Below are 57,671 nucleotides of genomic sequence, written 5' to 3'. Positions count from 1 at the left end.
GGACTATATTCTGCGTGAACATCCCCGTTGTGCGAATGTTTTTATTTCGGCCTCTAAGGAAGATCGTATTGCGCGATTATGCGCCATGCATCATATTGATGCGGAAGCTGCAGAAGAAATGATAGAAAAAGCGGATAAGAGACGTTCGGAGTATTATAATTATTATAGTTATAAAACGTGGGGAGCAGCTGCTACTTATCACTTGTGTGTCGATTCTTCTTCTTTGGGAGTTGAAGAGACAGTTCGGTTTATAGAAGAATTTGTAGTGAAGAAACTACAGCTTATATAATAGGCGTAGAAGAAGTCTATAAGAAAAAGAAATAAAGCCGGTATATTCCATTGAAGGATATGACCGGCTTTATTATTTATAAATAAAACATGATTTACATCATCGTTAATAATATCATCTGCCCCGTCAGAATACGGAGGAACATGGATAATGGGTAAACTGTAGAATACCCTACTGCCGGAGCATCTCCGGATGTTGTTTGATTGGCATAAGCCAATGCGGGCGGGTCGGTATTACTACCGGCTATCAATCCCATCAGGGTGAAGTAGTTTACCTTATAATATAATCTTGCGATAGCACCGATTATAAGCAACGGGATAACGGTGATAAGGAAACCACAACCTACGTATAGTAATCCGTCACCTTCAACTACCGTTTGCACAAAGTTGGCTCCGGCATCTATACCGACACTAGCAAGGAAGAGCACGATACCGATTTCGCGAAGCATCAGGTTAGCGCTCATGGTTGTATAAGTCACTAAATGGAGCTTATGACCGAAACGTCCGATAAGAATAGCTACTACCAGCGGTCCGCCTGCCAAACCTAATTTCAGAGGAGTCGGCATACCGGGGAATGCTATAGGAAGGCTACCCAGGAGAATTCCTAAGAAGATACCAACGAAAATAGTCACAATGTTCGGTGTGTCCAGACGTTTTAACTGATTACCCAAAACACCTGCCACACGTTCAACTGCATCTTGCTGACCTACCACCATTACACGGTCACCTACCTGAAGTACCAGATTTGGATCGGCAAACAAGTCCATACCGGAACGGTTGATGCGGGTAACGTTCACTCCGTACATACTACGAAAATGCATAGATCCTAAAGTCTTTCCGTTGATTTCCGGTTTAGTCACCAGAATACGGCGGGAAACCATGGGAAGGTCTTGTTTCTCCCAGTCGAGTTCCACTTCTTTACCGATAAATACGGTAATTGCAGGAGCATCTTCTTCTGAACAGACAATGAATAATTGATCCCCCATATTGAATATGGTTTCATGGTTGGGGATACTTACATGACCTTCATGACGAATACGGGAACAAACGAACTGGCGGCCTAAAAATTCCTTGATTTCAATCAAAGTTTTTCCGCTGATTGATTCATTGCGTACTTCCAGACTCATCATGTGAGGTTTGTGATGTGCATCTCCACTTTGGATTTTCAGACTTTCTTCCTCTTTAGCCATATTGACACGGAAGATGTAACGGATAGCAATGATTGAACCGATAATACCTACCACGCCCAGCGGATAAGCACACGCATATCCCAGTGCGATTTGTGGACCAGTGTAATTAAGCTGGTTCAATGCTTCATTGGCGGCACCAAGTCCCGGAGTGTTTGTGACAGCTCCATAGAGGATACCTACCATCATCGGCAGTTCTACTCGGCCGTTCCAGAGGTAGTAAAGCCCCAGTGCAACGGCAATATTTAACACTACGATGCCTACAGCCAACAGGTTCAATGTCATTCCTCCTTTTTTGAAAGAAGAGAAGAAAGATGGCCCCACCTGAAGACCGATACAGAATACGAACAAGATCAATCCGAATTCACGGATGAAATGTAGGATGTGTGTATCGGCTGTGAAGCCGAAATGTCCCATTAGGATGCCGGCAAACAAAACAAATGTGACGCCCAAAGATACTCCGAATATCTTTATCTTGCCCAAATACACTCCGGCTGCCACTACAAATGCGTAGAGAAGCACGATGTGAGCTACGGAGCTGGGGTCCCACAATAAACTTTGTAACCAATCCATAATATAGCAGTTTTTATAATGTTTTTCTAAAAACGGGTGCAAAATTACTCATAACATTGGAGCAAATCAAATAAATGGAGAACTAAAAAAATAAAGAATGAAGAATTTCTATACAGATTCTATGCGAGAGTGAGAGGTGTGCGAATTTTCTATAAAAAGAAGTTTTGTTTTAACTTATTGGTTATATTTGCATGTCGAACAACAGACAATAAGAAAGAGATAGATAAAAATAAAGACAATATTAATCTTGTTTTAATTTTAGATAAACTATGGCAGACAAAAAAGAAAAACTCTTCTCAGACTTTTCTCCTGTCTCCACCGAACAATGGATGGAGAAGGTTACAGCCGACTTGAAAGGTGCTGATTTTGAGAAGAAGCTCGTTTGGAAAACAAACGAAGGGTTTAAAGTGAAACCTTTCTACCGGATGGAAGATCTGGAGGGTTTAAAAACTACTGATGCGCTTCCCGGAGAGTTCCCTTATCTGAGAGGAACTAAAAAAGACAACAATGAGTGGTTGGTTCGCCAGGAAATCAGGGTAGAATGCCCCAAAGAGGCCAATGCAAAAGCACTGGACATCTTAAATAAGGGTGTTGATTCACTATCTTTCCATGTAAAAGCAAAAGAACTCAATGCGGAATATATCGAGACGCTGTTGAATGATATTCAGGCAGAGTGCGTTGAATTAAATTTCTCAACTTGCCAGGGGCATGTTGTGGAGTTGGCTAATTTGCTGGTGGCTTATTTTCAGAAGAAAGACTATGATGTGAAGAAGCTGAAAGGCTCTATCAATTATGATTTCTTCAATAAGATGCTGACTCGCGGTAAGGAAAAAGGGGATATGGTACAGACAGCGAAAGCGTTGATCGAAGCTATCCAGCCGCTTCCTTTTTATCGTGTATTGAATGTAAATGCAATCTCATTAAACAATGCCGGAGCTTATATCTCTCAAGAGTTGGGTTATGCATTGGCTTGGGGTAATGAATACATGAATCAGTTGACTGATGCCGGTATTCCCGCTGCCGTAGTAGCTAAAAAGATAAAATTCAACTTCGGTATCAGCTCCAATTACTTCCTTGAAATTGCGAAGTTCCGTGCCGCACGTCTATTGTGGGCAAATATCGTAGCTTCTTATAAACCTGAATGTCTGCGTGATTGCGATAATAAGGGAGCTAACGGCGAATGTCGTTGTGCAGCAAAAATGGCGGTTCATGCCGAAACTTCTACTTTTAATCTTACTTTGTTTGACGCACACGTGAATTTACTTCGTACACAGACTGAAGCAATGAGTGCCGCTTTGGGTGGGGTAGATTCAATGACAGTCGTTCCGTTTGATAAGACTTATGGGACTCCGGATGAGTTATCAGAACGTCTGGCTCGCAATCAACAACTATTGCTGAAAGAAGAATCTCATTTCGATAAAGTAATTGATCCGGCTGCCGGTTCTTATTATATTGAGAACCTGACTGTATCCATTGCTAAACAAGCGTGGGAAATCTTCCTTGCTACAGAAGAAGCAGGTGGTTTCTATGCCGCATTAAAAGCTGGTACGGTTCAGGCTGCAGTAAACGAAAGCAATAAAGCTCGTCATAAAGCAGTGGCACAGCGTCGTGAAATTCTGTTGGGTACTAACCAATTCCCGAATTTCAACGAAAAAGCCGGTGACAAGAAACCTGTGGAAGGAAAATGCTGCTGTGGAGGTGACTCTCATACTTGTGAGAAAGATGTGGATACATTGGTATTCGATCGTGCAGCCAGTGAGTTTGAAGCGTTACGTCTTGAAACGGAAGCATCGGGCAAACGTCCGAAAGCGTTCATGTTGACAATTGGTAATCTGGCGATGCGTCAGGCACGTGCGCAATATTCTTGCAACTTCCTGGCTTGTGCCGGTTATGAAGTAATCGATAATCTTGGATTTGAAACAGTAGAGGCAGGAGTAGAGGCAGCGATGGCTGCGAAAGCTGATATTGTTGTCATCTGTTCCAGCGATGATGAATATGCTGAATATGCAGTTCCTGCTTTCAAGGCCTTGAATGGTCGCGCTATGTTTATCGTTGCCGGTGCTCCGGCTTGTATGGATGACTTGAAAGCCGCAGGTATCGAAAACTTCATCCATGTTCGTGTCAACGTATTGGATACCTTGAAAGAGTTTAACGCTAAACTATTGAAGTAAGATGAGAAAAGATTTTAAAAACATCGATATATATGCCGCATTTCAGCCTGCTAATGGTGCTGAATGGCAAAAGGCTAACGGTATCTCCGCTGACTGGAAAACACCGGAACACATTGAAGTGAAGCCTGTTTATACAAAAGAAGACCTCGAAGGAATGGAACATCTCGGCTATGCTGCCGGACTTCCTCCTTATTTGCGTGGTCCGTATTCAGTAATGTACACCCTTCGTCCCTGGACCATCCGTCAGTATGCCGGATTCTCTACTGCCGAAGAATCCAATGCTTTCTATCGCCGTAATCTGGCTTCCGGTCAGAAAGGTTTGTCAGTAGCATTTGACTTGGCTACTCACCGCGGTTATGACCCCGACCACGAACGTGTAGTGGGTGACGTAGGTAAAGCAGGTGTATCTATCTGTTCATTGGAAAACATGAAGGTTTTGTTCGATGGTATTCCTTTGAATAAGATGTCTGTATCCATGACGATGAATGGTGCTGTACTTCCGATTATGGCATTCTATATCAATGCCGGTTTGGAACAAGGTGCTAAACTCGAAGAAATGGCAGGTACTATCCAGAACGATATTTTGAAAGAATTCATGGTGCGTAATACCTATATTTATCCGCCTGCATTCTCTATGAAGATTATTTCTGATATCTTCGAATACACTTCACAGAAGATGCCGAAGTTCAACTCTATTTCTATCTCCGGTTATCACATGCAGGAAGCAGGTGCTACCGCAGATATTGAGTTGGCTTATACATTGGCTGACGGTTTGGAATATCTCCGTGCCGGAACAGCAGCAGGTATTGATATTGATGCATTTGCTCCGCGTCTTTCTTTCTTCTGGGCAATCGGAACCAATCACTTCATGGAAATTGCCAAGATGCGTGCCGCACGTATGCTGTGGGCGAAGATTGTGAAACAGTTTAATCCGAAGAACCCGAAATCACTGGCCTTGCGTACTCACTCACAGACTTCCGGATGGTCATTGACGGAGCAAGATCCGTTCAACAATGTAGGACGTACCTGTATTGAGGCTATGGCTGCAGCTTTGGGACATACCCAATCTTTGCATACCAATGCATTGGATGAGGCTATTGCTCTTCCGACAGATTTCTCTGCACGTATCGCACGTAACACACAGATTTATATTCAGGAAGAAACTTACATCTGCAAGAACGTTGACCCATGGGGCGGCTCTTACTATGTAGAATCTCTGACGAACGAACTGGCACACAAGGCTTGGGAACATATTCAGGAAATTGAAAAACTGGGTGGTATGGCGAAAGCTATCGAAACAGGTATTCCTAAAATGCGTATCGAAGAAGCGGCTGCACGTACACAGGCTCGTATCGACAGCGGTCAGCAGACCATTGTGGGTGTGAACAAGTATCGTTTGGAAAAAGAAGCTCCGATTGATATCCTTGAAATTGATAATACGGCAGTTCGTCTTGAACAGATTGAAAACCTGAAACGTTTGAAAGAAGGACGTAATCAGGCTGAAGTGGACAAGGCATTAGCAGCTATCACTGAATGTGTGAAGACCGGCAAGGGTAACTTGCTTGAACTGGCAGTTGAAGCAGCTCGTGTTCGTGCTACTTTGGGCGAAATTTCTTATGCGTGCGAACAGGTTGTAGGACGTTATAAAGCAATAATTAGAACTATATCAGGCGTGTATTCATCAGAAAGTAAAAACGATAGCGACTTCAAGCGTGCTTGTGAACTGGCAGAGAAGTTTGCGAAAAAAGAGGGACGTCAACCTCGTATCATGGTTGCAAAGATGGGACAGGACGGTCATGACCGTGGTGCCAAGGTAGTAGCAACGGGTTATGCGGACTGTGGTTTCGACGTGGATATGGGACCGTTGTTCCAGACTCCGGCAGAAGCTGCTCGTGAAGCGGTAGAAAACGATGTTCATGTAGTAGGTGTTTCTTCACTGGCTGCCGGTCATAAGACATTGGTTCCGCAGATTATTGAAGAACTGAAGAAACTGGGACGTGAAGACATTGTGGTGATTGCCGGTGGTGTTATTCCTGCACAGGATTATGACTTCCTGTATAAGGCAGGTGTAGCTGCTATCTTTGGTCCGGGTACTCCGGTGGCGAAGGCTGCTTGTCAGATTTTGGAAATTCTGATGGATGAAGAATAACTTCTGAGATTCTTTAGAATCTTATAATATTCCCACCTTTTAGACTTGTTTTGGTTTAAAAGGTGGGATGTTTTTTTTGTTTGCATCCATTGCCTGAAATTAATTTTGCCTATATTTGCCCCGGGTTTCATAGTAAAAGACTCGACAGATGAACGAAACGATAGCAGAATTGGATATCCGTTTTGAGCAGTTTTATGCCGCTAACTTCCCTCGTGTGAAGAACTTTGCGAAGTTGTTGACCAAGTCGGAGGAGGATGCGGAAGACATTGCCCAGAATATATTTCTTAAGTTATGGACACGTCCTGAACTTTGGCAAGATCAGGAAACCATGACTGGTTATCTCTATACTGTGACTCGGAATGAAATATTCAACCTGTTCAAGCATCAGAAGGTAGAGCAGGAATATGAAGACAAAGTTTTGAAAGCCCAGTTGTTGGGTGAACTTTGTGACGAAGATTCCTCCCTGTTAGAAAATCTATACTATAAAGAAGTATTAATGCTTATTAGGATGACACTCAGTCAGTTGCCTGATCGCCGTAGACGGGTTTTTGAGATGAGCCGTTTTGAAGGACTTTCTCATAAAGAAATAGCAGATAAACTGCAAATCCCCTTGCGTACCGTAGAAGATCACATCTATAAAACATTGACGGAACTCCGCAAAGTGTTAATGTTTGTTATTCTATTCCGTCTTTTCCCGTAGTTGTCCTTGCTGAGTAGTGATATTTACGTAAGCGTTTCTAAACAGAACAATAAATATCACCTTATGAAGAATTATATTCGCGATGTAATCGACCGTTATATCAATCACGACTATCCGAAAGAAGTCGATCAGGATTTCCGTACATGGCTGACCGACGAAGAACGTGCCGATGAAAAAGATCATGAACTCAATCAACTTTGGGAAGCTACCGAATCGGCAACGACTTCCGGCTACCGTCATTCTTTGGAACGGATGCGTGAACTGACAGGCATCGGAACGAGGCGCAGGATACATTCTTTACGTACTCATCTGGTAGTGTGGCGCGTAGCGGCAGCTTTGTTGATTGCATTTTCTTCCGTTTCTATCTATCTGGCTTTGCAGAACCGGCAGGCACCAGATTTGTTGCAAGCATATATTCCTACCGCCGAGATGCGGAACATCACTTTGCCGGATGGTACGCAGGTATTGATTAATTCCCAAAGCACTTTACTTTATCCACAGCAATTTAAGGGTGATACCCGTTGTGTGTATCTTGTGGGAGAAGCCGGCTTCAAGGTGAAACGTGACGAAGAGCATCCTTTTATCGTGAAGTCCTCGGACTTTCAGGTGACGGCACTCGGAACGGAATTCAACGTGACAGCCTACCCCGACGAAGAGGAAGTGACAGCTACCCTGATTTCCGGAAAAGTGTTGGTAGAGTACAATAATCAGCAGGGGCAGGAGATCTTGAAGCCGAACGAGCAACTGGCTTATAACAAACGTACCCGCTCCGGAAACGTACTTCATCCTGATATGCAGGATGTCACTGCTTGGCAACGTGGCGAAATCGTTTTCCGCAGTATGACATTGGAAGAAATCTTCACCCGTCTCGAACGCAAATACCCTTACACCTTTGTTTATAGTTTCCGTAGTCTGAAAGAAGACCGGTTCAATCTTACTTTCGGGCAAAATGCTTCTATGGAAGAAGTGATGGATATTATCGCTCGTGTGACGGGAAATCTGGACTATAAAATAGTGGGAGACAAGTGCTATATTTCAGGCACCGGGGAAGGGCGTCTCCGGCACCGATGAAGATAGGCTCCGGTACCGGGGAAGACATGCTTCGGCACCGGGGAACAAAATAGAACTTGTAAACACTGAATATTAACCTTAAAATACATTGAGCCTATGCGGAAAAAATATCCGGGAGAAGCTGCAACCTTCCCCCGGATGTGAAATCGAAATTCTTACTATTAGCGTTAACCAGACGCTACTAAATTCGAGAATCTAACTTTATCTGTATAAACTAATACTAAGAAGATGCAGCAAATTTATGAATTTATAGCCAATAAGCAGGCAATCAGTCGAGTATTTATGCTTTTTTTGTGCTGTCTGCTCCTTTCTACCCCTACTTTTGCTCAAAGTAGTAATGCCCGGATTACGATCCATAAGAAAAACATATCGGTCATCGAGGCATTGAAAGAAGTGGAAAAACAAACGAAACTGTCCGTTGGTTACAACGAGTCGCAGTTGAAAAACAAACCCTCCATCGATTTGGCGTTGGAAAAAGCCACGTTGGAGAACTCTCTCACGGAAATCCTAAAAGGTACAGGATATACGTATCAGCTCAAAGGAAAATATGTCATCATCGTTCCACAAGAACAGAAAGCAACCGAAACTGCTTCCACCAAACGTATCACCGGACGCGTACTGGATGATAGCGGAGAACCGTTGATTGGTGTCAATGTACGTGTGGAAGGTACAAGCATTGGAACTATCACAAACATAGACGGTAACTTTTCGCTCGAAGCTCCTGCAGGAAGTGTGTTGAGTATCAGTTATGTAGGTTACACTCCACAGACGGTAAAAGTAACCGGACAGAATACATATAGCGTGCAACTGGCTTCGGATACAAAACTGTTGAGTGAAGTCGTTGTAACAGCACTTGGCATCAAACGCGAGCAGAAAGCATTGAGCTACAACGTACAGCAAGTAAAGTCCGACGAACTGACCCAAATTAAGGATGCTAATTTTGTAAACAGCCTGAATGGTAAAGTTGCGGGTGTTACTATCAATACGAGCTCTTCCGGTGTCGGTGGGGCAAGTAGAGTGGTGATGCGTGGAACAAAGTCTATTGAACAGAGTAGTAACGCTTTGTACGTGATTGACGGTATTCCGATGTATAATTTCGGTGGTGGAGGAGATACGGAATTTGGTTCAAAGGGAGCTACCGAGGCCATTGCTGATATTAATCCGGAAGATATAGAAAGCATTTCCGTACTGACTGGAGCGGCAGCTGCCGCCCTTTATGGTAGTAATGCGGCAAACGGTGCGATTGTGATTACTACAAAAAAAGGACAGGTAGGTAAGCTGCAAGTAGGTGTATCAAGTGGCATCGAATGGTTGAATGCTTTTAAGATGCCCGAGTTCCAGGGCCGTTATGGTACAGGTAGTAATGGTAAAGCGGGAAATTCCAATATTTATAGCTGGGGACCGAAGTTGAACTCGGCTGCTCAAACAGGATATGAACCCGATGATTTCTTTGATACGGGTGCGGTATATACAAATTCCGTTACGTTGTCTACCGGAACGGATAAAAATCAGACTTTCTTTTCTGCAGCTGCCGTCAACTCGGCAGGGATGGTTCCCAACAATAGGTATAACAGATATAATTTCACTTTCCGCAATACGACCAGTTTTTTGAATGACAAGATGAAACTGGATGTAAGTGCAAGCTATATTCTTCAGAACGACCGTAATATGACCAATCAGGGGCAGTACTCCAATCCGTTGGTTTCTGCTTATCTTTTCCCTCGTGGGGATGATTTCTCTATAGTGAAGAATTTCGAGCGTTGGGATGAAGCCCGGAAAATTAGCGTACAGTTTTGGCCGCAGGGCGAAGGTGACCTTCGTATGCAGAATCCTTATTGGATTGCTTACCGTAATCTCCGTCTCAACAATAAGAAACGCTATATGGCTTCAGCAGGTTTGAGTTACCAGATTCTTGACTGGCTGAATGTGGCAGGGCGTGTTCGCATCGACAATACTCATAGCGAATATGAAGGCAAGCTTTATGCAAGCAGTAGCAACACGCTGACTGACGGTAGTTCACAAGGCCATTATACAGTAAATAACGGACAATATTCGCAGACTTATGCCGATGTGTTGGTGAATATTAATAAACGTATTCAGGATTTTACGATTGTAGCCAATATCGGTGCCAGTTATAGTGGAGTGACTAGTAAGGAATTGGGCTATGCGGGGCCTATACGAGAAACTGGTATTCCTAATCTGTTCAATGTTTACGACCTTGACAACGCAAAAAAACGTGCTACGCAGGTGGGTTGGCGCGAAGCGACCGAATCTATTTTTGCCAGTGCCGAAGTAGGGTGGAAAAGTATGCTTTATCTCACCGTTACAGGACGTAACGACTGGGCTTCGCAGCTGACACATTCTCCGCAGGCTTCATTCTTCTATCCTTCCGTAGGGCTTTCGGCTGTCATCATTGAAATGTTGAAACTGCCTGATTGGGTGGATTATCTTAAAGTACGTGGATCGTTCAGTTCCGTAGGTAATCCTTATCCTCGTTTTCTTACCTATCCTACTTACTCGTATGATGCCAATAAGCAGGACTGGAAATCGCAGACGAATTATCCCATTGGTAAACTATACCCCGAGCGTACTGACTCATGGGAAGTAGGTCTGGATGCAACCCTGTTTAAAGATTTCAAATTGAGCGGATCTTTCTATTACGCCAATACTTATAATCAGACATTTGATCCTCGGCTTCCTGTTTCGTCAGGATATGACAAATTGTATGTACAGACCGGATATGTACGCAACTATGGTTTCGAGGCTATGTTGTCTTATGGGCATCGTTGGGGAGATTTCGGCTGGGACAGCAGCTTTACTTTCTCGGCCAACAAGAATGAAATCGTCGAACTAGTGAAGGATTATGTTCACCCGGAAACGGGCAAAACTTACAACGTCGATAAACTGGAACTCAAAACCGATGAAGGTCGCGGATTCGGAAAGGCGAAATTTATCCTGAAGGAAGGTGGTACGCTGGGCGATCTTTATACCCATGCCGATTTGAAGCGTGATATTAACGGTAATATCCTGATTGACGATAGCGGCAATGTGACAGCCATCGACAATGCCGGTGACATAAAGTTGGGAAGCGTACTTCCTAAGGCAAATTTAGCCTGGAATAATAGCTTCTCTTATAAAGGTATCAATGCCGGTTTCTTGTTGACAGCCCGTTTGGGCGGAATCGTTTATTCGGCAACACAGGCTTATCTTGATCTTTATGGAGTATCTGAAACATCTGCTGCCGCGCGTGATGCCGGAGGAGTATGGATAAATGGCCGTAGCCACGTGAATCCGCAAAGCTTCTATGAAGTGGTAGCATCGCAGAGCGGATTGCCTACCTACTATACTTATAGTGCTACCAACCTGCGTCTGCAGGAGGCACATATCGGTTACACCGTTCCGCGCCGCTGGCTGGGCAATGTTTGTGATATCAATGTATCCCTTGTGGGCAGAAATCTCTGGATGATCTACTGTAAAGCTCCTTTCGATCCTGAAGCAGTAGCTACTACGAACAACTATTATCAGGGAATCGACTACTTCATGATGCCGAGTACCCGGAATATAGGATTTAACATAAAGATTAACTTCTAAATACTATGATGGACATGAAACGAATATATAACATTCTTCTGATAATGATCCTTTCATTATTTCTGCTTCCGTTGGGCGGTTGTTTCGACAGCGACATCAACCGGAGTATGTACGAAGCGGACGGAGAAGAAATGCAGCGTGAGAATCATATTGTAGGTGCTACGCTCAAAGGAATGCAGGGATTGGTGATTCCTACACGTGAACACCTTTACCAGTTTATGGATGCTATGGCAGGAGGAGCATACGGTGGTTATTTGGAAGGAATTGTAGACACTTGGGTGATGAAATTCTCTACTTTCAATCCCGAACAGGGATGGCTCAAATCCCCGTTTGCCGATCCGATTAAAGACATGTACCCGCAGTACCGTGATATGATGAACAAGACGGATGACCTTGTGGCATTAGCTTTCGGTAAAATTCTCCGGGTGTGTATCATGCATCGTGTGACGGACATTTACGGTCCGATTCCTTATTCGAAGATGATGGATAATGATAATTCGGGTGAAGACCTAGCTGTCCCTTACGATTCGCAGGAGCAGGTATATACACAGATGCTGAAAGAACTGGAAGAAGCGGATAAAGTGTTGGAGGAAAACAAAGACCTGTCGTCCGAGGCTTTCCGCAAACTGGAAGACTTGTATTACGGTAACATTTCCAAATGGCGTAAGTTTGTACATTCCATGCAACTTCGCATTGCCATGCGTATGAGCTATGTCAATCCTACCGAGGCGCAACGTATTGCGCAGAAGGCTGTGGAAGCGGGAGTGATTGAATCGAATGAGGATAACGCCATGCTTCATGTGGCGGAGAACCGTTCGGAGTTGCTGTTTAATAACTGGAATGACTACCGTATCAGTGCCGATTTAGTTTCTATTATGAAAGGTTATGAAGATCCGCGTTTGGATAAGATGTTTGTCAAAGGTGTGCAGACAGTCGATCAGGATGGCGAGAAAGTCGATGTATACGATTATTACGGTGTACGTATCGGCATATTTACCCAGAAGAAAGACGACATGATTAACCTTTACTCAAAGCAGGTGATTTCCAGCACCGACCCTTATCTTTGGATGAATGCGGCGGAGGTGACTTTCCTTCGTGCCGAGGGCGCGTTGCGTGGTTGGAATATGGGAGGCGATGCACAGGCATTGTATGAAAAGGCTATTGCCCTTTCATTCGAAGAGCGTGGCGGAGCCACCGGAGCGGACCAATATGTGAAGGATGCGACGAAAAAGCCTATAGACTATGTGAACCCGATGGACGGGGCTGATATTAAGTATAGCCATCCGGCGGTAAGTACCATTACGATTGCCTGGGAACCTGGAGCGGAGTATTTCGAACGGAACCTGGAGCGTATCATTACTCAAAAATGGATTGCAATATTCCCGCTGGGGCTGGAAGCATGGGCGGAACATCGTCGTACGGGCTATCCGAAATTGTTGCCTGCCGTGGAGAATAAAGACCCCAATAATAGTGTGAATGTAACAATCGGTCCCCGTCGTTTGCCTTTCCCGGCCGATGAATATACAGGGAATCCGAAATACATTGATCAAGCTGTAGAAATGCTGAATGGTCCCGATGCCGCAGGAACTAAACTTTGGTGGGATAAGAAAGACCATTCCATTGAGAATAGTCAATCCTCAAACTAGAACGAACCTTTAAATCAATGAGATTATGAAATATAAATCAATCTTTAAGTTATGCCTACTGACTACTTTCTTGTCGGTTGCCACCATCAGTTGCGACGACTGGACGGAAATGGAAATACACGATAGTCAGGTGAATGGGTTTAAGGAACAGAATCCGCAGGAGTATGCAGCGTACACACAGAATCTTCGTGCATATAAAGCAACGAAACATGCTGTTGTTTATGCCCGGTTGGATAATGCTCCGGAAGTATCTACCGGTGAGAAGGACTTTCTCCGTGCGTTGCCAGATAGTATTGATATAGTGACGATGCGTAATGCCGACCGTCTGTCCGAATATGACCGGGAAGATATGAAGTTGGTGCGTGAGGATTATGGGACGAAAGTGCTTTACTATATAGATTGTACGGCTAAAGATAAACTGAATACCTCTATAACCTCTGCTGTTGAGGCAGTGCGTGCAGGGACATTTGACGGGATTGCCCTCGGTTCGGAAGGCTCTGCGGTAGACGTCTCGGCGTTAAAGCCGCTGCTGGATGCTTTGGGACAGACACCGTGTCTGTTAGTTTTTGAGGGTACTCCTTCCTTGTTGCCGGAAGCGCAGCGCAGCCTTTTCAACTATTTCGTACTCGATATTTCCGGTGCATCCGATGAATATGATATAGAAACCTCCGTATTTTATGCCACCGGATATGGCAAGGCCGCTCCGGATCGCCTGCTGTTGGCTGTCACTCCTGACGGTACATTGACCGACTATAACGGAGTGACGCGCAATGCCATCGCTGGAGCTGCTTATAGTGCTCTCAATATGGAAACGCTATTGGGAGGTATTGCTATTTACAATATCTCTGCCGATTACTACGATACTGATATTATTTATAAACAGACCCGTGGAGGTATTCAATTCCTGAATCCTGCTTCGGCTCACTAAACGATGTAAACTATGAGAATACATAAACTTTATCAGTGCTTTGCAGCCGCAGTTTTGTTATTTCTGCCGGTTGCCTGTGATAATACGGATTACAGCGAAAAGTCACCGTTTGACAATTCGGCGTATCTGAATATAGCTGCTAGTAAGAATACAGAAACTTTCACTTTTAATCGGAAGGTGACAAGCCAGACGAAGACTTTTGCGGTGAAATTGTCTTATCCGGCAGGGGATGATGTGAAGGTCAGCTTGAAGGTAGACGCTTCGTTGACTAGTGAATATAATGCAAAGAACGACACGCATTATGAGATATTGCCTGCTGAACACTATCAATTGTCAAAAGATAGGGTTGTAGTTCCGGCAGGGAAAACTACTTCCGAAGAGGTTAGCATAAAATTCTTGAAACTTGATGAATTGGAAATTGATGCCACTTATCTTTGTCCGCTTTCTATTGGAGGAGCCGAAGGGGTAGGTGTTATGGATGGTTCACGTACGATGTATTATTTGGTGCGTCGTTCTAGTGCCATCACAACAGCGATGAATTTGAAAAATGTCTATGTCACCGTTCCGGGATTTGATAAGGGAAGTCCGACAGCGGATGTTGTAAATAATTTGAGTTCTGTGACAATGGAGGCTATTATAAGAGTGAACAGTTTCCAGCAAGAAATATCCTCCATCATGGGGATAGAACAATATTTTTTGATGCGCATCGGTGACTCAAACTTCCCGAATCAACAGTTGCAGGTACAAAGTACATTCGGTAAATTCCCTGAATCCAGTAAACAAAAACTGTTGCTGCCAGGTGAGTGGTATCACGTTGCTTTGACATGGGATTTGGCTAATACCACTATTGCTTTCTATGTGAATGGACAGTTGCAAAGCATTAGCAACGTTCATGGGAAAAGCGATTTGACTACAATTAGTTTAGGTGACAAAGCACCCGATGATGAATTTGGTAATGGAGGTGATTTTAATTTCTATTTCGGTCGTTCTTATGGTGAATCGCATGATATAAGTCGTCAGTTTGATGGTGAAATATGTGAAGCTCGCATTTGGAATGTAGCTCGTACTCAAGAACAGATTTGGGAGAATATGAATGATATTCCCGACCCGACTGAAGAACCAGCTTTGTGTGCCTATTGGAAGTTTGATGAGGGAACAGGGATGGAAGTCGAAGATCGTACAGGACATGGGAACAATGCGAAAGTAGTCCCTTATTGGAAAGCAAGCGACCATGTGGAGGCTTACAGTAAAACGGATGCCGAACTGTGGCCTAGCGGAATCGAAGTTCCGAAGATTAACAATGAACAATAACCTAAAAAAGGAGGTAAGTGATGAAAAAGATAATACAATATATGTGTGTTGCAATGGGGGCGCTGTTTATGCTCTTGGCCTGTCAGGACGATGCTGCGATCATCAATCCTGATGTAACGCACGGACGTTCGACTGAAGGTGTGGAAACAGTCAATAGTAAGGGGGCTTTGAATAGTACGTTTTGTCCGGAGAGTAAAATTGTATTGCTCAGTATTGGAGATCCAACTTTGGAAGGACGTGATGAAACTGATTTAGGAAGGAAAGATGAACTTTGCCTTATTCTTCCAAAGCCACTTGAAAAGGATATTACTTTGAAGATTGCTATGGAGGATGCTTATGCAAATAATGAGACAATGAAAGATGGAGGGAGTTATACAAGCTTTGTAGTAGAGACATTCCGTAAAGAGTATAAAATAAAGACTCTAGGTTCTGATTTTAATATTCCAGGGAATAACGGATTAGGAAATACCTTATTGATAAACGGAGGCAAAGAAGCTATTGTGACTATACGGGCGGGAGAGCGGAAATCAGAGAATGTAGAATTGCTTTTTAAAAGAGAATATTTAAACAGCAATTATACTTATCTTTTTCCAATTCAGGCTGTTGATGCGGGGACCGGGGAGCTGATTGATCAGATATACTACGTCATTAATCCTGTTGAAGAGAAAAAGGAGATGGGAGAAAAGCAGAGTACAGTAATAGCTTACATAGACACAGAAGTCATGAATCCTTTGATTGCAGGTCAGTTTTCGCTTAGTATCGATTCTTATGATTATAGTGAAGGATTTGAAGAAACGAACATTTATAAAGGTCCTTTATTAGATATCTTGAATGTCCGCACAGCTTTTTTGAAAGAGGTGCAAGGGCGTGCGGTATTGACCTATACGACTGATATGGAATATGTACTGAAAAAACATATCCGCTATCTACGTCCTATGCAAGAGAATGGGTTGAAAGTCTGTCTTGCCATCATGGGTGGCGGAACCGGATTGGGATTCGCAAATTTGACAGATGCGCAAATCAGTGACTTTACAGCACAGGTTCAAACCGCTGTCAGTCTTTACGATTTAGATGGTATTAACCTTTGGGACAAAGGAGCAGGTTACGGTAAAGAGGGAATGGCGCCCATCAATGACACTTCATATGCTAAATTGATAAAAGCATTGAAAAATGCGATGCCGGATAAATTGCTTACGTTGGTTGATACCCGTGAAACTACCGAAGCACTTTGTGATGAGCAAGCGGGCATCAGTGTAGGTAACTATCTGGATTACGCTTGGAGTTCGTTAGAGGACTTTTTAGCGCCTTACGAAACAGATGCTACCATACGTCCTTTAGCTGGAATTTCGGAAAAGAAATATGGGACTATATTTCTCAGGGATATAGCCGCTATGTCTCAAGAGGAACAGATGAATTTGATGGAAAATACCATAATAGGCGAATATATGAACATGATGCGGTTTACTCCACTTAGTGGAACAGATGTGGTGGTGGGAGCAGATATCCCTTATATGGATTATGGAAAAGAGGGAGTATGGAATGATCCTTGGGCGACATGGATTTCATGTAAATTCCCTGCACCGGAGGATTTTTCGAGTTCCACAATGGCGCAGATAGAAGTACCATACTCGGTAAGAGATTATTATATGTTTCAGAAAGATTGGTAGTTCTATTGACTAGCGGATGCTAATCTTTCTCTATGAATGAATTATTAAATAATAAATTGAATAATTTATTGAAAATCTGGTTGGTTGACAACACCGTGACCGTTGAAAACACTACGAACCGCCATTGTCACTTTTTACGTCGGTGCGAAACCCGAAGCAGGAGGCGGCTCCGACACTGGTAGTAGTGAAGGCGGAAGAGGAGAAGTGCCCGACCCTACGGCATAAATAGAGTTCCGAATGAGGTTGTGTTGAAACATTTCTTTTGATATAGCTTTATTTTATGTAGAGAGGCTGCATAGCTCTATGCACAATGTGTGCATAGAGTTGTGCAGCTTTTGTGTATAGAGTTATACATGATGCTTGCTAAAAAGTGTGGTATCATTGAAACTAATTTGATATTAAATGTTTATCTTTGTTTTCCGATGTATTGAAGAAGATGCAATCTATATCTAAAGAAAGAATGACGGATATACTTCGTTTCGTCTTTTTTATTAGTACTTTTGTCTCTACCGAAAGAAAAGATTGAAGATTATGGCAAGAATAACGATTCCATATGCAGTGGCTGACTTCGCAGACCTTCGCGAACGTGGCTTTTATTATGTCGATAAGACAAATTACATTCCGGGGCTTGAAGATTATAATGCTCCTGTTTTTCTCCGTCCCCGCCGCTTCGGGAAAAGTCTGCTCATTTCAATGTTGGCTTCTTATTACGACCGTACAAAGGCACCCCGCTTTGAGGAACTTTTTGGCGGTACGTGGGTGGGTACACATCCAACACAAGAACATAATCAGTATTTGGTGATTCGTTATGACTTTTCTAAAATGGTGATGGCGAATGATATGCAAGGATTGGCGCGGAACTTTGACGCTTTGAATTGTAGCCCTGTAGAAATAATGGTAGAGCATAATCGTGATTTGTTTGGTGATTTCCAGTTCACCAATCGAGGGAATGCAGCCCAGATGCTTGAAGAAGCTCTTGCCTATATCCGTCTGTACGGACTTCCTAAAGCCTATATCCTTATTGATGAATATGACAACTTCACCAATCAACTGCTTACTTCTTATAATGACCCTCTTTATGAAGAAGTGACTACCAACGACAGTTTTTTGCGTACATTTTTTAAGGTTATCAAAGCTGGTATCGGTGAAGGTAGCATCCGTACCTGTTTCTGCACGGGTGTATTGCCTGTCACCATGGACGATTTGACTAGCGGTTATAACATTGCGGAAATCCTCACACTCAAACCCGGTTTTTTGAATATGCTTGGATTTACATATACTGAAACGGAAAAATATTTGCGTTATGTACTTCGCAAATACTCCGGTAGCGAAGAACAGTTTGAAGAAATCTGGCAACTTATTGTGAGTAACTACGACGGTTATCGTTTCAGTCCCAGTGGTGAGCGCCTTTTTAATTCCACCATTCTGACCTATTTCTTTAAAAATTATGCGGAGACTGCTAGTATTCCGCCCGAACTGATCGATGAGAACCTGCGTACGGACATCAATTGGATTCGCCGCTTAACTCTTTCGCTTACTAATGCCAAAGAGATGCTCGATGCCTTGGTGATAGACGATGAACTGTCTTACAACGTCAGCGATTTATCCAGTAAGTTCAACAAGAAGAAGTTCTTTGAGAAAGAATTCTATCCCGTCAGCTTGTTCTACTTAGGTATGACTACCCTGAAGAGTGCATACCGCATGGTGCTCCCCAACATGACCATGCGCAGCATCTACATGGATTATTACAACCAATTGAACAAGATCGAAGGTAACGCCAGTCGTTACGTCCCGGTTTATGAACTTTATGATTCCAACCGTAGTTTTGAACCCCTTGTGCAGAACTATTTCGAGCAATATCTGGGACAATTCCCCGCACAGGTTTTCGATAAGATCAACGAGAACTTTATCCGTTGTTCTTTCTACGAGCTTGTCTCCCGCTATTTGAGCCATTGTTACACTTTTGCCATCGAACAAAATAACTCCGTCGGTCGTTCGGATTTTGAAATGATCGGCATCCCCGGCACGGATTATTACACGGACGACCGCGTGGTGGAATTCAAATACTATCGTTCCAAAGATGCCGACCGCATGCTTGCGCTCACCGAACCGCTGGCAGAACACGTAGAGCAAGTGAAAGGTTATGCCGCAGATACAAAAAGGAAATTCCCCAATTACCATGTTCGTTCGTACATTGTGTATATCTGTGCCAACAAAGGGTGGAAGTGTTGGGAGGTTTAATATGAATCATTTTTCTCCAACAGCTGAATTCCTGTTTCGAGGCGGGAAATTGCAGTTTCCACCGTAGGAAACGAGCGTTTCTAAGGCAGGACACTACAGTTTCTACGTAAGGATACTGTCGTTTCCCCCTAGAGACACCACAATTTCTCCGTAGAGACACTCCAATTATTCCCATAGCTTTGTACAAAGGAATCAAGGCTTTTTCTTTGATTATATAACGCGTTGCAGATAAAGTATCTGCAACGCATCTGCCGCAGGTATCTGCAACGCTCCAACTGTTTATCAACTAGCATGTTACACGCGTTTTGTTGCAGGTGGCAGATGTTTTTATATTTTTCAACTTTATAGTAGGCAAAAAAACTCCCCATACAAAGTTACCAATCTTCTTTGAAAATAGATATTCAAGAGAAGGGAAACCGCATGTTCCGGATTTTTTGCATCTTCATGCCGTCAAAGAGAAATATTCGTGTAACTTTGCAAACTGATAGTTTAAAAACAAGAAGAGAAAAAATGATAGTTTGCATAGCCGAAAAGCCGTCTGTAGCACGTGATATAGCCGAAGTACTCGGCGCTCATACCAGAAAAGAAGGATATATAGAAGGAAACGGATACCAGGTGACCTGGACATTCGGGCATCTTTGTACCCTGAAGGAGCCACATGAATACACCCCTAACTGGAAATCATGGAGCTTGAGCAGTCTGCCGATGATTCCGCCACGTTTCGGTATCAAGCTGATTGGGCATGATCCGGGTATTGAGAAGCAGTTTCATGTGATAGAGTGGCTGATGCAGAATGCGGATGAAATCATCAATTGCGGTGATGCCGGGCAGGAGGGAGAATTGATTCAGCGCTGGGTGATGCAAAAAGCTGGCGCACGCTGTCCGGTGAAGCGCCTGTGGATTTCTTCGTTGACGGAAGAAGCTATTCGTGAAGGATTCTCGAAACTGAAAGACCAAGCTGAATTTCAATCACTTTACGAAGCCGGTCTTTCCCGTGCGATGGGTGATTGGCTGTTGGGAATGAACGCTACCCGTCTTTATACCCTTAAATACGGTCAAAACAAACAGGTGCTCTCTATCGGTCGTGTACAGACACCGACGCTGGCATTGATTGTCAACCGTCAATTGGAGATAGCCAATTTTGAACCCAAACAATATTGGGAACTGAAAACAAACTATCGTAATACCACTTTCTCTGCACTCATTCGCAAAAGTGATGAAGAAATTGCCGCGGAAGAGGAAAAGAACGGCGGAAAAAAGAAAATAGATAACCCGGGCATCGACCCTATTGCCAACCGGGAAGAAGGCGAAGCATTGGTAGAACGTATGAAAGACCTACCTTTTGTAGTCACCAATGTCGGCAAGAAAGACGGGAAGGAATACGCTCCACGTTTGTTCGATTTGACTTCCCTTCAGGTAGAATGTAACAAGAAATTCGCTTATTCGGCCGATGAAACACTGAAACTGATCCAGTCTCTTTATGAGAAGAAAGTGGCTACCTATCCGCGTGTGGATACCACTTTCTTGAGCGATGATATTTATCCGAAATGTCCTGCTATCCTGAAAGGACTCCGTGATTACGAAGTCTTGACAGCTCCGTTAGCTGGCACTACACTTCTTAAATCAAAAAAGGTATTTGACAACTCGAAAGTGACGGATCACCATGCCATTATCCCAACCGGAGTCTATGCTCAAAACTTGACGGATATGGAACGTCGTGTCTACGACTTGATAGCCCGTCGTTTTATAGCCGTGTTCTATCCGGACTGTAAAATTTCTACTACCACTGTGATGGGAGAAGTGGATAAGATAGAGTTTCGGGTAACCGGAAAACAAATTCTGGAACCGGGATGGCGTGTCGTGTTTGCCAAGGAAGTAAAAGACCCTACTGAAGAAAAAGAGGAAGAGGATGAAAATGTACTTCCTGCTTTTGTGAAGGGTGAAAGTGGTCCTCATATTCCGGACCTGAATGAAAAATGGACACAGCCGCCCAGACCTTATACTGAAGCAACCTTGCTTCGTGCAATGGAAACAGCCGGAAAACTGGTGGACAATGATGAACTTCGCGATGCTTTGAAAGAGAATGGTATCGGTCGTCCGTCTACCCGTGCTGCAATCATTGAGACGTTGTTCAAGCGAAATTATATCTGTAAGGAAAGAAAGAACCTGATTGCCACCCCGACAGGAGTGGAGTTGGTGCAGCTTATTCACGAAGAATTATTGAAATCGGCAGAATTGACAGGTATTTGGGAAAAGAAGTTGCGTGAGATTGAAAAGAAAACATACGATGCCCGCCAGTTCCTCGAAGAACTAAAGCAGATGGTTTCAGAGATCGTAATGAGTGTACTTTCTGATAATACGAATCGACGCATAACTATTCAGGACGCAGTTGCTGCAAAAGCCGAAGAGAAAGAGAAGAAAGAACCTAAAAAGCGTGAACGAAAACCGAGTACACCGAAAGAAAAGAAACCAAAAGCGGAAAAAACGACGAATGAAGTGAAGACTGATTCGCCCGGTTCTCCTGCTCCGGTGGCCATGGCAGCTTCAACTCCTTCTGCGGCAGGTGAGGTAGATGCGTTTGTAGGTCAACCCTGTCCACTTTGTGGTAAAGGAACCATCATTAAAGGGAAGACTGCTTACGGGTGTTCGGAATGGAGAAATGGATGTACTTTCCGGAAGAATTTCTAATTTTCCGCACAGTAACAAGGTAAAGTGTATGGCTGAAATAGTTTAGTGGAAAACTACTTGATTTATAGAAAAATACACTATATTTGTACATAAATCTATATGGACTACTATGAACCGTTTTGCAAACTACTACAAGAAGATATTCTCGCAAGAATATATAGATCGCACCATTTCGGGCGGTATCAAGTCACAGCTCACCTTGCTACTCGTTACCATTGCTACGGCGCTGGCTATCTTTTTTATTATCGTGATGCTCTTTTCCATCCAATTGCATGGACACGAGGAATGGGGAGAAAGGCTCTGGGCAGTGTACAACAACTTTGTCGATCCCGGTAACCAAATAGAAGAGACTGCCTGGCCTAACAGGATATTAGTGGGACTTATCAGTATTTCGGGATCCGTTTTACTGGGCGGTGTGCTCATCTCTACTATCTCTAATATTATAGAGCGGCGTGTGGGAGTGGTATACGCGGGGCGAATGACCTACCGTAATATAAAAAATCATTATGTACTGATCGGATTCAACGAATTGTCTATCAATATGATACGTGAACTGTATGACGAATGTCCTTCGGCACGTATTTTGCTGATGAGCGGTATGGAGTCGGCAACGGTGCGGCATCGTATACAGTCGGCCCTGCCTGTTGAAGTTGAGCGACAAGTGCTTGTTTACTTTGGCAACATTGAGTCGATCGAAGAACTTCAGCGGTTGAACATAGAGAGTGCTATTGAAGTATATGTGCTGGGTGATGAAGAACGTTACGGGCGCGATGCTAAAAATATAGCTATTGTGCACTTGGTAAGTACTCTGCGTGGTAAATGTTATGATGGTAAGATGATGCCTGTGTATGTACAGTTTGATAGCATCCCTTCGTATTCTAACATACAGAAAATGAATCTGCCGCCCGAAGTCTTTTGTATAGAAGGCAAGCCTAATATTTTCTTTCGGCCCTTTAATCTCCATGAAAACTTGGCCCGGCAGCTATGGAGCCTTTATGGAGCTGATTGTGAAAGGCGTTATGATCCGCTGGATTATCGCCCCATAAGCATTACACAACAACCTGATGGAAGTTGGAGTGCTACCAGTCAAGACTATGTGCATCTGGTTATCGTGGGATTCAACCGAGTGGGACGTTCGTTGCTACTCGAAGCATTGCGTATCTGCCATTATGCCAATTATGATGACCGTCTGCCTGCAGATGAACGTATACGTACCCGTATCACTTTAGTGGATCGCGAGATGGAGGCACAGAAAGACTACTTCAAAGCTCAATTCCCCTATATAGAGAGCCAAATAGATGATATTGAGGTGGAATATTGCCATGACGATATTTGCAGTACTGCTATGCGTACCCGCCTGCAGCAGTGGGCACAAAATAAGCATTGTATGCTTACAGTGGCCATTTGTGTGCATGATCCTGATTTGAGTCTTTCATTAGGACTCAACTTACCACATGAAGTTTATCAGTATCAGTGTCGTGTGCTAATCCGTCAGGAGTTTAATAATGATTTGTCGTCGATGGTGGACGACGAGAAGGGACGCTATCGCTATGTCAAGGTGTTTGGTATGGTAGACAGGGGAATAAAGAAAAACATCTTGCAAGATAAACTGGCTTTGTATGTGAACTACTTATACGATTGTTGTTATGCTGATGAAAGCCTCAAACAAAAAGAGGTATTGAAGAAGATGTATGAATCCTATGGTAACCATTCTGCCGACTTTATTTTGATGAACCACCAGGCGCAGTATTTGTGGAATAAACTAAGCGAGCCGTTGCGTTGGGCTAACCGCTATCAACTAGATGCCTATAGTGTATTTTGTCGCACATTGGGCTACGGCATCAGACGGAGTGACCACTCACCGGCACACATATCCGAATCTATGTTCAATGAAGATCTGCCAGCTCAAGTTTTGTATCTGTTAGTACGCATGGAGAAGTACCGATGGAATGCCGAGCGTACGGTGGCCGGTTGGAAACGTGCTAAGGTGAAGGATAAGGTATTTTTGCAACATCCTCTTATTATGCCTTTCTACGAACTACTACAAAAGCATCCCGAAGAGGTAGAGAAGGATGCTGATGTAATTTATAATCTGCCCTACATACTGGCATTGGGAGGATATGAGCTTTATAGATTGGCCGATTAATAAGCCGACTTAACATTTATACATAAGTTAGAGAGACACTACTAACCGCAACCCGTAATCAATATCCCACCGTTGTGGGGTCACTCCATAACGGCTGGTGACTTTACAGTATTTCTCGAAGGTGTAATAACTGCCTCCGCGTAATACTTTATGCATATCCTTTTCATTTATTTAATATCTATCGCTAGAAATGAGTTCTGCGATGATAACTGTCATGCATCGAAAACCAAAAACTTCCTCATTCACTGAATAAATTCTTTTTTTTCATTAAAATCATCTTTCTTGTAGGCAATAATCGTGTCATATTTGTTATTTATAAATAAGAGTATCAATTATTTAAAAAGAAAGAATATGAAGAAACAATTAGCAGGAGTTGCATTGGTGTTGGTTGCCGTCTCTTTGGGGAGTATACAGCCTGTGGAAGCATGTACGCGTGCAGTATACATAGGTCCTGACCAGATGGTGATAACGGGGCGTACCATGGACTGGAAAGAAGATATCATGACGAATATCTATGTGTTTCCACGTGGTATTCAGCGTGCGGGACATAACAAGGATAAAACGGTGAACTGGACTGCCAAATACGGAAGTGTAATTGCCACAGGATATGATATTGGTACTTGCGATGGAATGAACGAGAAAGGATTGGTGGCGAGTCTGCTTTTCTTACCGGAATCTATTTACTCTCTTCCCGGTGATACCCGTCCGGCAATGGGAATCAGCATTTGGACACAGTATGTGCTTGATAACTTTGCTACGGTACGCGAAGCCGTGGATGAACTGAAAAAAGAGACTTTCCGGATTGATGCTCCCCGTATGCCGAATGGGGGACCGGAATCTACCTTGCATCTGGCTATAACCGATGAAACTGGGAATACGGCTGTATTGGAATATTTGGATGGAAAATTAAGTATTCACGAAGGGAAAGAATACCGGGTGATGACAAATTCTCCCCGATATGACTATCAATTGGCTATTAATGATTATTGGAAAGAAATTGGTGGCTTACAGATGCTACCGGGAACAAATCGTGCGAGTGACCGCTTTGTCAGGGCTTCTTTCTACATTCATGCCATTCCGCAAACTGCTGATGCAAAAATTGCAGTTCCCAGTGTATTGAGTGTGATGCGTAATGTTTCTGTACCATTTGGTATTAACACGCCGGAGAAGCCTTATATTTCTTCTACCCGTTGGCGTTCCGTTTCCGATCAGAAGAATAAAGTGTATTATTTCGAATCTACTTTGACACCGAATATGTTTTGGCTGGACTTGAAGAAAATAGATTTTAGTCCGAAAGCAGGGATTAAGAAATTGTCTCTGACAAAGGGAGAGATTTATGCAGGTGATGCAGTGAAGGATTTGAAAGACAGTCAATCGTTTACTTTCCTTTTCCAGACTCCGGTCATGTAATTTGTTGGTATCTGTAAATATATAAAAAGAGCGGTGGACAGGTTTGTAATCAAACACTTGTCCATCGCTCTTTTTTATATACCGTTTATAATTAGACTTTTTGTCTGTCCGCTTTATCGTCTGGCGTATTCTTGATGAAATTCAATGACTGCCTCTATCCCTTTACGGAAAATATCCAGTGAAAAGTTTTCGTTTGGTGAATGGATGGCGTCTGATTCCAAACCGAATCCCATCAATACAGTTTTGATTCCCAATACTTGTTCAAAAGTAGAAATGATAGGAATACTACCACCACGGCGTACTGCCAGCGGTTTCTTTCCGAAAGCAATTTCAAAGCCTTTTTCGGCAGCCTGATAAGCAGAAAGCGAAATCGGGCATACGTATCCTTGTCCTCCATGCATCGGAGTCACTTTCACCTGAACAGTTTCCGGAGCAATGCTTGAAATATACTCTGCAAACATCTGCGAAATCTTATGATGATCCTGATGCGGAACTAACCGGCAGGAAACTTTGGCATACGCCTTTGAAGGAAGTACGGTTTTAGAACCTTCTCCCGTATATCCGCCCCAAATGCCACATACGTCAAAAGACGGACGACAGCTGTTACGTTCCAATGTGCTGTATCCTTTTTCTCCGAAAAGCTTTTTTACGCCGATTGCTTCTTTGTATTTCTTTTCGTCAAAAGGAATATGCGCAATCATTTCCCGTTCGGCTTGCGGAACTTCTTCCACATCGTCATAGAATCCGGGAACGGTAATCCGTCCGTCGGCATCCGTCACCTTGCTGATAATCTGGCAAAGTGTGTTGATGGGATTAGCCACCGCACCACCGAAATGTCCGGAGTGTAAATCACGGTTCGGCCCAGTCACTTCTATTTCCCAATAAGCCAGTCCGCGAAGACCAGTCGTTAAAGACGGAAGTTCAGCTCCCAGCATACTCGTATCCGAGACAAGGATGACATCTGCCTTCAGCAACTCTTTGTGCTCTTCGCAGAAAGCTTCCAGGCTGGGTGAGCCTATTTCTTCTTCACCTTCGAAGATGAATTTTACATTATTCTTCAGCAATCCGTTTTTGACGAGATACTCGAACGCTTTCACCTGGATGAATGATTGTCCTTTGTCGTCATCTGCTCCACGCGCCCAGATATATCCGTTCCGTATTTCCGGTTCAAATGGTTGGCTCTTCCAAAGTTCCAGCGATTCGGCCGGCATTACATCGTAATGAGCATAAACCAATACGGTCTTTGCGTCCGGGTCGACCATCTTTTGAGCGAAAACAATCGGATTGCCCTTTGAGGGCATCACCAATGCTTCATCTGCTCCAGCTTCAAGTAACAACTGCGCCCAGCGTTCTGCACAAGCCAGCATATCATCGTGATGCTCCGGCAGAGCACTGATACTGGGGATACGGATGAGACTGAACAGGTCATTCATCATTTTCGGTTCGTGCGCTATTATGTATTTCTGAATTTCGTTCATTACAGTTGCGTTGTTTTATCCAGTAAGTAATAATCAAGTATAGTCATGGCGGCCATTGCTTCTACGATAGGCACGGCACGGGGCAGTACACAAGCGTCATGGCGTCCGCGTGCTTTCAGGGTGGTGTCGATTCCATCAATGTTGACGGTTTCCTGTTCCATCAGCAACGTTGCAATCGGTTTGAATACTACACGGAAATAAATATCCTGACCATTACTCAATCCTCCCTGGATACCTCCGGAGTGGTTGGTATGTGTCTCGATGCGTCCGTTGTTATTATAGAAAACATCGTTCTGTTCGGAACCTTTCATTTTTAGTCCTTTGAATCCTTCGCCGTATTCGAATGCTTTGGCAGCGTTAATGCTTAACATGGCGTTACCCAAGGCAGCATGGAGTTTGCCGAAAACAGGTTGTCCAAGTCCGATGGGGCATCCCTTGATGACGCAGGTCAGTGTGCCACCGATGGTGTCGCCTTCTCCTTTCACCTTATATATAAGGTCTGCCATTTCTTTTGCTTTTTCCGGGTCCGGACAACGTACATCGTTTGTTTCTATCAAATCGAGGTCGTAATCCGAGTAAGTACCCTCCAATTTGATAGGACCTACCTGCGAAGTATAGGCAGTGATATTGATACCCAGTTGACGAAGTGCTAACTTAGCCAATGCACCGGCTACTACGCGCGAAATCGTTTCGCGTGCGGAAGAACGTCCGCCGCCACGGTGGTCACGGATTCCGTATTTCACTGTGTACGTGTAATCAGCGTGTGAAGGACGATATACATTTTTCAGATTGTTGTAGTCATTGGAGTGTTGGTTTTCATTCCAAACGATAAAACCAATAGGGCATCCGGTGGATTTCCCTTCAAAAATGCCTGAAAGAAACTCAACTTTATCAGCTTCTTTACGTGCAGTGGTAAGAATGGATTGTCCCGGACGGCGGCGATTAAGTTCTTGTTGTACAAATTCTTCGTCGATGACAATTCCTGCCGGAAATCCGTCAATCACTCCTCCAACTCCTTTTCCATGAGACTCACCGAAACTTGTGAGCCGAAAGATATTGCCAAATGAATTAAACATAGTTGTGGCTTTTTTAAAATTACTATATGCAAATATAACAAAGTTTTCGATAAGAAAGTTGTGAACTCGAAATATCTTCGAAAAAGGAAGCATATTGAACCTTTTTTCTTCTTTTTAGTTTATAAGGGACGAAATTTATTATAATAACTAAACCAAAGACGTATGAAAAAGAATCTATTGTATTTATTGGCATTGGTCTGCTCTCTTACTTTCTTTGCTGCTTGTAGCAGTGACGATGACGACAGTGATAACAAGAATAATGGGAATCCTCCTGAAGAGGAAGCTGCGATAACGGCTCCGGATGTAGTCGGAACGTATTGGGGAAATCTGGATATATCCATGATACCGGATGGTTCTGACCAGGAAATTGTCATAGGAGATGGAATAGAGAAGTTTATCACTCTCTCGCAAGTCAGCAATACGGAAGTGAAGATTGAATTGAAGGAGTTTGAACTGTTTATCAACCAACAGATCCTGAAATTTGGAGATATTGTTGTTGATAAGTGCGAAGTGAAGAAGGGGGAAGGGGTGTCTACATTTACCGGACAGCAAGACCTTACGTTTGAGGGAAATGCCGCTGCTTTGGGTACCTGTCCTGTAACTGTTACGGGAACGGTAGAAGATGGAAATGCAGACATGACCATTAACGTGAAAGTGCCTACATTGCAACAGACTGTAAAAGTGACCTATTCCGGAGTGAAACAGGTGGCGGAGTCTGGTGGAAATTAATTCCTTATTCACCACAGATTACACAGATTAACACAGATTATTTATATTGATAGTCTATGACTTATAAATCAATCTGTGTTAATCTGTGTAATCTGTGGTGAGACTTAAAATGCGTACCCAAAACCTATATTCAAATAGATAGGATACATTGCAAAAGTGATTGTATTAAAATTGCTTTTAAATATATCGTTCAATCCCCAGGTGAGATCAGCATACACATTGAGGTGCTTGAAAGCTCGCCATCCGGCTCCCACCTGTAATCCCCACTGGAAATGTCTCAAGTCGTCCGAGAAATCGTAGGTTGCAATTTTGCCGTCGGTAAATTCTACTTTCGGACCGGTGGGATCATCTTCCCGCAAATATCCTTCGTACACATGACCTGAAAATTCTCTTGAAAGCAGATACGAGAAATAAGGTCCGGCTTTGATGTTCCATCGGTTACTTAGTTTGTAGGTAGCCATTAGAGGTATAGTCAGTCCGGCGGTATGTACTTTGGTTTTCACTCCGCCCGTCCATACTCCGCTGATTCTTTCACCTCCTTGTCCGAGAATTTCCATATTGTAATTTTTTACGGTGGCTTCGGTGGTCATTGCTTTGTTTTCGAGCCGGAGTCCGACTATGATTCCGAGTTTGTTCTGAACGGCAATCCATTTGGTTACTTCGCCCCCTATGCTGATGGCCAGTGTCGGGTTATATCCGTCAATCGAACGGATTTCTACCGGAAGGGGAAGCGGGGCTGTGCCGCCAATGCTGAAACCTGCTTTGATTGCATATTCCAGTCCGTGAAGGGCGGAACGGATCAGCGTTTCATTTCGGTCTACCTGTGAATAGCCGGGGAGAGCTATTCCTATACAGGCTAATAAACTGAATATATACGGATAGATTTTCATCATTATGGTTGTTATAAAGTTATTTAATTCCGTTCGTTTGATAATGTGCACGTTTTGTGTGGGTACATTGCTTGAGTGTATTATGAGGTATTGTTATGGAAAATCCTTCATCGAAATCCCGCTAATTTTCCGAGTGATAGATTAACTCGGCCTCGTCGATCAGTAATGTACTTCCGATTGCTCCGTTAAAATGATCTCCTTCCAGACTTGAGGTAAACACAATGGCTATATTATATTTCCCATCCCTTAGCTTCTCCTTATCAATGAATTTTCCGGGGAGAGTGATGAAAGGAAGTTTAAAGTAAGTCCATTCGTTCGTTTCTTTGGCATTATTAATCCGTGCTGTTGAAATCAGGTTCGGACTGGTGAATGCATTCGTTCCGTCGAGAGTGGGAACAGATTCACTGGTTTCGTACATGATGGCATATATGTCACAGATGTCCCGTTTCCCGTTCACAGGTTTTCCTCCCTCTGTAAACTGATCTCCTGCTTTGTATTTATAATAACCAGCTAGATAAGTGGGTACATGCCGGAAAGGAAGGCCGAATTTAGTCGCTTTCAGTGGATTGCTCATTGCGTTACTCACATCGAAAGAACCGATAAACAGATTTCCTGCCGCAATAGGCATTCCTGCTAGCTGACCGAAGAATCCGGTACTGCGTGTCACTAAGGAGAGGCATTTGCCGGCTTTTCCGTCCGTTATTTGGAAAGTGGGATAATCATCGGCTGTTTTGGCTACTCCGGTCATGGCATAACCCGCATTTCCGCTGGCCCATTCCATGACGACCTTATCTCTTTCGCGTTCTACAAATATGTAGTACTTCTTTCCGCCCAGTGTATCTTCGAAGTTATAGTTCGTGGCAAGTTCCGTGTCGATCACTGATACTGTATATGCTTTTTTCCAAATACCGTCGGCAGCTGTGACAGTATATTCCTGTGGGGTATTGAAATTTCGTTCTGTGCCGCTAAGTGGACTGATCGTAGCTCCTGGAGTCAATGTAAATTCAGGTTTGAGTTCTGAAATATCAGTTCCCGGACCGACAAAGATAGTTATGGAATTATTGTTAATAATAGGGCTGGTTGTCATGGCTACTCCCGGTAGTATACAACTTAATATGTCTGCTTCTGCATTGAGAGCTTCTTCGCGGATGCATGAAGAGGAAACAATAGCTAGTAGCAAATAGACAATTACGTGTTTTGCTTTCATTTTTCTATCAATTCTTTCTGTTAAAGTTTGGTATATGGGAGATTTTATAACAATATGAGATTTTATTTGTTCATTATAGAATGTTGGAAAAGAAAGAATTTCCTATTTTTGTGGAATCAAAACTTATAAGTCTATGACTGAATCAGAAAGAAGGCAAATTATAGAATTGATTAAGAAGGAGGTCATTCCGGCTATCGGATGTACGGAACCTATCGCAGTAGCGCTTTGTGTTGCTAAGGCTGCCGAAACATTGGGAGCGAAACCGGAAAAGATAGAAGTCCTGTTAAGTGCTAATATATTAAAGAATGCTATGGGAGTAGGAATCCCGGGAACGGGTATGGTCGGGCTTCCCATAGCGGTTGCTTTGGGTGCGTTGATTGGCAAATCAGATTATCAGTTGGAGGTGTTGAGGGATTGTACATCGGAAGCGGTGGAACAGGGAAAACTGTTTATCGCAGAAAAACGGATTTGTATTTCTCTAAAAGAAGATATTACGGAAAAGCTTTATATTGAAGTGAACTGTAAAACGGGAGATAAAACGGCTAAAGCCATCATTGCCGGTGGACATACTACTTTTATATATATAGCCAAAGATGAACAAATGTTGCTCGACAATCAACAGACAGCTAGCGAAGAAGAGGAAGAGGCTTCGCTCGAACTAAATTTGCGCAAGGTCTATGATTTTGCACTGACTGCTCCGCTGGATGAAATCCGTTTCATCCTTGACACAGCCCGTTTGAACAAAGCTGCTGCCGAACAAGCATTTAAAGGTAACTACGGACATTCTTTAGGGAAAATGCTTCGGGGAACTTATGAGCATAAAGTGATGGGGGATAGCGTGTTTTCTCATATCCTCTCTTATACGTCGGCTGCCTGCGACGCCCGTATGGCTGGCGCTATGATTCCTGTAATGAGTAATTCCGGCAGTGGTAATCAGGGGATATCCGCTACACTTCCTGTCGTTGTCTTTGCAGAAGAAAACGGAAAAAGTGAAGAAGAACTGATCCGTGCTTTAATGCTTAGCCATCTCACTGTTATATATATCAAACAAAGTTTGGGGCGTCTGTCTGCTTTGTGTGGTTGTGTGGTAGCTGCCACAGGTTCCAGTTGTGGAATCACCTGGTTAATGGGAGGAAACTACAATCAGGTTGCCTTCGCTGTTCAAAACATGATTGCCAATTTGACAGGAATGATTTGTGACGGTGCAAAACCGAGTTGTGCCTTGAAGGTAACCACCGGAGTTTCGACAGCCGTACTGTCTGCCATGATGGCAATGGAAGACCGTTGTGTGACTTCCGTAGAAGGAATTATAGATGAAGATGTAGACCAAAGTATCCGTAACCTGACAAGAATCGGCTCGCAAGCCATGAACGAAACGGATAAAATGGTGCTTGACATCATGACGCACAAAGGATGCTGATTTTAAGTATTAAGTATCAAGTATTAAGTATTAGGCATTAAGTATTAGCCGGAATGACGGCATAAAAAAAGTATTAAGTATTAAAACTCCGGCTATATTCGCACGAAATTAATACTTAATACTTTATACTTAATACTTCAATTAATGACAGTGTCCGCCTTCGCAACCGCAGTCGTCGCCACAGCCATCACCGCAGCTGTCGCATCCGCAACCGCAACCACCTTCGCCACTCATCATTTTCACCAATTCCTGGATTTCTTCGTTAGTAGCAGGACGGCTTTCCAGTATTTCACCTTCGAAAATCAGGTCGGCACCAGCCAACGGGTGATTGAGGTCAACTACTACAACATCCGGTTTGATTTCTACTACGCTGGCATTTACGCGCTGACCGTCACCAGTCATCAAAGGTACGATGTTACCTTCTTTAATACGTTCGCTGTCAAACTTGCCATCTATTTCAAAAATATTTTTGGGGAGGTCAATAACGTGTTGTTCGTCATATTGTCCGTAAGCCTTATCTGCCGGAATGGTAAAATCAAATTTATCACCTTTAGAAAGAGCAGTTATCTGATTTTCGAAATCTTCGAGTGTTGTTCCTAATCCTGAAATGAATTGAAAGGGATGTTCTGCTTTTGCTTCTTCGAACAACTCTTTTTCACCATCTTCCATTGTATATAGTTTGTATGCAACGGTAATGTACTTGTTTTCTACTGTTTCCATCTGATCTTTTTTGTTTCTGATTAATAATTCCCGTAAATACGGGTCTACAAAGATACGAATTATTTGCTTGTACTCCGGTATAGGGAGGGTAAATTTCAGATTATTAAGTGCTTTTGTCAGAAAAAGGAAGTGAGGTGCGCAGTTAGATAATAGTTGTAAATTCAACCTTTAAGTGATAAAATAGAGAAATAATACCTCTCTTTTCTTACAATTATTCGCTTTTAAGTGATTTTTTTCTTCGATTTGTTTGGATATAATAAAAAAGCCCTTACCTTTGCAGCACGAAAATAAAGAAAAGAAGATATGAATATGTTACATACATCTATTAACCTAGCAGTCCTGCATATTATTCGCGTCGTGGTGGTCCCATCAAGAGCGTGAGAAAGGTTTTTGTGTTGTATGTGTTCGTACCATAAAAGATAGAATTTAGAGCCTTTCTCACTTGTGTGAGGAAGGCTCTTTAATTAAAAGATAGATTGAAATGAAAAAGCAATTACGCAGTTCGTTTAGTACACAAGGCCGTCGGATGGCGGGAGCCCGTGCATTGTGGGCAGCCAACGGCATGAAGAAGAATCAAATGGGTAAACCCATTATCGCTATCGTCAATTCGTTCACACAGTTTGTCCCGGGGCATGTACACCTACATGAAATCGGTCAGCTGGTGAAGGCAGAGATTGAGAAGCTGGGATGCTTCGCTGCGGAATTCAATACAATAGCTATCGACGATGGTATAGCAATGGGACATGACGGTATGCTTTATTCGCTTCCTTCACGTGACATCATTGCAGATAGCGTAGAATATATGGTTAATGCGCACAAGGCGGATGCAATGGTATGTATCAGTAATTGCGATAAGATCACTCCCGGAATGTTAATGGCGGCTATGCGTCTGAATATCCCTGCCGTATTTGTATCGGGTGGTCCGATGGAAGCGGGAGAATGGAATGGCCAGCACCTGGATTTGATCGATGCGATGATTAAATCGGCCGACGAGAGTGTTAGCGATCAGGAAGTAGCGAATATCGAGCAAAATGCTTGTCCTACTTGCGGATGCTGCTCCGGTATGTTTACCGCCAACTCGATGAACTGCCTGAATGAAGCAATCGGACTGGCTCTTCCCGGCAACGGAACCATTGTAGCGACACACGAAAACCGTACGCAACTTTTCAAAGACGCTGCGGAACTGATCGTGAAAAATGCAAAATTATATTATGAAGAAGGAGACGAAAGTGTACTTCCCCGTAGCATCGCTACCCGTCAGGCTTTCCTGAACGCCATGACGCTGGATATAGCAATGGGGGGATCTACCAATACGGTTCTTCACTTGTTGGCTGTTGCTCACGAAGCAGAGGTAGACTTCAAGATGGATGATATCGACATGCTTTCCCGCAAGGCTCCTTGTCTCTGCAAGGTGGCTCCCAATACACAGAAATATCATATTCAGGATGTAAACCGTGCCGGTGGTATCATTGCCATTATGGACGAACTGGCAAAGGGAGGTTTGATAGATACATCCGTTCGTCGGGTAGACGGAATGTCACTGGCAGAAGCCATTAATGAATATTCAATCACCAGCCCGAATGTGAGCGAAAAAGCAATTAAGAAATATTCGAGCGCAGCCGGAAATAAATTCAATCTCGTACTTGGTTCACAAGGTATGTACTATAAGGAACTGGATAAGGACCGTGCAAACGGATGTATTCGTGACTTGGAACATGCTTACAGCAAAGACGGCGGACTGGCCGTATTGAAAGGTAATATTGCTCAAGATGGTTGTGTAGTAAAAACAGCAGGTGTAGACGAAAGTATCTGGAAGTTTACCGGACCTGCCAAAGTATTTGATTCGCAAGAAGCAGCCTGTGAAGGCATCCTCGGAGGTCGAGTCGTCAGTGGCGACGTCGTCGTCATCACGCACGAAGGTCCGAAGGGTGGTCCCGGTATGCAGGAAATGCTTTATCCTACCTCTTATATAAAATCCCGTCATCTCGGAAAAGAATGTGCTTTGATTACCGACGGACGTTTCAGCGGTGGAACTTCCGGATTGAGTATCGGACATATTTCTCCTGAAGCGGCAGCTGGAGGCAATGTCGGAAAAATTGTAGACGGAGACATTATCGAAATCGATATTCCGGCCCGGAAGATTAACGTGCGACTGACGGATGAAGAACTGGCGGCCCGTCCGATGACTCCTGTTACTCGTGACCGTTATGTACCGAAGAGCCTGAAGGCGTATGCCAGCATGGTAAGCTCTGCCGATAAGGGAGCAGTGAGAATTATATAATATAGTTGGTGATAGTTGATAGGTAATAGTTAGCTGCGCAGCACTTAGCGCAATGATTGTAAACCATTCATTTTCAACTGTCATTTCTCAACTATCATTTATCATTTATCAACTATCAACTAATATGAAAGATTTAATAACAGGTGCAGAGGCTTTGATGCGCTCCTTGGAACATCAGGGAGTGACTACCATCTTTGGTTACCCCGGTGGTTCTATTATGCCGGTATTCGATGCCTTGTACGATCATCAAAATATATTGAATCATATCTTGGTTCGTCACGAACAGGGAGCTGCCCATGCCGCACAGGGTTATGCCCGTGTATCGGGTGATGTAGGTGTTTGCCTGGTGACGAGCGGTCCCGGAGCAACCAATACGGTAACAGGCATTGCGGATGCGATGATCGATAGTACGCCTATCGTAGTGATTGCCGGACAGGTCGGAACAGGCTTTCTTGGGACGGATGCTTTTCAGGAAGTTGACTTGGTAGGTATCACCCAGCCAATCACTAAATGGAGTTATCAGATTCGCCGTGCGGAAGATGTAGCCTGGGCGGTAGCACGTGCGTTTTACATTGCTCGTAGTGGTCGTCCGGGGCCGGTGGTACTGGACTTTGCCAAAAATGCGCAAGTAGAGAAAACGAAATACGAACCGACGAAAGTCGATTTTATCCGTAGCTATGTTCCTGTTCCCGATACGGACGAGGAGTCTGTACAGGCTGCTGCCGAACTGATTAATAACGCTGAACGTCCGCTTGTATTGGTTGGACAAGGTGTTGAACAGGGAAATGCACAGAGCGAATTGCGCGAGTTTATCGAAAAAGCGGATATGCCTGCGGGTTGTACGCTGCTCGGGCTTTCGGCTTTGCCAACAGAACATCCGTTGAATAAAGGTATGTTGGGTATGCACGGCAATCTGGGACCGAATATCAATACCAATAAATGTGATGTGCTGATTGCTGTTGGTATGCGTTTTGACGACCGTGTGACCGGTAATTTGGCTACTTATGCCAAACAGGCAAAAGTGATTCATTTTGATATCGATCCTGCGGAAGTTAATAAGAATGTAAAGGTAGATGTAGCTGTATTGGGAGATTGCAAGGAAACACTGGCTTCTGTGACGAAACTTCTGAAAAAGAACACTCATACCGAATGGATTGATAGCTTCAAAGAATATGAGAAAGTAGAGGAGGAAAAAGTAATCCGTCCCGAACTTCATCCTGCCACAAACTCTTTGAGTATGGGGGAAGTGGTACGTGCGGTAAGTGATGCTACTCACCATGAAGCTGTTTTGGTAACAGATGTAGGTCAAAATCAGATGATATCTGCACGCTACTTTAAATATACGAAAGAACGCAGTATCATTACTTCCGGAGGACTTGGAACAATGGGCTTCGGGCTTCCCGCAGCTATCGGGGCAACTTTCGGAGCACCGGAACGCACCGTATGCGTATTTATGGGAGATGGCGGACTGCAAATGAATATTCAGGAACTGGGTACGATTATGGAGCAGAAGGCTCCGGTGAAGATTATCTGCCTGAACAATAATTACCTAGGAAACGTACGTCAGTGGCAAGCTATGTTTTTCAACCGTCGCTATTCGTTTACCCCGATGTTGAATCCGGATTATATGAAAGTGGCCTCGGCTTATGATATTCCTTCCAAACGTGCTTTCACTCGTGAAGAACTGAAGGAAGCTATTGCTGAAATGCTGGCAACGGACGGTCCGTTCCTGCTCGAAGCTTGCGTGGTGGAAGAAGGCAATGTTTTGCCGATGACTCCTCCAGGTGGTTCGGTAAACCAGATGTTGCTGGAGTGCTAGGAGAAGTTGAGAGTTGAGAATGGAGAGTTGAGGGTTCGCATTTAAAAAATTAGAGTTATGAGTGATAAAACGTTATATACAATCATTGTTCATTCGGAGAATATAGCCGGGTTGCTGAATCAGGTAACTGCTGTATTTACCCGTCGGCAAATAAATATTGAGAGTCTGAATGTATCTGCTTCTTCTATTAAAGGTGTACATAAGTATACAATAACAGCCTGGACTGATAAGGACATCATTGAGAAGGTAGTGAAACAGATCGAAAAGAAGATCGACGTGATTCAGGCACATTATTTCACAGAGGATGAAATTTATTTCCACGAGATTGCATTATATAAGGTGTCTACTCCTGCTTTTCAGGAGAATCCGGAAGCATCCAAGCTGATCCGTAGATACAATGCACGTATAGTGGAAGTCAATCCGGTATTTTCCATTGTCGAGAAAAATGGAATGAGCGAAGATATAACTTCGCTCTATGGTGAACTGAAGGCTTTGAATTGTGTTTTGCAGTTTGTTCGTTCGGGACGTGTAGCGATTACTACCAGCTGTTTTGAACGGGTGAATGAGTTTCTCGATGGACGGGAAGCTATGTATAACCAAAGTAAAAACCAATAAGAATAATGAATGAAGAAAATAGAATAGGGACTTATCAGTTTGTGGCAGAACCGTTCCATGTTGACTTCAACGGACGTTTGACTATGGGGGTACTGGGAAATCATCTGCTGAATTGTGCAGGTTTTCACGCCAATGACCGTGGTTTTGGTATTGCAACGCTGAATGAGGACAATTATACATGGGTGCTTTCACGTCTGGCTATTGAGTTGGATGAAATGCCTTATCAGTATGAGAATTTCTCGGTTCAGACGTGGGTGGAAAATGTCTACCGCTTGTTTACGGACCGTAATTTTGCTATTATTGATAAGGATGGGAAGAAGATTGGCTACGCACGTTCTGTATGGGCAATGATTAATCTTAATACCCGCAAGCCTGCCGACTTGTTGACTTTGCATGGGGGAAGTATCGTAGACTATGTCTGTGATGAGCCTTGTCCGATTGAAAAGCCTTCACGCATCAAAGTGACAAGCGATCAGCCAATAGCTACCCTGACGGCAAAATACAGTGATATAGATATCAACGGTCATGTAAACAGCATCCGTTACATCGAGCATATCCTTGATTTGTTCCCGATTGAATTGTATAAGACCAAGCGTATCCGTCGTTTTGAAATGGCGTATGTGGCGGAAAGCTATTTTGGTGATGAACTCTCTTTCTTCTGCGATGAAGTGAACGCAAACGAGTTTCACGTAGAAGTGAAGAAGAATGGTAACGAAGTTGTTTGCCGCTCGAAAGTGATATTTGAATAAATGTGAGAATATAAAATCAATTAATAACAGATGGCGTAAGTCATCAAAAACTAAAAACAAAAAGAAAATGGCACAGTTGAATTTTGGAGGTACTACTGAAACTGTAGTAATCCGTGACGAATTTCCATTGGAAAAAGCTCGTGAAGTATTGGAAAATGAAACAATCGCTGTAATCGGTTATGGCGTACAGGGTCCTGGACAGGCACTGAACTTGCGTGATAACGGTTTCAATGTAATCGTTGGTCAACGTGAAGGAAAAACATACGATAAGGCAGTAGCAGACGGATGGGTTCCGGGTGAAACTTTGTTCGGTATCGAAGAAGCTTGTGAGAAAGGTACTATTGTAATGTGTCTGTTGTCTGACGCAGCAGTAATGTCAGTATGGCCTACTATCAAGCCTTACCTGACTGCCGGAAAAGCTCTTTATTTCTCACACGGTTTTGCTATCACTTGGAACGACCGTACAGGTGTAGTGCCTCCTGCTGATATCGACGTTATCATGGTTGCTCCTAAAGGTTCGGGTACGTCTTTGCGTACTATGTTCCTCGAAGGACGTGGCTTGAACTCTTCTTATGCTATCTATCAGGATGCTACAGGCAAGGCTTACGAAAGAACTATCGCACTGGGTATCGGTATCGGTTCCGGTTATCTGTTCGAAACAACTTTCCAGCGTGAAGCTACTTCTGACTTGACAGGTGAACGTGGTTCATTGATGGGTGCTATCCAAGGTTTGTTGCTGGCACAGTACGAAGTATTGCGTGAAAACGGTCATAGTCCTTCTGAAGCATTCAATGAAACAGTGGAAGAACTGACACAGTCGTTGATGCCGTTGTTCGCAAAGAACGGTATGGACTGGATGTACGCTAACTGCTCTACTACTGCTCAACGTGGTGCTCTCGATTGGATGGGCCCATTCCACGATGCTATCAAACCGGTAGTTGAAAAGTTGTATAACAGTGTGAAGACTGGTAACGAAGCGCAGATTTCTATCGACAGTAATTCACAACCTGATTATCGTGAAAAATTGAACGAAGAACTCCGTCAATTACGCGAAAGCGAAATGTGGCAGACTGCTGTAACTGTTCGTAAACTTCGTCCGGAGAATAATTAATTAGACTAGATTATACAAGTTTTAAAAGAAGGAGAGGGCTTTTTGCTTTCTCCTTTTTTTATTAATAAGATATTTAAAATGGGTAGGTGAAACTTGCAGAAACTTTTTTTTGAAAAATATATCAATAATGTGATTAAAATATGCAAGTTTATGTTTATATTTGCACCATCAAATAAAATGAACGAGAAGTATGATGTGTTTTAACTTACCCCAAAGAATGATTAACATTGCTAAATTAGCATGTGTTATCGGTGTTGTTTCTGTTGTTTTCTCAAGCTGTTTACAGAAAGATGTATATGATCCTGCTAATTCAGGAGATAAAGAAGAAGTTACTTTAGATAACTATTTCGACTTTGCCACTACTAAGAATATTCAATTGAATATTGATTATGGAAAGGAATGTCCTAGGGCTTATTTTGAAGTTTATGCTGAAAATCCGCTTTCTTATGTGGCAGAAGGCGGTCAGATTATAAAGAAAGCAGGGGTTTCACACATTGCAACCGGATTTACAGATATACAAGGACGTTATATCAAACCGGCTTCTTTCCCGACAGCAGTTTCAGAAGTTTATATTTATTCTCCGGATTTTGGTGTGCCGACTTTGTATAAAACTAAAGTTGTCGGTTCGGATGTCAGCGCAAAAATAACCTTTGAGAATGCTCTTGATGTAACTGCTTTGGATTCATCAACGAGAAGTGCACAAACAAGATCTTCTTTGAAATTTATTACAAATGTAATTCCGAATGTATTAGGAACTTGGAATGTAAATACTGGTAGGCCTAACTATCTGGATGCTTCCAAAAAAATAAATGTGGATGCAACGCTTAAGAGTTATATAACGACATATTTTCCGGAAGGAAAGAATAATGTAGGAACTAATTTAGTCTCTGATGATGCTGATATTCTGATAAAAGAAGATGCGAATGTCGTTGTCAACTATTTCGGAGGAGATACAGGTGCGCAAAGTGTGTTTGCTTACTATTGTTATTCGGAAAATGCCAGTATTGATAAAATAAGACAAGCTGCAAAGCATGCATGTGTAATCTTCCCTAATGTACATAAAAGTAGTCTGGGTAATTATAGTGGGGTTGCGGTGAATTTGAAATATATTGATGAGACAGGCAGCTTTCCGGAAGAAGAACCGGAACGTATCCCAGCAGGTACAAAGATTGGTTTCCTAATTTGGAATGACGGTTGGAGAGGTGTTAAGGCTAATGGGAATATGTTCTACTCAACCAAATCTTTGAATAGTGACAAAATTTCTCACACTGCAATTTTTGCAGCAAAAAATAAAGCAGGTGATAGAGTGAATGTTATCACTATGGAAGACTGGAAAAACGGTGAAAATGACTATAATGATGTTGCTTTCGTTATCTCTTCTAATCCTATTGCTGCTATTGAAGTTCCGGATGTTCCTAATCCGGGTGATCGACAAGGAACAGAAAAGTATTCTGGAGTGCTTGGCTTTGAAGATAACTGGCCTGAACAAGGAGATTATGACTTGAATGATGTAGTCATGAAATATCAGTCAAGTGTTGATTATAATATAGATAATAAAGTTCTTAATATTATTGATAAGTTCACATTGGCTTGGACGGGAGCTAATTATAAAAACTCGTTTGCGTATGAGGTTCCTTTCGATTTGAGTAAAGCGTCCCAAGTAATAATCAATGGCGATGAAATTACTTCCTATTCAGGTAATGTGATAACATTATTCAAGGATGCTAAAGCTGAATTGGGAGTATCCAATGTGAATGCGGAGGATATGATTAATCAGAATATTCAAGAGAAGACATATACGGTATCCATACAATTTAATAACCCTACTCTTGATAAATCAGTGGTGGTAGCTCCTTATAACCCTTTTATAAAAGTATTCAACTCTGCCACAGAAGTCCATCTGACAGATCATAAGCCGACGACTGGTGCGAATAATCGTTTCCCTTCCGGAGCTGATATTTCTCGTGGTGATGTAGATGGTACCTATTTCATTTGCAAAGATGGTTTTCCGTTTGCAATTCATGTAGATGCTCGTTTGGACGCTTCTATTTTGAATTTAGATCTTAAAAAGGAGAATCAGCGCATTGATAAAACATATCCTAAATTTGCAGAATGGGCAAAAACGCGCGATCCGCAAATAAAATGGTGGAAATAGTTGGAGTGCATTGGAATAATCGACTATCTTTGAGGGTGAAAAATTAAGAATAGTACTGATGTAAAATATTGTTTGTTTTGTTTGTGTTAAAAAAAGTGTGGTTTCGGGAGAAAGTGTGCTTTGTTAAAAGGAGGATTAAGTATTTAATCCTCCTTTTTAATGAATAACATCAACCTTTTATAGAAAGGATGCTTGGCAAGGGTGGAGGTATCTCCTAATATAACAAGTTTCATTCGTGCCCGCGTAATCGCTACATTCATTCTTCGCAAGTCATTTAGAAACCCGATTTGTCCGTCCTCGTTGGCACGTACGAGACTGATGAAAATAACGTCTCGCTCCTGTCCCTGAAAGCCGTCTACCGTATTCACGGTGATGAGGCTGCGGAAAGGGCGTAAAAAGCTGCTTCCTTTTATTTTTCCTCTCAAATATTGCACTTGTGCCTTGTATGGCGAAATCAGACCGAAATCAATTCTTTCATCCAGTATTCGCTCTTTGCCGATACGTTCGATGTAAGTTTCCAGTTCTTGCAGTAGTAGGTTGGCTTCCTGCTTATTGATGCGTCCGAAGCTTTCTCCTACAAAATCTTCGTGAAAGTCCATCTCTGAAGTATCGATCCAGTTCATGGGAGTGTCGAAATCAAGAATCCCCCGATAGCGTACTTCCGGAGCAGCTTCCAGTTCTCCGTGATAAAACCAGTCGGAGGGAAACTGCATGATGGTTTCATGCATTCTGTACTGTACTTTTAATAGAGAGACCGCGGAAGGTTTTTGTTGAACGACTTTTTCCATTAATGTATGATCCAATCCTCCACGGGAAGCTTCTATACATTTGATAGTCGGCGGAAGCTGACAATGATCTCCTGCAAGGATGACCCGGTCTGCTTTGCGGATAGCGATCCAGCAGGCAGCTTCGAGGGCTTGTGCAGCTTCGTCGATGAATAAAGTCGAAAAACGACGTCCGTTGAGCAGGCGGTGGTTGCTGCTGACTAGGGTAGAAGCAATCACACGGGCACTGTCGAAAAGATCGGCATTGATTTGTATTTCCAACTCCGTGGCACGGTCGCGGAGACGACTCATGCGATTACGCATTCCTTCCCGTTCAGAATAACTACCCCGGCGCATCCGGCTACCCATTTCGCGGATAGATTTACGGATTCCCCAAAGCTCCGGATAGGCAGGATGACTTTCAAACCGGCGTTCGTAGGTGGATGAAAGCATTTTGTCGTTGACTCGGGTCGGATTTCCAATGCGGAGCACGGGTACTCCCCGGTCTACCAGTTTCTCACAAATCCAGTCGACAGCCGTGTTGCTTTGTGCACAGACAAGCACTTGTGGTTCCCGGTGTAACGTTTCGTAAATCGCTTCGACAAGAGTCGTTGTCTTTCCGGTTCCCGGAGGACCGTGAACAATAGATACGTCACGCGTACATAGCACCTTGTTGACTGCTGTTTCCTGTGTACTGTTCAGCCATGGAAAGCGGACAGGATATAATTCGCGGAATCCCGGCTTTTGGGTACCCAACAAAATGTCGCGCAGTTCCGCCAGGCGGTTGTCCTTGGCGCGTATCGTGTCTTCCAGTGCCTCGAACATGGCCCGGTACGATGTTTCGTCAAAATAAAGTTGTATCCCCAGTATACCGTCAGTTTGCAGTTCCGCTAAAGCTCCCGCTCCGGGGAGTACAACGACCATTCGTTCTTCGTCGGCAAAGCTGACGGTAGCGATGAAATCCATATACTTCACTTTTCCTTCGAATGACTGGTGGAAAAAGCAAACAGGACGGCCGAACTCAAAGGAATGCTCTATTTCTTTATTTTCGGTCCGTGTAATATCTATTACAAGCTGATTCAGCGAATTGTAGTAACTTCGGCCAAGAGAGACAGGATACCAGCAGAGACCGCGCTTCACTTTACGGGCAACGCCCATTGTTTCGGTCTGCCGCTTAAATTCTTCCTTCTCATATTCATACTCCATCCGCAGGAGGAGTTGCTGTTGCTGAAGGTCTATAATGGGACTTTTCGGATTATTACTCATAATAGGCGCAAAGGTAACAAATCTTCGTTCCGGGTAGAAAAAATATTTCATTTTGTTAAACATTACTCGAACGTCGTTCGTTATTTTAATAGATAGACTAAAAAAACAAAAAGCAATATGGTATATGATGTGACTATGTTAGAAGCTTTCTACGCTGCTTATAAAGGAAAGGTAGAACACGTACGGGCTATACTGAAACGCCCTTTGACGTTGGCCGAGAAGATTTTGTACGCTCATCTGTATGATGTAGCCGATTTGAAAGATTACAAACGGGGGGAGGATTATGTGAATTTCCGTCCCGACCGTGTGGCTATGCAGGATGCGACTGCACAAATGGCATTGCTTCAATTTATGAATGCAGGTAAGGATCAGGTGGCTGTGCCTTCGACAGTGCATTGCGATCACTTGATACAGGCGTATAAAGGCGCAAAGGCGGATATTGCTACGGCAAGACTAACCAATGAAGAAGTATACGACTTCCTCCGTGATGTATCTTCCCGTTATGGCATCGGCTTCTGGAAACCAGGAGCAGGAATTATCCATCAGGTAGTACTTGAAAACTATGCTTTCCCCGGCGGTATGATGGTGGGAACAGACTCTCATACGCCTAATGCAGGCGGACTGGGCATGGTGGCTATCGGTGTCGGTGGCGCGGATGCCGTGGATGTGATGACAGGAATGGAATGGGAGCTGAAAATGCCGAAGATTATCGGTGTCCGTCTGACCGGAAAACTAAGCGGTTGGACCTCTCCGAAAGACGTGATTCTGAAGCTGGCCGGCATCCTTACCGTAAAAGGAGGAACGAATGCTATTATCGAATATTTTGGTCCCGGAACCGAATCCCTTTCTGCTACCGGGAAAGCTACCATTTGCAATATGGGTGCCGAAGTTGGAGCTACTACCTCTTTATTCCCATTTGACGGACGCATGGCTACTTATTTGAGAGCTACCGGAAGAGATTGTGTAGTCGATTGGGCTGAATCTGTTGGTGCAGACCTTCGTGCAGACGACATTGTGACCGACGAACCATCCAACTATTACGACCGTGTAATTGAAATAGACTTGTCAAAACTCGAACCTTATATAAACGGGCCATTTACACCGGATGCCGCTACTCCTATCTCTGAATTTGCAGAAAAAGTGTTATTGAACGGCTACCCCCGTAAAATGGAGGTGGGCTTGATAGGTTCATGTACCAATTCTTCTTATCAGGATTTGAGCCGTGCAGCTTCTCTGGCAAAGCAGGTGACAGAAAAGAATTTGAGCGTCGCTTCTCCGCTGATCGTCAATCCTGGTTCGGAGCAAATCCGGGCTACTGCCGAAAGAGACGGTATGATTGAAACTTTTGAACGGCTGGGAGCCACGATTATGGCAAATGCCTGTGGACCTTGTATCGGTCAGTGGAAACGTGAGACGGATGATCCGACACGAAAAAACTCAATCGTCACTTCTTTCAATCGTAATTTTGCCAAACGCGCTGACGGTAATCCCAACACCTATGCATTTGTAGCTTCTCCGGAACTAACGATGGCGTTAACAATAGCCGGTGATCTCTGTTTCAACCCGTTGAAAGACAGACTGGTGAATCATAACGGAGAAAAAGTGAAACTCTCCGAGCCTGTAGGAGATGAGCTTCCTTTGAAAGGTTTTGAACAGGGAAATGAAGGGTATATTGCCCCGCACGGAGCAAAAACGGAAATCAGGGTAAAACCGGATTCCCAACGTCTCCAGCTTCTGACTCCTTTCCCGGCATGGGACGGACAAGACTTGCTGAACATGCCTTTATTGATTAAAGCACAGGGAAAATGTACTACCGACCATATCTCTATGGCAGGTCCGTGGCTCCGTTTCCGGGGACATTTGGAGAATATTTCCGACAATATGCTGATGGGAGCTGTCAATGCTTTCAATGGTGAAACGAACCGTGTTTGGAATCGTTCGACAAATACTTATGGAACAGTTTCCGGCACGGCAAAGATGTATAAATCCGAAGGTATTCCGTCTATTGTTGTTGCCGAAGAGAATTATGGAGAAGGTTCCAGCCGTGAACATGCAGCCATGGAACCACGCTTCCTCAATGTACGTGTCATTTTGGCTAAGAGTTTTGCCCGTATCCACGAAACAAATCTGAAAAAACAAGGAATGCTTGCTCTTACTTTTGTAGATAAAGCAGACTATGACAAGATTCGGGAACACGATCTTCTGTCCGTATCAGGCTTAGTCCATTTCGCACCGGGGCGCAATCTGACGATTATTCTTCATCACGAAGACGGAACGAAAGAAAGTTTTGAAGTGCAACATACCTATAATGAACAGCAGATAGCCTGGTTCCGTGCCGGTTCTGCCTTAAATGCAAGATAAAAAATGAGCAAAATAACTATGCAAACAGATGGTACGCTGTTGGTACCCGATGTGCCTACCGTACCTTATATTACCGGCGATGGAGTAGGAGCCGAAGTAACTCCTGCCATGCAAGCCGTAGTGGACGCAGCTATCCGGAAAGCATACGGCGGCAAACGTCGGATCGAATGGAAAGAAGTGTTGGCGGGAGAACGTGCCTTCAACGCGACTGGTTCCTGGTTGCCGGATGAAACAATGGAAACCTTTCAGGAATACCTGGTAGGAATCAAAGGTCCGTTGACAACTCCTGTCGGAGGTGGAATCCGTTCGTTGAACGTAGCACTGCGTCAGACACTTGATTTATACGTCTGTCTTCGTCCGGTTCGTTGGTATCACGGAGTACAGTCGCCTGTCAAATCACCGGAGAAAGTGAACATGTGTGTGTTCCGTGAAAATACGGAAGATATTTATGCAGGTATCGAATGGGAAGCCGGAACTCCGGAAGCTGAAAAGTTCTATCAATTCCTGAAAGATGAAATGGGCGTGACAAAAGTCCGTTTCCCGGAAACCTCTTCTTTCGGTGTGAAACCTGTATCACGTGAGGGCACGGAGCGTCTTGTACGTGCTGCCTGCCAGTATGCGCTCGACCATCATTTGCCTTCCGTAACGTTGGTGCATAAAGGGAATATTATGAAGTTTACCGAAGGTGGTTTCAAAAAATGGGGCTACGAACTGGCGCAACGTGAATTTGGCGATGCCTTGGCAGATGGCAGACTGGTGATAAAAGATTGCATTGCGGATGCTTTCTTGCAAAATACACTCCTGATTCCCGAAGAATATTCCGTAATAGCCACCTTAAACCTCAACGGAGACTACGTATCCGACCAACTGGCGGCCATGGTAGGCGGTATCGGTATCGCTCCGGGAGCAAATATCAACTACCAGACAGGTCATGCCATCTTTGAAGCGACTCACGGAACAGCCCCCAATATTGCGGGAAAAGATGTGGTGAACCCTTGTTCTATTATCCTTTCGGCAGTAATGATGCTCGAATATTTTGACTGGAAAGAAGCGGCTGCTCTGATAGAGAAAGCCTTGGAACAAAGCTTCTTGGACGCTCGCGCTACACACGATTTAGCCCGTTTTATGCCGAATGGAACCTCCCTCTCTACTTCCGCTTTCACTCGTGAGATCGTGGAAAGAATTGAAAAACAAAAGTAACGAATAAAAAACGAAGAAAGATGAAAAAAGAGTACTTGATTTACAAGCTTTCCGAGGAAATGAAGGAAGCTACTCGGATTGATACAGAATTGTTCTCCAAGTTTGATGTGAAGCGCGGATTGCGTAATGAAGACGGCACAGGTGTATTGGTAGGTTTAACCAGAATCGGTAATGTAGTAGGATATGAACGTGTTCCGGGTGGTGGACTGAAACCCATACCGGGAAAACTGTTCTATCGCGGTTATGATGTAGAAGATATTTCTCACGCTATAATCAAAGAGAAACGCTTTGGCTTCGAAGAAGTGGCTTACCTATTGCTTTCCGGACGTCTGCCGGATAAAGAAGAATTGCTTTCTTTCCGTGAGTTGATTAACGACAATATGCCGTTGGAACAGAAAACGAAAATGAACATCATCGAGTTGGAAGGAAACAACATCATGAATATTCTTTCACGCAGTGTATTGGAAATGTATCGTTTTGACGCAAATGCAGATGATACCTCCCGGGATAACTTGATGCGTCAGAGTATTGAACTGATTTCAAAGTTCCCCACTATCATCGCTTATGCTTATAATATGCTTCGTCATGCTACTTTCGGACGTTCTCTGCATATCCGCCATCCGCAGGAAAAGCTCTCTATTGCCGAGAATTTCCTGTATATGCTGAAAAAAGACTATACCGAACTGGATGCACGCACCCTCGACCTATTGCTGATTCTTCAGGCAGAGCACGGTGGTGGTAATAACTCCACTTTCACCGTTCGCGTAACTTCTTCTACCGGAACAGATACTTATTCGGCCATCGCCGCAGGTATCGGTTCGCTGAAAGGCCCGCTTCATGGAGGTGCCAATATTCAGGTAGCCGACATGTTCCAGCACCTGAAGGAAAATATCAAAGACTGGACAAGTGTAGATGAGATAGACACTTACTACACCCGAATGTTGAACAAAGAAGTGTATAACAAAACCGGACTGATCTATGGTATCGGACATGCCGTTTATACCATCTCCGACCCTCGTGCTCTTCTATTGAAAGAACTGGCTCGCGACCTTGCCCGTGAAAAAGGTAGAGAAAGCGAATTTGCTTTCCTCGAACTGTTGGAAGAACGTGCCATCGCTACTTTCGGACGGGTTAAAAACAACGGAAAGACAGTGTCCAGCAATATCGACTTCTATTCGGGCTTCGTGTATGAAATGATCGGTTTGCCGCAGGAAATCTTCACTCCACTGTTTGCCATGGCACGTATCGTAGGCTGGTGTGCACACCGCAATGAAGAATTGACCTTCGACGGTAAACGGATTATCCGCCCGGCTTATAAAAATGTACTTGATGATTTGGCTTATATCCCAATTAAGAAACGCTGATAATAACCAATCCTTTTATTAAATAGATAAGTAATCCCGGATGTGTGCCCGATCATTTCAGACGCGCATCCGGGAAATTTTATATTTTCTCCTTTTTTATGTTCGTAAAAGAATGTACTTCAGATTCTTTCTATTTTTTGTATCGTCGTTTATCTCATTTTTGTTATTTTTGCGTGTTACAAAATAGATCGGTATGAGTATAGATACTTTTAATCTGTTTCTGGGGGTGATGAGCCTGATTGCTTTGTTTGTTTTTATCGCCCTTTACTTTGTGAAAGCCGGATATGGTATTTTCCGCACAGCATCGTGGGGAGTAGCTATCTCCAATAAACTAGCCTGGATATTGATGGAAGCTCCGGTTTTCATGGTGATGTGCGTGATGTGGATCTACTCCGAACGTCGGTTCGAGCCGGTGATTTTCACTTTCTTCCTCTTCTTTCAAATTCACTATTTTCAGCGTGCTTTCATCTTCCCTTTGCTATTGAAAGGAAAAAGTAAGATGCCGCTGGCAATCATGTCGATGGGAGTTCTTTTTAATCTGCTGAATGGTTATATGCAAGGGAAATGGATTTTCTATCTTGCTCCCGAAACGATGTATCAATCCGGCTGGTTCACTTCACCGTGGTTTATTATCGGCACACTGCTCTTTTTCGCAGGTATGCTGTTGAACTGGCAGTCGGATTATATCATCCGTCATTTGCGCAAACCGGGAGACACCCGGCATTATCTGCCTCAAAAAGGAATGTACCGTTATGTCACTTCCGCCAACTATTTCGGTGAAATAGTAGAATGGGCAGGTTGGGCGATACTCACTTGTTCACTTTCCGGCCTAGTCTTCCTTTGGTGGACGATTGCTAACCTTGTTCCCCGTGCCAACGCTATTTGGTGCCGTTACCGCGAAGAATTCGGAGACGCAGTGGGAGAACGGAAACGAGTGTTCCCTTTCCTTTATTAGGGGCGTTTTTCATCATGATTTACGTATGACTTAAATAAAATATCAACTACTATGGAATCTAAACTTTTTAGCCCGGTCACCTTTGGCCCTTTGACGCTGCGGAATCGAACGATCCGTTCGGCAGCTTTTGAGAGCATGTGTCCGGAGAATACTCCCACGCAGATGTTGCTGGATTACCATCGGTCGGTAGCTGCGGGGGGAGTGGGTATGACAACAGTGGCTTATGCTGCCGTGACACAAAGCGGACTTTCTTTCGACCGTCAGTTGTGGTTGCGTCCGTCCATTATTCCCCGTTTACACGAATTGACAAAAGCTGTGCACGATGAAGGTGCCGCAGTAGGTATACAAATCGGGCATTGTGGAAATATGTCCCATAAAAATATATGTGGTGTCACTCCTATATCCGCATCTTCAGGCTTCAACCTCTATTCTCCTACGTTTGTGCGTGGAATGGAAAAAGAGGAGCTTCCGGAAATGGCGAAAGCGTATGGAAATGCAGTCAATCTGGCGAGGAAAGCCGGGTTTGACGCCGTTGAAGTACATGCGGGGCACGGCTATTTGATTAGTCAATTCCTGTCTCCCTACACCAATCATCGGAAAGATGAATATGGCGGTTCGCTCGAAAACCGGATGCGTTTTATGGATATGGTGATGGAAGAAGTGATGAAAGCGGCAGGCAGTGATATGGCAGTTTTCGTAAAAATGAATATGCGCGACGGCTTCAAAGGAGGAATGGAGATAGACGAATCCATACAAGTGGCCAAACGTCTGTTGGAACTTGGTGCTCATGGATTGGTGTTGAGTGGTGGTTTTGTCAGCAAAGCGCCGATGTATGTGATGAGAGGTGCCATGCCGATTCGTTCGATGTCTTACTATATGAATTGTTGGTGGCTGAAATACGGAGTCCGTATGTTTGGCAAATGGATGATACCCTCTGTGCCCTTCAAAGAGGCTTATTTCCTTGAAGATGCACTGAAATTCCGTGCGGCTCTTCCGGATGCGCCGTTGATTTATGTCGGTGGTCTTATTTCCCGTCAGAAAATAGATGAAGTGCTCGATTCCAGTTTTGATGCCGTGCAGATGGCGAGAGCTTTGCTCAACGAACCGGGATTCGTGAACCGGATGAAACAGGAGGAACAAGCACGCTGCAACTGTGGACACAGTAATTATTGCATAGGACGTATGTATACGATAGAAATGGCTTGTCATCAACATTTGAAAGAACAATTACCTTCCTCTTTACAAAAGGAGATTGATAAACTGGAGAAAAAATGAGTGAAATGAAATGGGCAATCATCACCGGTGCGGACGGAGGAATGGGAACAGAAATAACACGTGCCGTAGCCAAAGCCGGTTATCGAATCATAATGGCTTGTTATCATCCGAAGAAAGCGGAGGTTGTTCGTGAACGTTTGAGCAAGGAAACCGGAAACCCGGATTTGGAAGTAATAGCTATCGATTTATCTTCTATGCAATCCGTAGTTGCTTTTGCCAGTCAGATCTTAGAAAGGAACCTTCCCATCTCTTTGTTGATGAATAATGCCGGAACGATGGAGACAGGTTTTCATACTACTTTCGAAGGATTCGAACGAACGGTAAGTGTGAACTACATGGGACCTTATCTGCTTACCCGGAAATTAATTCCGCTGATGGTGCGTGGAGCGCGTATCGTAAATATGGTTTCCTGTACATACGCAATCGGCAAGCTCGACTTCCCAGATTTCTTTCATAGAGGGAAAACGGGAACGTTTTGGAGGATTCCTGTTTACAGTAACACGAAGCTGGCTTTATTATTGTTTACTTTCGAACTTTCCGAGCAACTTCGAGAGAAGGGGATTACCGTCAATGCTGCCGATCCGGGAATTGTTTCTACTGATATCATCACTATGCACAAGTGGTTCGATCCGTTGACGGATATTTTTTTCCGTCCTTTTATCCGTAAACCCAAGAAAGGGGCTTCTACGGCAATCGGTTTACTGTTGGACGAAAAGGAAGCTGGTGTGACAGGACAACTGTATGTCAATAACCGCCGGAAAAACTTGTCTGATAAATACACGAATCATGTGCAAAAAGAGCAGTTGTGGGAGGTAACGGAACGTGCGTTGGCGAGTTGGCTGAAGTAGGGTTTCTTTTCTTTTTTTATTTAAATTATCTAGTATTTACTTATATATAGGTATTGTACATATCTATATACCTCATTTTTGTTGTCTTATTTTTACCAATAGATAGGGATTGTTTGGCATCCCTCTTTCTGCTTACCTTTGCATCGCTTTTAGAGCAATGAAAAGGTTATAAAGTAAAAAGGTAAAAAGGAGATGAGCAATAAATATTTTTTGGTTTTTCTGGCATTCTTGTTTTCCGTATCCGTATATTCACAACAGGGGCGTCACCGTAGTAGTTTAATTTCGGGCAGAGTGATGTCTACAGAGAAAGAAGTGGTGGATTTTGCGACAGTTTATCTGAAAGGAACCAACCAAGGATGCTATACAGATGAAAAAGGTATATATCATTTGAAAACTACAGCCGGTGAATATACACTTGTCGTTTCGGCTATCGGTTATCAAACGGTAGAAAAGAAAGTTAAATTAGCCAAGGGAGAAAGAATAAAAGTAAACGTCACTATCGCACCGGCGGTAAAAGAACTGGGAGAGGTGCTGGTCACGACATCCGGCGTCGGTCGTGTGAATCAGTCTGCTTTTAATGCGGTAGCCATTGATGCGAAGAAATTGCATAACAGTACGCAGACTTTGGCAGGTGCACTGACTAAAGTGCCCGGTGTAAAACTCCGCGAATCAGGTGGAGTGGGGTCGGATATGCAATTGTATATCGATGGCTTTAGCGGAAAACATGTGAAAATCTTCATTGACGGCGTACCACAGGAAGGAGCCGGTGCCGCATTCGATTTGAACAATGTTCCTATTAATTTTGCCGATCGTATAGAAGTCTATAAAGGAGTGGTTCCTGTAGGATTCGGAACCGATGCTATTGGGGGAGTGGTTAATATTGTCACCAACAAGCAACCCGGAAAGTGGTTTATGGACGCTTCCTATTCTTACGGGTCATTTAATACTCATAAATCATACGTGCGCTTCGGACAAACGTTCAAGAATGGTTTTATGTATGAGGTCAATGCTTTTCAAAACTTTTCGGATAATGATTATTATGTAGACACTTACGTACGCGAATTTGAGATTAAAGAAGATGGAAGTGTACGTTTTCCGCCACTTGACAAAAATAAGATTTATCATCTGAAACGTTTTAATGACCAGTATCATAATGAAGCTGTGATTGGAAAAATCGGCCTGGTAGGAAAGAAATGGGCAGACCGTCTGGCGTTGAGTTTCAATTATTCCCATTTCTATAAAGAGATACAAACAGGCGTTTATCAAGATGTCGTGTTCGGTGAAAAATTCCGCAAAGGACATTCGTTGGTTCCTTCTTTAGAATATTACAAAAAGAACTTACTGGTAAAAAATCTGGATCTGCTGTTGACTGCCAATTACAATCATAATATCACCAACAATGTCGATACCGCTTCGCGGGCTTACAACTGGCGTGGAGATTTTTATGAAAAAGGCAGCCGGGGAGAACAGTCTTACCAGAACAGTGAATCTAAAAATAGAAACTGGAATGGGACGCTGAAGATGAATTATCATATCGGACAGGCGCATACGTTTACTTTCAGTCATGTAATCAGCGATTTTGAACGTACGAGCCGCTCTACCATTGGTGCTTCTTCCAAATTCACGGACTTTTCTATTCCTAAAATCACCCGTAAAAACGTCAGCGGGCTTTCTTACCGTCTGATGCCGTCGGACAGATGGAATGTGTCGGCATTTGCCAAATATTACCGGCAATACAACAAGGGACCGGTATCGCAGAATACAGATGGAATAGGTAATTATATCAATCTGTCCAATACGGCAAGCGCTCTTGGATATGGAGCGGCAGGTACCTATTTTATATGGAAAGATCTTCAGGTGAAACTTTCGTACGAAAAGGCCTTCCGCCTGCCGACCACGGACGAACTCTTTGGAGATGAAGACCTTGAAGCTGGTAAAATGAATCTGAAACCGGAGAAAAGTGATAATGTCAATTTGAGTTTCAGCTATAATCATCAGTTTGGCAAGCATGGATTGTATGCCGAGGCCGGTTTGATATATCGGGATACGAAAGATTACATAAAAAGAGGACTGGACGTATTGGGAGGAACAAGCTACGGATATTATGAGAACCACGGTCACGTAAGGACCAAAGGGTATAATTTGTCATTGCTTTATAGCTTCTCGCGTTGGTTTGATATAGGAGGGACATTCAATAGCATCGATACTCGTGATTACGAAAAGTTTCTGGCGGGTTCCTCTTTGCAGGAAAGCATGCACTATAAAGTGCGTATGCCGAATCTGCCCTATCGTTATGCTAATATCAATGCAAATTTTTATTGGAATGACCTGTTTGTCAAAGGAAATGTGTTGAGCATCGGCTATGATAGCTACTGGCAGCACGATTTTCCTCTTTACTGGGAAAATCTCGGAGATAAAGATTCAAAGAATATGGTGCCGGAACAGTTTTCTCATAATCTGTCTTTGTCCTACACCATGAAGAATGGACGTTATAATGTATCATTTGAATGTCGGAATTTCACCGATGCCCAACTGTTTGACAATTTTAGCCTGCAAAAAGCGGGGCGCGCATTCTATGGAAAGTTCAGAGTGTTTTTCGGTAAATAATAAGAGTAAGTTTTTAGTATCAATCAATAATAAAGAATATATGAAGAAGTTTTTATTACAGGCTTTTGCTGTAGCTTTTTGTTTGAGTAGCGGTGTGTTTGTGGCATCTTGCGACGATGATAATAATTCGGTGGATAACCCTCCGATTGATGGAGAAACGGCTTATGTGGTGGCTGCCACAACTGGTGAAGCAAGTTATTTGGTAGTAGCCAATTCTTTGGATGAAGGAACAGTGTCGACTCAAGGGAATGGAACTGAAGTGATTGGCGGTACCTATTGGGTATATAAAGGATTGGATTATGTGTTTGCTTTAGTTTATAATAAAGGTGGCGCAGGTACAGGAGCTTCCTATTATCTGGGTGCAGATGGTAAAATGAAAGAAAAGTACACATACACTTATAATCGTATCACGTCATACGGTACTTGGGGGGACAAAGTGGTGACTGTTTCCACCGGGGACTCGAAAATAACGGATGAGGATCAGAATGTGGCTCAAGCATTGTTGTTCAACTATCTGGATGCAACCGACGGCAGTCAGGAAGAGGGTACCTTGCTTGCCGAAAATTACTTGGGTAATGGTGAAAAAGTTTCATGGGCAGGTCTGGTTGAAGCTAACAATAAGATTTATACATCTGTCATCCCGATGGGAATGAGTAAGTACGGTATTAAAAAATGGCCGGAAGCTGTGACAGATCAGGAACTTGTGACTAAGACTGACGGTGGTAGCGGCAGCGGTGCATATACAGCCGGTGTTATTCCTTCTACACAATACCCGGATAATGCTTACGTGGCAATTTATAGTGGCACGAACTTTAATGAGACTCCGGTGATTGCCAAGACTGATAAAATAGGCTATGCATGCGGTCGTATGCGTTCACAATATTATCAGACCATTTGGGCTGCTGATAATGGTGACGTCTATGTGTTTTCTCCCGGATATGGACGTACGGCAGTTTCATCTTCAGATTTGAAGAAGGTAACAGGACAGAAGCCTTCGGGCGCAATGCGTATCAAAGCAGGCGCAACAGATTTCGATCCGGATTACTATGTGAACTTTGAAGAGATAGGCACTAAACATCCTATTTTCCGTTGCTGGCACATTTCTGAAGATTACTTCCTGCTTCAATTGTATAAAAAGGGAGCGGAAGATATGATTAATGGCGGTACAAGTGCAGATGTCAGCGAATTGGCTATTTTCAAGGCGGAAGATCAGACGATTATGCCTGTTACAGGTCTGCCGGCTGACGGAAAGTTTGGTGGCGAGCCTTATGGAGAAAAAGGCTATGCTTATATGGCTGTCACTGTGACTACGGGCGAGAAACCGGCCTTCTATAAAATAGACGCAAAAACAGGCAAGGCAGTCAAAGGTTTGACGGTAGAAGCTGACGCTATCACTACGGTAGGTAAGATGGAATATCTTTCAAAATAATACAGTCGGTTAAATAGAGAATCTTTTGTATATAAAAGCCTGCCGAGCGGAAAGCTTTGCAGGCTTTTTCAAGAAATAGGATTGAAAACATGAAAAAAATATTTAGAAAGATACATTTGTGGCTTTCCGTCCCTTTCGGACTGATAATAACTCTTGTCTGCTTCTCCGGTGCCATGCTGGTATTTGAAAATGAGGTGAATGAGTGGTTTCGACGCGATCTTTACTACGTAGAAACGGTAAAGGAGTCTCCTCTTCCTATGGATAAGTTGCTTGAAAAAGTGGCGACGACATTGCCTGACAGTGTATCGGTGACCGGTGTCAGCATATCTTCTGATCCCGGACGTGCGTATCAGGTTAGTCTTTCCAAACCACGTCGTGCATCTTTGTATGTAGACCAGTATACGGGCGAAGTAAAAGGAAAAAGCGAGCGTAGCGGCTTTTTTATGTTTATGTTCCGAATGCATCGCTGGCTGCTGGATAGTATGAATCCGGGAAATGAAGGGATCTTTTGGGGCAAAATGATTGTAGGTGTCAGTACGCTTTTACTTGTTTTTGTACTGATTTCGGGAATTGTCATTTGGTGGCCGCGTACACGCAAAGCATTGAAAAATAGCCTGAAAATAACAGCAACAAAAGGTTGGAGAAGGTTTTGGTATGACTTGCATGTGGCAGGTGGAATGTATGCTCTGATCTTTCTACTGGCTATGGCACTGACGGGATTGACCTGGTCTTTTCCGTGGTATCGGACGGCTTTCTATAAGGTCTTCGGGGTGGAAGTACAGCAACGTGCCGCCCAAGGACATGAACAGAAAAGTGATGCTCAAAAGAGGGATACCAAACTGGCAGCCCATCGGGAAAAGAAAAGAGAAGGAAATGAGGTTCGAAAGGGTGAAAGAGGCGGACGTCCGGAAAACAATCACAGTGATATGTACTCGGTAACTTCACCATTCGTTTATTGGCAGGAGATTTATGATAAACTAAGACGTCAGAATCCGGAGTATAAGCAAATCAGTATTTCTTCTGGTACGGCAAGCGTGTCTTTCAACCGTTTCGGGAATCAGCGGGCATCTGACCGTTATTCTTTCAATACGGATAATGGTGAATTTACAGAAACAAGCCTTTATCAACATCAAGACAAGTCGGGAAAGATTCGTGGTTGGATTTATTCTGTGCATGTTGGTAACTGGGGAGGAATGTTTACTCGCATACTTACCTTTATTGCTGCCTTATTGGGGGCTGCACTACCACTGACTGGATATTATTTATGGATAAAAAGACTCATAAAGGTACGGAAATGAATGAAATTTTTTCCTACTATAAAGTTGAAAAAGGTTCTTCGTCAAATTTGGTGGTACTTCTTCTATTGTGAATAAAGAATCTTGGCTCTCAGTAGTTTACTTCCTGCCCTATTGTACATCTGCCTTTTTAGCGCTTTAATTTTATTCACTGTCCCCTCCAGTAATCCATTACTGAAGGGGAGATCAATAGCTGCCTGTACTGCCTCCCAGTCTTTTTCAATACCATATGCAAAGTTCGTCAGTGCCATATTCCGTGTTGCCTTCGCTTTTTCAATCCACTTTCTAAT

The 57,671-nt window shown here is 43.5% G+C and carries 40 protein-coding genes and 1 pseudogene (1 of these 41 cut by a window edge); 32 read left to right on the top strand and 9 right to left on the bottom strand.

From position 1 onward, the window contains the following. Positions 1-289, top strand: the 3' portion of a protein-coding gene (locus HMPREF0106_RS23365; RefSeq protein ID WP_004313556.1) for an AAA family ATPase. Its footprint begins 344 nt before the window's first position; the window shows 289 of its 633 coding nt (coding positions 345-633); its start codon lies beyond the left edge, outside the window; it ends in the stop codon at positions 287-289. Positions 290-383: 94 nt separating this feature from the next. Here HMPREF0106_RS23365 and HMPREF0106_RS23370 read toward each other — a convergent pair whose 3' ends face one another. Beyond that, positions 384-2,048 carry a putative transporter gene (locus HMPREF0106_RS23370; RefSeq protein ID WP_008641106.1) on the bottom strand — a complete coding sequence of 555 codons (1,665 nt, stop codon included), beginning with the start codon at positions 2,046-2,048 and terminating at the stop codon, positions 384-386. Positions 2,049-2,317: 269 nt separating this feature from the next. On the opposite strand from HMPREF0106_RS23370, the gene mutA reads away from it, so the two are divergent. The 13 genes from mutA to HMPREF0106_RS23430 all read left to right on the top strand — a co-directional run bounded on the left by mutA (position 2,318) and on the right by HMPREF0106_RS23430 (position 24,357). Next, positions 2,318-4,219, top strand: a complete 1,902-nt coding sequence (gene mutA / locus HMPREF0106_RS23375; RefSeq protein WP_008641109.1) for a methylmalonyl-CoA mutase small subunit — start codon at positions 2,318-2,320, stop codon at positions 4,217-4,219. A 1-nt stretch (position 4,220) separates the two neighbouring features. Further along, positions 4,221-6,368 (top strand): methylmalonyl-CoA mutase, encoded by a 2,148-nt coding sequence (gene scpA, locus HMPREF0106_RS23380; protein ID WP_008641116.1) that lies wholly within the window; start codon positions 4,221-4,223, stop codon positions 6,366-6,368. Between the two features lie 148 nt (positions 6,369-6,516). Further along, positions 6,517-7,068: an RNA polymerase sigma-70 factor gene (locus HMPREF0106_RS23385; protein WP_004313560.1), complete on the top strand. Its 552-nt coding sequence runs from the start codon at positions 6,517-6,519 to the stop codon at positions 7,066-7,068. A 63-nt stretch (positions 7,069-7,131) separates the two neighbouring features. Further along, complete coding sequence (locus HMPREF0106_RS23390; protein ID WP_004313561.1) at positions 7,132-8,139, top strand: FecR family protein; 1,008 nt, start codon at positions 7,132-7,134, stop codon at positions 8,137-8,139. Positions 8,140-8,367: 228 nt separating this feature from the next. Continuing rightward, positions 8,368-11,730, top strand: a complete 3,363-nt coding sequence (locus tag HMPREF0106_RS23395; protein ID WP_009038772.1) for a TonB-dependent receptor — start codon at positions 8,368-8,370, stop codon at positions 11,728-11,730. Positions 11,731-11,735: 5 nt separating this feature from the next. Then, a complete protein-coding gene (locus HMPREF0106_RS23400; RefSeq protein ID WP_009038771.1) occupies positions 11,736-13,376 on the top strand; it encodes a SusD/RagB family nutrient-binding outer membrane lipoprotein in 1,641 nt (546 codons plus the stop codon). Positions 13,377-13,401: 25 nt separating this feature from the next. Further along, positions 13,402-14,304: a glycoside hydrolase family 18 gene (locus HMPREF0106_RS23405; protein WP_009038770.1), complete on the top strand. Its 903-nt coding sequence runs from the start codon at positions 13,402-13,404 to the stop codon at positions 14,302-14,304. Positions 14,305-14,316: 12 nt separating this feature from the next. Further along, complete coding sequence (locus tag HMPREF0106_RS23410) at positions 14,317-15,615, top strand: DUF1735 and LamG domain-containing protein (protein ID WP_009038769.1); 1,299 nt, start codon at positions 14,317-14,319, stop codon at positions 15,613-15,615. A 20-nt stretch (positions 15,616-15,635) separates the two neighbouring features. Further along, positions 15,636-17,282: a mannosyl-glycoprotein endo-beta-N-acetylglucosamidase gene (locus HMPREF0106_RS23415; RefSeq protein ID WP_009038768.1), complete on the top strand. Its 1,647-nt coding sequence runs from the start codon at positions 15,636-15,638 to the stop codon at positions 17,280-17,282. A 102-nt stretch (positions 17,283-17,384) separates the two neighbouring features. Next, positions 17,385-17,507, top strand: a complete 123-nt coding sequence (locus HMPREF0106_RS28090; RefSeq protein ID WP_255344210.1) for a hypothetical protein — start codon at positions 17,385-17,387, stop codon at positions 17,505-17,507. Between the two features lie 306 nt (positions 17,508-17,813). Beyond that, positions 17,814-19,523, top strand: coding sequence for an ATP-binding protein (locus HMPREF0106_RS23420; RefSeq protein WP_009038767.1), 1,710 nt, complete (start codon positions 17,814-17,816; stop codon positions 19,521-19,523). Positions 19,524-20,033: 510 nt separating this feature from the next. Beyond that, a complete protein-coding gene (locus HMPREF0106_RS23425) occupies positions 20,034-22,211 on the top strand; it encodes a DNA topoisomerase 3 (protein WP_009038766.1) in 2,178 nt (725 codons plus the stop codon). 109 nt (positions 22,212-22,320) lie between these two features. Continuing rightward, positions 22,321-24,357, top strand: a complete 2,037-nt coding sequence (locus tag HMPREF0106_RS23430) for a hypothetical protein (RefSeq protein ID WP_009038765.1) — start codon at positions 22,321-22,323, stop codon at positions 24,355-24,357. A gap of 27 nt (positions 24,358-24,384) precedes the next feature. Here the strand turns inward: HMPREF0106_RS23430 and HMPREF0106_RS28085 are convergent. Further along, positions 24,385-24,528 (bottom strand): annotated as a pseudogene (locus HMPREF0106_RS28085) (formylglycine-generating enzyme family protein); the annotation flags it as partial. A gap of 180 nt (positions 24,529-24,708) precedes the next feature. On the opposite strand from HMPREF0106_RS28085, the gene HMPREF0106_RS23435 reads away from it, so the two are divergent. Continuing rightward, positions 24,709-25,767 (top strand): linear amide C-N hydrolase, encoded by a 1,059-nt coding sequence (locus HMPREF0106_RS23435; protein WP_009038764.1) that lies wholly within the window; start codon positions 24,709-24,711, stop codon positions 25,765-25,767. Positions 25,768-25,880: 113 nt separating this feature from the next. On the opposite strand, the gene HMPREF0106_RS23440 is transcribed toward HMPREF0106_RS23435, so the two are convergent. Both HMPREF0106_RS23440 and aroC read right to left on the bottom strand, forming a co-directional pair. Beyond that, positions 25,881-27,245, bottom strand: a complete 1,365-nt coding sequence (locus tag HMPREF0106_RS23440; RefSeq protein WP_009038763.1) for a dipeptidase — start codon at positions 27,243-27,245, stop codon at positions 25,881-25,883. After that, positions 27,245-28,321 carry a chorismate synthase gene (aroC, locus tag HMPREF0106_RS23445; protein WP_008024813.1) on the bottom strand — a complete coding sequence of 359 codons (1,077 nt, stop codon included), beginning with the start codon at positions 28,319-28,321 and terminating at the stop codon, positions 27,245-27,247. Before aroC ends, HMPREF0106_RS23440 begins: the two co-directional genes overlap by 1 nt. 162 nt (positions 28,322-28,483) lie before the next feature. On the opposite strand from aroC, the gene HMPREF0106_RS23450 reads away from it, so the two are divergent. Beyond that, positions 28,484-29,050, top strand: a complete 567-nt coding sequence (locus tag HMPREF0106_RS23450) for a calycin-like domain-containing protein (protein WP_008024812.1) — start codon at positions 28,484-28,486, stop codon at positions 29,048-29,050. Positions 29,051-29,154: 104 nt separating this feature from the next. On the opposite strand, the gene HMPREF0106_RS23455 is transcribed toward HMPREF0106_RS23450, so the two are convergent. After that, positions 29,155-29,940: a porin family protein gene (locus HMPREF0106_RS23455; protein WP_032850963.1), complete on the bottom strand. Its 786-nt coding sequence runs from the start codon at positions 29,938-29,940 to the stop codon at positions 29,155-29,157. Between the two features lie 121 nt (positions 29,941-30,061). Beyond that, positions 30,062-31,147: a PCMD domain-containing protein gene (locus HMPREF0106_RS23460; protein ID WP_004313579.1), complete on the bottom strand. Its 1,086-nt coding sequence runs from the start codon at positions 31,145-31,147 to the stop codon at positions 30,062-30,064. A gap of 133 nt (positions 31,148-31,280) precedes the next feature. Here HMPREF0106_RS23460 and HMPREF0106_RS23465 point away from each other — a divergent pair, with 133 nt between their 5' ends. Further along, positions 31,281-32,567 carry a serine dehydratase subunit alpha family protein gene (locus tag HMPREF0106_RS23465; RefSeq protein ID WP_009038761.1) on the top strand — a complete coding sequence of 429 codons (1,287 nt, stop codon included), beginning with the start codon at positions 31,281-31,283 and terminating at the stop codon, positions 32,565-32,567. Between the two features lie 141 nt (positions 32,568-32,708). On the opposite strand, the gene HMPREF0106_RS23470 is transcribed toward HMPREF0106_RS23465, so the two are convergent. Next, positions 32,709-33,287, bottom strand: a complete 579-nt coding sequence (locus HMPREF0106_RS23470) for a peptidylprolyl isomerase (RefSeq protein ID WP_004313581.1) — start codon at positions 33,285-33,287, stop codon at positions 32,709-32,711. Between the two features lie 481 nt (positions 33,288-33,768). Between HMPREF0106_RS23470 and ilvD the strand changes: the two genes are divergently transcribed. The 6 genes from ilvD (at position 33,769) to HMPREF0106_RS23500 (ending at position 42,017) form a co-directional block, all read left to right on the top strand. Next, positions 33,769-35,568, top strand: a complete 1,800-nt coding sequence (gene ilvD / locus HMPREF0106_RS23475; RefSeq protein ID WP_009038760.1) for a dihydroxy-acid dehydratase — start codon at positions 33,769-33,771, stop codon at positions 35,566-35,568. Positions 35,569-35,692: 124 nt separating this feature from the next. Then, entirely contained in the window at positions 35,693-37,387 is a 1,695-nt protein-coding gene (ilvB, locus tag HMPREF0106_RS23480) for a biosynthetic-type acetolactate synthase large subunit (protein ID WP_009038759.1), read from the top strand. A gap of 57 nt (positions 37,388-37,444) precedes the next feature. Continuing rightward, positions 37,445-38,002 (top strand): acetolactate synthase small subunit, encoded by a 558-nt coding sequence (ilvN, locus tag HMPREF0106_RS23485; protein ID WP_004299476.1) that lies wholly within the window; start codon positions 37,445-37,447, stop codon positions 38,000-38,002. Between the two features lie 5 nt (positions 38,003-38,007). Beyond that, complete coding sequence (locus tag HMPREF0106_RS23490) at positions 38,008-38,751, top strand: acyl-[acyl-carrier-protein] thioesterase (RefSeq protein WP_008015591.1); 744 nt, start codon at positions 38,008-38,010, stop codon at positions 38,749-38,751. A gap of 67 nt (positions 38,752-38,818) precedes the next feature. Further along, positions 38,819-39,862, top strand: coding sequence for a ketol-acid reductoisomerase (ilvC, locus tag HMPREF0106_RS23495; RefSeq protein WP_008641144.1), 1,044 nt, complete (start codon positions 38,819-38,821; stop codon positions 39,860-39,862). 190 nt (positions 39,863-40,052) lie between these two features. Beyond that, entirely contained in the window at positions 40,053-42,017 is a 1,965-nt protein-coding gene (locus HMPREF0106_RS23500) for an LruC domain-containing protein (protein WP_032850944.1), read from the top strand. A 143-nt stretch (positions 42,018-42,160) separates the two neighbouring features. Here HMPREF0106_RS23500 and HMPREF0106_RS23505 read toward each other — a convergent pair whose 3' ends face one another. Further along, positions 42,161-44,098 carry an AAA domain-containing protein gene (locus HMPREF0106_RS23505; RefSeq protein ID WP_050427834.1) on the bottom strand — a complete coding sequence of 646 codons (1,938 nt, stop codon included), beginning with the start codon at positions 44,096-44,098 and terminating at the stop codon, positions 42,161-42,163. A gap of 66 nt (positions 44,099-44,164) precedes the next feature. On the opposite strand from HMPREF0106_RS23505, the gene HMPREF0106_RS23510 reads away from it, so the two are divergent. From HMPREF0106_RS23510 to HMPREF0106_RS23550, 9 genes are all read left to right on the top strand, one after another. After that, complete coding sequence (locus HMPREF0106_RS23510) at positions 44,165-46,408, top strand: aconitate hydratase (protein ID WP_009038756.1); 2,244 nt, start codon at positions 44,165-44,167, stop codon at positions 46,406-46,408. 3 nt (positions 46,409-46,411) lie between these two features. Further along, positions 46,412-47,608, top strand: coding sequence for an NADP-dependent isocitrate dehydrogenase (gene icd / locus HMPREF0106_RS23515; RefSeq protein ID WP_009038755.1), 1,197 nt, complete (start codon positions 46,412-46,414; stop codon positions 47,606-47,608). A gap of 20 nt (positions 47,609-47,628) precedes the next feature. Next, positions 47,629-48,972: a citrate/2-methylcitrate synthase gene (locus HMPREF0106_RS23520; RefSeq protein ID WP_004299485.1), complete on the top strand. Its 1,344-nt coding sequence runs from the start codon at positions 47,629-47,631 to the stop codon at positions 48,970-48,972. A 193-nt stretch (positions 48,973-49,165) separates the two neighbouring features. Then, positions 49,166-49,927, top strand: coding sequence for a DUF1295 domain-containing protein (locus HMPREF0106_RS23525; RefSeq protein WP_009038754.1), 762 nt, complete (start codon positions 49,166-49,168; stop codon positions 49,925-49,927). A 51-nt stretch (positions 49,928-49,978) separates the two neighbouring features. After that, on the top strand, positions 49,979-51,202 hold the full coding sequence (locus HMPREF0106_RS23530; RefSeq protein WP_009038753.1) for an NADH:flavin oxidoreductase: 1,224 nt from the start codon (positions 49,979-49,981) through the stop codon (positions 51,200-51,202). Further along, positions 51,199-52,050, top strand: coding sequence for an SDR family oxidoreductase (locus HMPREF0106_RS23535; RefSeq protein ID WP_009038752.1), 852 nt, complete (start codon positions 51,199-51,201; stop codon positions 52,048-52,050). Before HMPREF0106_RS23530 ends, HMPREF0106_RS23535 begins: the two co-directional genes overlap by 4 nt. A gap of 192 nt (positions 52,051-52,242) precedes the next feature. After that, entirely contained in the window at positions 52,243-54,657 is a 2,415-nt protein-coding gene (locus HMPREF0106_RS23540; protein WP_032850943.1) for a TonB-dependent receptor, read from the top strand. A 40-nt stretch (positions 54,658-54,697) separates the two neighbouring features. Next, positions 54,698-56,086, top strand: coding sequence for a DUF4374 domain-containing protein (locus HMPREF0106_RS23545; RefSeq protein ID WP_009038750.1), 1,389 nt, complete (start codon positions 54,698-54,700; stop codon positions 56,084-56,086). Positions 56,087-56,175: 89 nt separating this feature from the next. Next, the gene (locus HMPREF0106_RS23550; RefSeq protein ID WP_032850942.1) at positions 56,176-57,384 is read left to right on the top strand and encodes a PepSY-associated TM helix domain-containing protein; all 1,209 of its coding nucleotides are present in this window, start codon (positions 56,176-56,178) and stop codon (positions 57,382-57,384) included. A gap of 62 nt (positions 57,385-57,446) precedes the next feature. On the opposite strand, the gene HMPREF0106_RS0124250 is transcribed toward HMPREF0106_RS23550, so the two are convergent. Beyond that, positions 57,447-57,671: transposase (locus tag HMPREF0106_RS0124250; RefSeq protein WP_083787874.1), on the bottom strand; the 225-nt coding region annotated here is incomplete at its 5' end.

Source organism: Bacteroides sp. D22 (genome assembly GCF_000163675.1).
Lineage (GTDB): Bacteria > Bacteroidota > Bacteroidia > Bacteroidales > Bacteroidaceae > Bacteroides > Bacteroides xylanisolvens.
This window is presented reverse-complemented; position numbering and strand designations above follow the sequence as displayed.

Excerpts from the sequence above, each read along its gene's own strand:
- HMPREF0106_RS23500 (WP_032850944.1), top strand. The coding sequence starts at position 40,053 with ATGATGTGTTTTAACTTACCCCAAAGAATGATTAACATTGCTAAATTA.
- HMPREF0106_RS23415 (WP_009038768.1), top strand. The coding sequence starts at position 15,636 with ATGAAAAAGATAATACAATATATGTGTGTTGCAATGGGGGCGCTGTTT.
- HMPREF0106_RS23510 (WP_009038756.1), top strand. The coding sequence starts at position 44,165 with ATGGTATATGATGTGACTATGTTAGAAGCTTTCTACGCTGCTTATAAA.
- HMPREF0106_RS23390 (WP_004313561.1), top strand. The coding sequence starts at position 7,132 with ATGAAGAATTATATTCGCGATGTAATCGACCGTTATATCAATCACGAC.
- HMPREF0106_RS23535 (WP_009038752.1), top strand. The coding sequence starts at position 51,199 with ATGAGTGAAATGAAATGGGCAATCATCACCGGTGCGGACGGAGGAATG.
- HMPREF0106_RS23520 (WP_004299485.1), top strand. The coding sequence starts at position 47,629 with ATGAAAAAAGAGTACTTGATTTACAAGCTTTCCGAGGAAATGAAGGAA.
- HMPREF0106_RS23455 (WP_032850963.1), bottom strand. The coding sequence starts at position 29,940 with ATGAAAATCTATCCGTATATATTCAGTTTATTAGCCTGTATAGGAATA.
- HMPREF0106_RS23385 (WP_004313560.1), top strand. The coding sequence starts at position 6,517 with ATGAACGAAACGATAGCAGAATTGGATATCCGTTTTGAGCAGTTTTAT.
- HMPREF0106_RS23470 (WP_004313581.1), bottom strand. The coding sequence starts at position 33,287 with ATGGAAACAGTAGAAAACAAGTACATTACCGTTGCATACAAACTATAT.
- HMPREF0106_RS23435 (WP_009038764.1), top strand. The coding sequence starts at position 24,709 with ATGAAGAAACAATTAGCAGGAGTTGCATTGGTGTTGGTTGCCGTCTCT.
- HMPREF0106_RS23400 (WP_009038771.1), top strand. The coding sequence starts at position 11,736 with ATGATGGACATGAAACGAATATATAACATTCTTCTGATAATGATCCTT.
- ilvD (WP_009038760.1), top strand. The coding sequence starts at position 33,769 with ATGAAAAAGCAATTACGCAGTTCGTTTAGTACACAAGGCCGTCGGATG.
- HMPREF0106_RS23460 (WP_004313579.1), bottom strand. The coding sequence starts at position 31,147 with ATGAAAGCAAAACACGTAATTGTCTATTTGCTACTAGCTATTGTTTCC.
- icd (WP_009038755.1), top strand. The coding sequence starts at position 46,412 with ATGAGCAAAATAACTATGCAAACAGATGGTACGCTGTTGGTACCCGAT.
- HMPREF0106_RS23465 (WP_009038761.1), top strand. The coding sequence starts at position 31,281 with ATGACTGAATCAGAAAGAAGGCAAATTATAGAATTGATTAAGAAGGAG.
- HMPREF0106_RS23370 (WP_008641106.1), bottom strand. The coding sequence starts at position 2,048 with ATGGATTGGTTACAAAGTTTATTGTGGGACCCCAGCTCCGTAGCTCAC.
- ilvC (WP_008641144.1), top strand. The coding sequence starts at position 38,819 with ATGGCACAGTTGAATTTTGGAGGTACTACTGAAACTGTAGTAATCCGT.
- HMPREF0106_RS23525 (WP_009038754.1), top strand. The coding sequence starts at position 49,166 with ATGAGTATAGATACTTTTAATCTGTTTCTGGGGGTGATGAGCCTGATT.
- HMPREF0106_RS23430 (WP_009038765.1), top strand. The coding sequence starts at position 22,321 with ATGAACCGTTTTGCAAACTACTACAAGAAGATATTCTCGCAAGAATAT.
- HMPREF0106_RS23425 (WP_009038766.1), top strand. The coding sequence starts at position 20,034 with ATGATAGTTTGCATAGCCGAAAAGCCGTCTGTAGCACGTGATATAGCC.
- HMPREF0106_RS23420 (WP_009038767.1), top strand. The coding sequence starts at position 17,814 with ATGGCAAGAATAACGATTCCATATGCAGTGGCTGACTTCGCAGACCTT.
- ilvB (WP_009038759.1), top strand. The coding sequence starts at position 35,693 with ATGAAAGATTTAATAACAGGTGCAGAGGCTTTGATGCGCTCCTTGGAA.
- aroC (WP_008024813.1), bottom strand. The coding sequence starts at position 28,321 with ATGTTTAATTCATTTGGCAATATCTTTCGGCTCACAAGTTTCGGTGAG.
- mutA (WP_008641109.1), top strand. The coding sequence starts at position 2,318 with ATGGCAGACAAAAAAGAAAAACTCTTCTCAGACTTTTCTCCTGTCTCC.
- HMPREF0106_RS23530 (WP_009038753.1), top strand. The coding sequence starts at position 49,979 with ATGGAATCTAAACTTTTTAGCCCGGTCACCTTTGGCCCTTTGACGCTG.
- ilvN (WP_004299476.1), top strand. The coding sequence starts at position 37,445 with ATGAGTGATAAAACGTTATATACAATCATTGTTCATTCGGAGAATATA.
- HMPREF0106_RS23405 (WP_009038770.1), top strand. The coding sequence starts at position 13,402 with ATGAAATATAAATCAATCTTTAAGTTATGCCTACTGACTACTTTCTTG.
- HMPREF0106_RS23505 (WP_050427834.1), bottom strand. The coding sequence starts at position 44,098 with ATGAAATATTTTTTCTACCCGGAACGAAGATTTGTTACCTTTGCGCCT.
- HMPREF0106_RS23450 (WP_008024812.1), top strand. The coding sequence starts at position 28,484 with ATGAAAAAGAATCTATTGTATTTATTGGCATTGGTCTGCTCTCTTACT.
- HMPREF0106_RS23545 (WP_009038750.1), top strand. The coding sequence starts at position 54,698 with ATGAAGAAGTTTTTATTACAGGCTTTTGCTGTAGCTTTTTGTTTGAGT.
- HMPREF0106_RS23550 (WP_032850942.1), top strand. The coding sequence starts at position 56,176 with ATGAAAAAAATATTTAGAAAGATACATTTGTGGCTTTCCGTCCCTTTC.
- HMPREF0106_RS23410 (WP_009038769.1), top strand. The coding sequence starts at position 14,317 with ATGAGAATACATAAACTTTATCAGTGCTTTGCAGCCGCAGTTTTGTTA.
- HMPREF0106_RS23395 (WP_009038772.1), top strand. The coding sequence starts at position 8,368 with ATGCAGCAAATTTATGAATTTATAGCCAATAAGCAGGCAATCAGTCGA.
- HMPREF0106_RS23440 (WP_009038763.1), bottom strand. The coding sequence starts at position 27,245 with ATGAACGAAATTCAGAAATACATAATAGCGCACGAACCGAAAATGATG.
- HMPREF0106_RS23490 (WP_008015591.1), top strand. The coding sequence starts at position 38,008 with ATGAATGAAGAAAATAGAATAGGGACTTATCAGTTTGTGGCAGAACCG.
- scpA (WP_008641116.1), top strand. The coding sequence starts at position 4,221 with ATGAGAAAAGATTTTAAAAACATCGATATATATGCCGCATTTCAGCCT.
- HMPREF0106_RS23540 (WP_032850943.1), top strand. The coding sequence starts at position 52,243 with ATGAGCAATAAATATTTTTTGGTTTTTCTGGCATTCTTGTTTTCCGTA.